Consider the following 56,172-nt stretch of genomic DNA (forward strand, 5'->3'; position numbering starts at 1 on the left):
GAGTACGTGCACGACGGCACCATCGCTCCCGGCGACCGCATCCTGTCCATGGCCATCGGGCGCGGATTCAGCTGGGGCGCGATGGTCTTCAGCTATGGCGGCCCGCGAGGCGGCCACGACGGCCCCCGGATCAGCCACGACAGCCCCCGGATCAGCCACGACGGCCCCCGGGAGCGGCGATGACGCCCCTCACGCCCCCCGCCGGACGGCACGCCGTCGTCATCGGCGGCAGCCGGGGCCTCGGCGCGGCCATCGCCGCCACGCTCGCCACCGCGGGCTGGCCGACCACCGTCGCGGCCCGCGACAGCGAGCAGTTGGAGCGCTGCCGCAAGCAGGCCGCCGCCGACCAGGGCGTCGAGCTGTTCACGGCGCAGGTGGACACGGTCTCACCGGACAGCGTCAAGGGCCTCTTCGCGGACCTCGCCGACCGGGGCGAACTGGGCGTCTGCGTCATGGCGGCGGGCCGCAACCTCTCCCAGCGGCTGCTGCGGCCGCCCCGCGAGGCGGGCGGCGCGTGGACGGCGCACGGCGTCGACGACTGGCACCAGACGGTCGAACTCAACCTGACCGGTACCTTCCTGGCGGGCCGCGAGGCCGCCCTGACCATGGCCCGCTCCGGCACCCCGGGCGTACTCGTGCCCCTCGTGAGCTGTACCTGGCAGGGGTCCTGGGGCCAGTCGGCGTACGCCGCCGCGAAGGCCGCGGTCGTCTCGCTGACCCGCAGCTGGGCCCTGGAACTGGGGGAGTTCGGGATCCGGGCCGTGGCCGTCGCGCCCGGAGTCGTGGACGGGGCCGCGCTGCGCGAGAAGTGCGCGCGCCTCCCGGCCCACGCCCGGTACATGGACCGGCTGCGGGAGCAGGTGCCGCTGCGCCGGTTCGCCGCCGAGCACGAGGTCGCCGCGTCGGTCCTGCACGCCGTGACCAACCCCTACCTGACCGGAACCGTCCTGGAGGTGGCCGGCGGCGGCTTCCCGGCGCGCATCCCATGAGCTGTCGGGTTTCCGGCACCCGTTCCTTGAGCCGCCCGGCTTCCGGCGCGCGTTGCCCGAGCCCGCCGAGCACGAGTACCGGGAGTCCTCCCAGCGGCCCCGCAGTAGGTACTCGGCGGCCGATGCGTTGCTCCGGCCGTGCTCCCTAGCGTGAGCGGAGCGCAACGCTCCGCGCCCTCCCAGCCCCCGGCCCCCAGCCGTTTCCCAGCCGACCCTCGTTCCCAGCCGTTCCTCGTTCCCATCCGCGGAGGTGCCTTGTCCACCGGCTACGTCGTCGACCGCGACATCGAGATCCCCATGCGTGACCGCACCGTGCTGCGCGCCGACGTCTGGCGCGTACCGGGCGAGCCCCGCCCCGCGATCGTGTATCGCACCCCCTACGACAAGTCGGCCCTGCGCATGGAGCCGCTGACCCCCGAGCGCTGTGTGCGCGCCGGATACGCCGCCGTGGTGCAGGACACCCGCGGGCGCTTCGCCTCCGACGGCGAGTGGGACACCGGCGCCGGCATGTGGGAGACCGAGGGCCGCGACACGTACGACACCGTGGAGTGGGTCGCGGCCCAGGAGTGGTGCGACGGCGGCGTCGGCATGAGCGGTGTCTCCTACCTCGGGATCGTGCAGTGGCTCGGGGCGATGCTGCGGCCCCCGCACCTGAAGGCGATCGCACCCGCCATGACCACGTCCGCCGAACTCGACGCGCGGGCCACCGGCGGCACGCTGCGCCTGTCGCACCTCGCCGGGTGGCTGGGCTTCATGGCCGCCGACTGGATGCGGCGGGAGGCGGCGCAGGGACGTCGGCGCGGCTTCGCCGCCGTGATCCGCTACCTCAAGTCCCCGCTGGAGCAACTGCGCCGGCTGCCTCTCGGACGCATCCTCGACGTGCCGGACAGCCCGCTGTCCCTGGCCGACATGGTGGAGCGCGGCCGCGCGTACGGGCCGCGCATCCGCACCCAGGACGTCACGGTCCCCACGCTCTCGCTCACCGGCTGGTTCGACATCTACCACGCGCCGAGCATCGCCCTCTTCCACCAGCTGGCCCGGCGCGACCCGCGGGCCCACCAGCTCGTCGTGGGGCCCTGGAGCCACTCCGGGACGCTGCCGCCGTACCAGGGCGAGCTGAACTTCGGGCTCGGCGCGTCGGGGGAGTACGGCCCCGCGGGCGAGAGCGTCCTCGCCTTCTTCGACACCCACCTGAAGGACGGCGTCAGCCGGGCCCGGCAGGCCCCGCCGGTGCGCTACTTCATGATGGGCGCCAATACCTGGCGTACGGCGACGTCGTGGCCGCCCGACGGCTCGTCCCCGCTGCTGTGGTACCTGCGCGCGGGCGGCCGCCTCGCCCTCGATCCGCCCCAGAGCGACGAGCCCCCGGACACGTACGTCTACGACCCGCACGACCCGGCGCCCACCCACGGCGGCCGCGTCCTGGGCCTCGGGGACCTGGTCGGCGGACCGCTCAACCAGCGCCACCTGGAGGGCCGCGCCGACACCCTGGTCTTCACCGGGCCCGTTCTCGGCGACCCGGTCGAGGTGGCCGGGCACGTCACGGCGCCGCTGTCGTTCGCGAGCAGCGCGCCGGACACGGATGTGGTGGTCAAGCTCACCGACGTGTTCCCGGACGGCCGCTCGCTGCTGGTCTGCGACGGCGTGCTGCGCGCCCGCTACCGGGAGGGCTTCGACAGCGAGAAGCCGCTGACGCCCTGGGCGCCCGAGACCTGCACCGTCGACCTCGGACACACCGCCTGGCGGTTCGGGGCCGGGCACCGGATCCGCCTTACCGTCACCAGCAGCAACTTCCCGCACATCGACCGCAACTTGAACACCGGGCGCCCGCCGGGCAAGGACGCCGCGGGCGTGGTGGCACACCAGTCCGTCCACCACGACCCGGCCCGGCCGTCGTTGCTGCGGCTGCCGGTGCTCGCCGAGGCCACTCGTGAGGATGCCCTCGCCCGTGAGGTGGCCGTCACCAGCGCGGCGTCCGTCAGCGCCGAGGTGGCGCCGCATGACCAGTGACACCACGCGGCCTGACACCGCGCGCCCCGGCCCCGCGCGCGGCCCTGCGCGCCAGGAGTGCGTCCTGCCCGAGCAGTTCGCGGCGCGGGCCGCCGCCCACCCCGACCGTCTTTTCGCGGTGTTCGAGGACGGCGAGCGGTGGACGTACGCCGACGCCTGGAGCCTCGCCCGGTCGGCGGCCGCGGCGCTGCAGGGCCGCGGCGTGACGTACGGCGAGCACGTACTGAGCTGGCTGCCGAACGGGCCGCACCAACTGCGGGCCTGGTTCGGCACCAATACCGCCGGAGGCGTCTTCGTCCCCGTCAACACCGCCTACCGGGGCCGCCTCCTGGAGCGCGTCATCCAGGACTCGGCCGCCCGCACCCTGGTCACCTGCCACGACCTCGTACACCACCTCAGCGGCCTCGACCTGGGCGAGATCCGGGACATCCTCGTGGTCGACGGACCGGGCGGCGACCTGCTCGCCGGAGACCCCGGCCGACTCGCCCCGCCCGCGGCCCCGTTGCAGCCCTGGGACACCCAGGCGGTCCTCTACACCTCGGGCACCACCGGCCCCTCCAAGGGCGTGCTGTGCAGCTACGCCCACCTCCACACCAGCGCCACGGCGGCCTTCCGCAGCTGGCTCACCCCGGCCGACCGCTACCTGGTCAACCTGCCCCTCTTCCACGGCGGGGGAGTGATCGGCGCCCTCGGCATGCTCGGCCTGGGCGGATCGATCGCGGTGGTCCCGCACTTCCGCACCGAGTCCTTCTGGGCGCAGACACGGCAGTTGGGGGTGACCGCGTGCACGCTCCTCGGCGTGATGGCGACCTTCCTCGCTGAGCGGCCGCCGTCCCCCGACGACGGGACCGGGCACCCCCTGCGCGCGGCCTACGTCGTCCCGCTGACCGAGTCGGCCCTGACCCTGCGGTCCCGCTTCGGCGTCGAGGTGCGCACCCTCTTCAACATGACCGAGACCTCCTGTCCGGTCATGTCGGGCCCGGGCCCGGACCCGGACCGGCCCGGCGCCTGCGGGCGGCCGCGCCCCGGCGTCGAGGCGCGCGTCGTCGACCCGTACGACCGCGAGGTGCCGCCGGGCGAGGTGGGCGAACTGATCGTGCGCGCGGACGCGCCGTGGGCGTTCAGCCACGGCTACCTCGGCAGGCCCGAGGCGACCGCGGCCGCCTGGCGGGGCGGCTGGTTCCACACCGGCGACGCCTTCCGCCAGGACCCGGACGGCGAGCTGTACTTCGTGGACCGGCTCAAGGACGCCATCCGCAGGCGCGGCGAGAACATCTCCTCCTTCGAGGTCGAGGAGGAGCTGCGGGCCCACCCGGCCGTACGGGACGCGGCGGCCGTCGGCGTCCCCGGCGACCACGGCGAGCAGGAGGTCCTCGCCGTGGTCCGCCCGGTGCCCGGCGCGGCGTTCGACCCGGCCGGACTCCTGACGTTCCTGCGCCCCCGCATGGCCCACTTCATGCTGCCCCGCTACATCCGCGCGCTGCCCGCACTGCCGACGACCCCCACCGGCAAGGTGCGCAAGGACGTGCTGCGCGGCGAAGGCGTCACGACCGACACCTGGGACCGGCAGACAGCCGGCGTCACCATCCGTCGCGATCCCGTCGCGACCCGTCGAGAGGACCACGAGACCACATGAGCAAGAGGGCAGACACGGCGGCACCCGCCACCGCCCGCGGCGGCATCTGGGCCCGAACCGGCGTACGGATCACGGGTGTCGGGCACTACTTCCCCGAGCACGTCGTCCACAACACGCCGGAACTCGTCGGCGCCGAGGACCGGTTCAACGCCGTCGACCAGGCCGTCATCGGGCGCCTCAACGTCAAGTCGCGGCACGTCTCCAGCGAGCACGAAACCGTCGGCGACATGGCCGTGCGCGCCGCCGAGCGCGCCCTGGACGACGCCGGACGCACCGCGCGCGACCTCGACCTCGTGATCGTGACGAACTGGACCGACCGGCAGTTCATCCCCGAGCACGGGCCGCGCGTGGCCCACGACCTGGGCGCCAAGCGGGCCCTCGGCTTCGACCTGTGCGGGGCCTGCGCCGGCTTCGTGCACGGCGTGCAGTCCGCCGCCGCCATGCTCTCCTCGCCCGGCCCCTGGCGGCGCGCCGTCGTCGTCAGCTCCGAGCAGCTCAACCGGGGCACCCGGCCGGGCAGCAAGGGCGAACTGGTCGCGGGGGACGCGGCGGGCGCGGTGGTCCTGGAGCGCACCGACGCCGAGCACTCGGACCCGTCACCGACGGCGCCGCGGCTCATCGACTCCGTGCTGTTCAGCGACGGCGAGGACGCGGACGTCATTTATGCCCGCAGGCCGCAGGGCTGGCTCACCAGCACCCCGGACCTCATCGAGCGCGCCATCGAGGGCAACCTGCGCGCCATCGAACTCCTCCTGGAACGCAACGACGTGGAGATCGAGGACGTCGACTGGGTCCTGATGCACCCCGGCACGGACCCGCTGCACACCGCGGTGCAGGAGAAGGCGGGCATCCCCCCGGAGCGCTTCGTGGTGACGATGGAGACGCGCGGCAACACCTCCAGCGCGTCCATCCCCATCGCCCTGTCCGAACTCCTCACCAGTGGCCGCACCCGCCCCGGCCAGCTGTACCTCGCTCCGGCGATCGGCTCCGGGTTCTACGAGGGCGGGCTGCTGTTCCGCCTGTGACGCACGGCGCGCACCTATGAGGGCGACGACGCATACGTACAGACGCACACGTACAAGCGACGAGGAGCCGTGCGAGCGGCTCCGGGCAGGGAGCGGGTGGTGACGTGGTGAGTGTGACAGCGGGCTGGCGCGACGTACTGGTGACGGGCATGGGGTTCTGTCTCCCCGGACCCGGCGGCACGGTCTGCAGGAGCGGCGACGACCTCTGGCGGACGGTGTCGGCAGGGCAGTCGCACCTGGACAACGGCGGGCTGTTCTACGGCCAAGTGCGGCTGAGCGACGAGGAGTTCGCGCGGGCGGTCCCGACCCTGGACGACCGCTTCCGCGACTACTGCAACAGCGTGCACCGTTACGGCCTGGTGGCCCTGGTCGAGGCGTGCGAGGACGCGGGACTCGACTGGCGCGGCACCCAGCTGGCCGAGGCCGCCGTCCTCACCGGCCGCGCCGGCATGGACACGGCCCTGGAGACCTATATGCAGGGCGTCACGTGCGACTCGTCCGGGATGAAACCCGCCGAGGCACGCGCCCTGCTCATGCGCATCCTGCTCTCGGTGACCGCGACGGACGTCGCCTCCGTCCAGGCGGCGCTGCTGCGCAGCGGCGGCCCCAGCTACACGCTGTCGTGCGGCTGCGCCTCGACGAGCGCGCTGCTCGGCGTCGCCGCCGGCCAGATCGCGAGCGGCGAGGTGGACATCGCCGTGGTGACGGGCGTCGACGCCTACAACCTGGAGCGCATCGAGCACTTCGAGGACCTGCGCCGCGCCTCCGAGCGCACCGGCCGCACCTCCTCGTACCAGGCCCCCACCACCCGGCTGCGCTACGACCGGCCGATGCGGCCGTACGACGAGCGCGCCGACGGCTTCAACCTCGGCGAAGGCGCCGCCACGCTGATCCTGGAGAGCCGGGAGCACGCGGAACGGCGCGGCCACGAGGCGTACGGCAGGGTCCTTGGCCAGGCGATCCGGCGCGCCGCCACGGGCAGCGCCCTCTCCCCGGACGAGGACGGCGAGGCACTCGTGCGCGCGGTGCGCGCCGCCCTGCGGCCCAAGGACAGCCACGGCCGCGTCACCCCGTCCGCCGTGCCCGTCGTCAACGGCGGCGCCGAGGGCGACCCGCTCTTCCAGCTCATGGAGTTCAGCGCGCTGAAGTCCCTCTACGGGGCGGACACCGCCCACGCAGGCGGGCCGCTGCTCACCAACCACGAGGCGTGCTTCGGGCACATCGGCGCGCCCCTGGGCAACATCGGCGCCGCGGCGAGCCTCCTGATGATGCGCCACGGCCAGGTCAGCCCCACCGCGAACTGCGAGAAGGTCGCCGAGGAAGCCCCCTGCGAGATCGTCACCGGCGACCGGCCGCGCCCGCTCTCCTTCGACCTCGCCCTGAGCTTCAACTACCAGATGGGCGCCGCCGCGGCACTGCTCCTCGCCGCACCCGAGCCCCTCACCCCGCCCGAGCCAATCGCCCCGACGTCCCGGACCGGCGGCGAGCGGCCATGACCGCCCAGCCCACCGAGCCGTTGACGCTGGCGGGGATCGGCGCCGTCCTGCCCGGCCGGGACGGCCCCTGCGTGGACGTACCGGACCTGTGGAAGATCGTGAGCACCGGCACCAGCTGCCTGAGCCCCTTCATGTACGAGGATCTGCCGCTGCGCATCGCCGGGCAGGTCGGCGGCTGGGACCCGGTGGCGGCACTCGGCGTGCCCGAGCGCGTCGGCGCCAGGATGGCCCGGGTCACCGCGATGGCCGCCGGCGCGGTCAAGAACGCGCTCGCCGACGCGGGCCTGAGCCCCGCGGACCTGGACGACGGCCGCACCGTACTCGTCGTCGCGTCGCTGCAGTTCGCCTTCCGGGAGGCGCCCCGCTACTTCACGCTGTACCAGGACGGCGGCCAGGAAGCCCTCGGCATGGAGTACTGGCTCACCGGCACGCCCGGCAGCGTGACGAGCGGCATCTGCTCGGTCCTCGGCATCAGCCCGCAGACCCTGACGGTGTCGGGTGCCTGCAACTGCTCGCTGCGGGCCCTGGAGGTCGCGGTCACCATGCTGCGGGCCGGGAGCGTGGACCGGGCGGTGGTCGTGGGCGCGGACGCCACCCTCGACCCGGTCTGCGTCGCCAGCACCACCCACGAGAGCAGACGGCGCGGCTTTCGCATCGCCACCGTCTCCGCGGACCCGGAGTCGGTGCGCCCGCACGACGAGGAACAGGACGGCAACGCCCCGGGCGAGGGCGCCCTCGCCGTGGTCGTGGAGACTCCGCGCGTCGCGCACTCCGGCACGGCCCCGCTGCGGCTGTGGTTCCGCTCCTCGCGCAGCAACGGCTCCAACCCGATGATCTCAGGGCCGCCGGACCACTTCGCGCGCGACGGCCACGCCCTGCTCACCGGCGCCGGGATCGGCATGGAGCAGCTGGCGTTCGTCAACAGCTTCGCCGACGGCTCCCGCCACGTCGAAGACCTCTTCTGCGCGGCGCTCACCGGCCTGCGCAAGGCCATGGACTACGGCGGCCCACTGCTCCTCACCAACCAGGAAGCGGCCTTCGGCCACGTCTTCGGCTTCGTCGGCCTGCTCAAGTTCGTCGCCTCCGTCCTGATGTTCCGGCACGGCACGGTGGCCCCCGTCACCGGCTGCCGCACGCCGTACGCACGCCTTGAGGCCACCCCCGTACTGGGCGGGGGCGCGGCCCTGCGGGGCCGGCACGCCCTGGTGACCGCGGCGGGCGGCGGCGGTGACGCCACCTCACTGCTCATCGAGTATCTGGAGGACTGACCCATGGTGAACGCCATCGAGCACCCGCTGCGGGTGCACGGCTCCACAGCGCTGGTCCTCGGCCGGCGCGGCACGGCGTACGACGTGATCAGCGAGGCCCTGGAGAGCGCCGGGGCCAAGCCCCTGGAGGACACCGGGGGCGAGCGGGGGCGGGCCGGGCAGGACGGCCACGGGGGCGGCGCTGTCCCCGACGTCTGCTGCGTCCTGCTCACCGGCAGCGCCGTCTTCGACAGCGCGCTGCCCGCCCTGCCGCTGCCCCGGCAGCGCCTCACCGAGATCGCCGCGGCCATGGCGGACCGCGGCTCGGGCCGGATGATCCTGGTGTACGACGGCGGGGGCGGGGTGCACACCGGCACGCCCCCGGAGGAGGTGGCCGCGCGGGCCGCCGATGTCGCCTGGTGGCGGCAGCTCGCGGCACGCCTGTGCGCGCACGGTGTGCTCGCCAACCAAGTACGCGTCGGACTCGCGCCGTTGCTCACCCACCGCCTCAGTCCCGCGCGGACCGCCGCCATGCTGCGCCACCTGCCGCTGCGCCGGGCGGCCACGGCCGCGGACCTGGCCGCCGCCGTCCTGCACCTGGCCTCGGAGGGCTGCAGCTACACGGTGGCCGAGACCGTCCCGGTCGACGGCGGCATGGGCCTGACCATGGTGCCGCCGTTGCGCCGGCCCGGCGCGGCGCAGGGCACCGCGCCGCTCGCCCAACGCCGCGGCGGCACCGAACTGTTCGACATGACTGGGCGGCACTGCCTGGTGGTGGGCGCGAGCAGCGGCATGGGCCGGGAAACGGCCTTGGAACTGGCGCGCCGGGGCGCCGATGTGACCGTGGTGGCCCGGCGCGAGCCGCAACTCGCGGACGTGTCCCACGAGATCACCGCACTGGGGCGGCGGGCCGAGGCGGTGACCCAGGACGTGGCGCGGGCCGACGACCTGGAGCCGATGGTGGCGCGGCTGTGGCAGACGGGCCGGGTCGACGCCATGGTGTACGCGGCGGGGCTGTGCGAGCCCGAGCGGCCCGACGACTGCCAGCCCGCGCTCATGGACCGGGCCGTGGCCGCCAACTACCGGGGATACGCCACGCTCACCCGCGCCCTGGTGCGGCGGTGGGCCGAGGACGGCCGGGGCGGCGCCCTCGTCGCGCTCGGCTCCGCCGGGGCCGGTTTCGTCCCGCACCTGGAGAGCTACGCGGCGAGCAAGGCGGCCATGACGCAGCACACCCGCAACGTCGCCGTCTCCGGCGGCCGCCACCGCATCCGGGCCAACTGCGTGCTGCCCGGACTCGTCACGACGCCCATGGCCGCCACGGCCGCGTCGGACGACTTCCAGGAGGCCTGGCTGGCCCGCATCCCCCAGGGACGGCCCGGCCGCCCGGCCGATGTGGCGCCCCTGGTGGCGTACTTGGCGGGCGACGGCGCCGCGTACGTGACGGGGGCGACCCTGCATGCCGACGGCGGCCTCGCGCTGGGCGGCCTGCCGCCGCTGGCCCACGAGGACGGCCGGGCATGAGCGCCCCTTCCGTGAGTTCCGTGAGCGGAGTGGCGCTGGTGACGGGTGCGTCGTCGGGCATCGGCGCGGCGGTGGCCCGGTCGCTGGCCGCGGCCGGGGCGCATGTCGTCCTGGTCGCACGGCGGGCGGGCCCGCTGGCTCGCCTCGCCCGGGAGGTGCACGAGCGCGGCGGCCGCGCGAGCGTCCTCGTGGCGGACCTGGCCGTCGAGGGGGAGCCGCAGCGCGTGGTCGCGGAGACGGTGGAGCTGTTCGGCCCCCCGGCCGTCCTGGTGCACTGCGCGGGCGCCGTACGCTTCGGCCAGGTGCACGAACTGCCGCCCCGGCACTGGGAGTTGATGCTGCGTCTCAACGTCACCGTGCCCTACCTCCTGGCCCATGAGCTGGTGCCGTACCTGCGCAAGCGCGGCGGCGGGGCCATCGTGAACATCGGCTCGTCGATCACCCAGGAGACGCTCAGCCACACCGCGGGCTACGCGGCGAGCAAGCAGGCGCTCAACGTGCTCAGCGAACTCCTCGCGCTGGAGAACCGGGACCACGGCGTCCGCGCGGTGGCGGTCTGCCCGGGGTGGGTACGGACCGAGTTGTCCGCGGCCCCCGAGGAGCTGGGTGTGGACGCGGAGGAGCTCCTCACGCCCGAGGACGTGGCCGACGCGGTGCTGTGGGCGCTGACCCGGCCGAGCCGGGTCAGTGTGGGACCGGTGATGCATCTCGCGCCGACCAGCAGCCGCGCCGGCACCCGCGCGTCGATCACGCGCCTGACCGCGGGGGCCCTCACCGCGGGGGAGCGGCTCCCCTGACAAGCGGTGGACATGGACAAGCGGTGGCCCATGACGCGTCAGGCGGAAAGCGCCGGCGCGTCATGGAACAGTTCCCGGCGGTTTCGTATGCCGATCTTGTGCAGCACATTGCTCACATGATTCTTGACGGTCTGTCCCGCGAGCGTTAACTCCCGGGCAATCTCCGCGTTCGTGTATCGACGCAGGAGAAGGGAGAGAATTTCCTCCTCGCGCCGCGTCAGCGGAGTGAGGGGAGTGCGCGGATCGGAGGCCCGGCGCAGCGGATTCCCGCGTTGTGCGTCCTCGCCGAAGAGCCAGATCCGCTGCCCCCGAGCCGTTCTGCGGATTGCGTCGACCAACTCCGTGACAGGCACGGTCTTATGGACGAAGCTGTCGGCGCCCGACGTCAGCGCGACGGCGATCTCATGGGACGAGCTGCAGCCGGAGAACACCATGACACGTGGCCGCAGCGGCAGTGAGCGCACCTGCCGGCACAGGGAGGCCCCCGCACACGCGTCGCCGAACTGCAATTCGGTGACGAGGATGCTGGGGCGCTTCGTCTGCAATTCACGCAGGCCTTCGTCCACCGTTTCGGCGGTGCTGACGACAGGCATCCGAAGGTGGGACTCGATCAGTGAGCTGAGCGCCAGACGCATGGAGGGGTGACTGTCTATGATCATTGCTCCCATGCCTGAATTCCCCTTCATTGCCGCAGGGTTGGCGGGGTGCGCCGCGTGCGGGTGGCGGTACCTGCATGGCGATGCTATCCCCGGACTTCTCGCCCGTCAGGCGCCAACGGCATTTTCACGGCACGGCGGGCCGGCATCGCCGAAATTGCTGAATTGCGGACAGCTCTCCTGTTACTTATGAGTAAAGCGGCAGGCTGTGCCGCTCTTTCCGGCGACGGATACGGTGCCGGGCGCTCCGCGAGTTCGACCGGAATGTGTCCTGGCTCACGGATTGCGGTTCTCGAGGCGCGCTCTCCTCGGTAACCGGAGGTGGGATCCGGCGGAAACGTCCACAAATGTCGGCCGGGTGAAGGCAGCTTGCTCACGTCTGCCGGCCGGGCGCATTGTCCGGTTTCCGGCTGCGACCGCCGGTAAGCAGCCCCCGTCGGCGGCGGGTAATCTCTGGCCGATGGCTCAACCGACGTACAGGGAAAGCGATTGGCGTGCTTACGGCCCGCTCGACCTTCCCCCCATCCTCGCGCACGCCCTCGACGCCCTCGTGGAGCGGGGCTATCACGCCACCACCGTCCGCGACCTCGCCCGCCGTGTCGGCGTGAGCGTTCCCGCGCTGTACTACCACTTCCCCAACAAGCAGGCCATCCTGGCCGAGCTGCTTTTCGGCTCGCTCGACTCCGTCCTGTGCCGCTGCCGCGCCGCCGTGACGGACGCGGGCACCGACCCCGTCGTACGCTTCAGCGCGCTCGTCGAATGCCTCGTGCTGTACATGACGCACCGCGCCCCGCTCGCCTTCCTGGACGTCGAGATGCGCAGCCTGGAGCCGGACAACCGGACGCGGTACGTGGCGCTGCGCGACGAACTCGAAGGGCTGCTGCGCGCAGCGGTGCGCGACGGCACGGAGGCGGGCGTCTTCACGACCCCGGTGCCGGTGGAGGCGGGCCGCGCGGTCCTCGCCATGTGCCAGGCGGTCGCCCAGTGGTACCGCCCGGACGGCCCGCTGACGCCCCAGGAGATCGCACAGCGGTACGTCACGATCGCCCTGGCGGCGGTGGGACACCGGTCATGAGGCGCTGGCACCGGACCCCGGCCGTCGGGGTGCGGGAACCAGGCTCAGAGCCGTTCGACGACCGTCGCGTTGGCCATGCCGCCGCCCTCGCACATGGTCTGCAGCCCGTAGCGGCCGCCGGTGGCCTCGAGGTGGTGGACGAGGGTCGCGAGGAGGCGGGTGCCGGACGCGCCGAGCGGGTGGCCCAGGGCGAGGGCGCCGCCGCGCGGGTTGAGCCGCTCGGGGTCGGCGTGGAACTCCCGCTGCCACATCAACGGCACCGGCGCGAAGGCCTCGTTGACCTCGTAGGCGTCGATGTCGTCGACCGTCAGGCCCGCGCGGGCGAGGACCTTCTCGGTGGCCGGGAGCACGCCGGTCAGCATCAGCAGCGGGTCGCTGCCGGTCACCGCGAACGCATGGAAGCGGGCGCGCGGGCGAAGTCCCAGCTCGGCGGCCTTCCGCTCGCTCATGATGAGCGCCGCCGAGGCCCCGTCGGTCAGCGGCGATGAATTCCCGGGAGTGATCGACCAGTCGATCTCCGGGAAGCGCTCGGCGATCCGCGGATCGGTGAACGAGGGCCGGAGCCCGGCCAGGGCATCCGCGGTGGTGGACGGGCGCACCGTCTCGTCCACGGCGTGCCCGTCGACCGGCACGATCTCACCGGCGAAGCGGCCGCCCGCCGCGGTGGCGGCCGCTCGCTCGTGGGAGCGGACGGCGAACGCGTCGAGCTCTTCCCTGCTCAACGCCCAGCGGGCAGCGACGAGTTCGGCCCCGATGCCCTGTTGCACCAGCCCCCGGGGGTAGCGGGCGGCCAGCGGGGCGTACGGATCCGCGCCCCGCGCGCTGCTGAACATCGGCACTCTGCTCATCGACTCCACGCCGCAGGCCACCACGGCGTCGTACGCGCCCGCGAGCACTCCCTGTGCGGCGAAGTGGGTGGCCTGCTGGCTCGATCCGCACTGCCGGTCGACGGTGGCCGCGGGCACCGACTCCGGGAACCCGGCGGCCAGTGCCGCGGTCCGCCCGATGTTCAGGGACTGCTCCCCGGACTGGGAGACACAGCCGCAGATCACGTCGTCGACGACGGCGGGATCGAGATCGCTGCGTGCCAGCAGGGCGCGCAGCACGGTGGCGAGCAGCTCACCCGGGTGGACGTGGGACAGTGCGCCACCGGCCTTGCCTCTGCCGGAGGCGGTGCGCACCACGTCGACCACGACAGCGGACTCCACGGGGTCCTCCCGGCGAACGTCTCTCTTGCCGACACCGGTCCTCAAATCTCCAAGTCGCCCTGTGCGTCCTTGTGTTCGTCGGTGTGCGGCGTATCTTGGCCTACCTTAGCGGCCGATAAGTAAGCTGACCATACGTCGACAGAGAGGGGGCGGCGTGAGCAGTGTTCTGACGGATTTCGACGACGGCGTGGCCGTCGTCACGATCAACCGGCCCGAGGTGAGGAACGCGGTCGACTCCGAGGTGTCCCGGCTTCTTTCCGAAGCGGTCGACGAGCTGGAGGCGCGCGAGGACCTGGTGGTCGGGATCATCACCGGTGCCGACGGGACGTTCTGCGCGGGCATGGACCTCAAGGCGTTCGCGCGAGGCGAGCGCCCGTCCGTTCCGGGGCGGGGCTTCGGCGGCATCACCCAACGGCCGCCGGGCAAGCCGCTGATCGCCGCGGTCGAGGGGTGGGCGCTGGCCGGAGGGTGCGAACTGGCGCTCGCCGCCGACCTGGTCGTCGCCGCGCGGGACGCCAAGTTCGGCCTCCCCGAGGTCAAACGAGGCCTGGTCGCCGCGGGCGGCGGACTGCTGCGCCTGGCCAAGGCGCTCCCGTACCAGCTGGCCATGGAGATCGCGCTCACCGGAGACCCGCTCTCCGCCGAGACCGCCCACGCGCATGGCCTGGTCAACGTCCTCACGGACCCGGGCGAGGCCCTCACCGGCGCACGCGGCCTCGCCGCCCGGATCGCCGCCAACGGCCCCCTCGCGGTCCGCGCCTCCAAGCACCTCGTGGCACTGTCGGTCGGCTACGCCGACGCGGATGCCTACGCCACGCAGCAGAAGATCAGCGAGCCCGTGCTGACGTCGGCCGACGCACGGGAAGGCGCTCGTGCGTTCGTGGAGAAGCGTCCGCCGGTGTGGAGGGGAGTCTGACTGACCGTCGAGCCGAGAACGCGGAACCACGCCCGATTTGACCTTGAGTGCACTTGAGGTTGCAGGATCGGGGCACGTCCTGCGAAAGGGGATTGGGCATGACGTCGTACCGCTCAGCGCTGGACCCGTACGGGGAGTCGGCAACCGGCCTGGCCGAGACGGACGAAGGGCCGCCGGCCGTGCCGGGTGACCCGGCCGGTCGGGAGGCGATGCGTCGCGGGCTCGCGCTCGTGCGGGCCTACGCGCGCGGGGACGCCGAAGCCGTCGCCGCCGCCCTCGACGGGGCCGACCCCGCCGTGGCCCGGCAGCTTCCCTTCGTCGCCGGGGACATCCTGCGGCTGGTCGTCGGCATCGTGATGTCGGGCCCGCGCACCCTCACCCCGTCGGACGTGGTGCGCAGGGCCGACACGATCGCCGCCGCCGGGCCGCCCCACCACGAACTCGCCGTGTCCCAGGCCGTGCGGGCGTGGGCCGACGGGGACGACGCACACCTGCGGGCCCGGTGGCGGGACGGCGCGGCGGCCGCGCACGGCGCCGCGGTGCTGGCGGCCGCGCTGGCCGTGGGGGCGTGGGGCAGGGGCCCGTTCCTCGGCCTGCTGGAGACGTTCGACGAAGTGGTCGACGCCTGCGGGTGAGTGGGGCGGGCTACGAGGCGTCCGGCTTGCGTACCAGCACCAGGTAGTAGTTCATGTGGTCCCGGCAGAAGGTGCGGTAGGGACCCATCAGCGGGTCGGTGGCCGCCAGCGCCTCCTTGCCGAACCGCTCCTCCATCTCCGCCCGCCGGTCCGCGTACAGCACAGCCATCAGCTCGGAGCACAGCACCGCGTTGGCACTCATGTCCTGCGTCCGCACCAGCCGGAAACCGGCCTCCTCGACCTCGCCGACGAGCGTGCTGAACGGGCGCAGCGGCGGGCACGTCCACAGCTTCGTGTACGCCGCCGACTCCTCCTCGGAGGGCGTGCCGCGCAGCGTGAACTCGGTGAACAGCAGGTGGCCACCCGGCTTGAGCACCCGCAGCGCCTCGCGCAGCGCCCGCGGCCGGTCGGACAGGTGCGGGAGGCAGTCGATCGACCAGGCGGCGTCGAACGTCGCGTCGGGATGGCCGAGTTCCATGGCGTTGCCGTACGCGAAGTCCACGCGCTCGCCGGCCGGATGGCCGCCACGCCGCTCCTCGCACCGGGCGAGCTGCGTCTTGCTGACCGTGATGCCGGTGACCCGGCTGCCGGTGCGCTCCGCGAGGCGCAGCGCCGGGCCGCCGGTGCCGCAGCCCATGTCCAGGACGTGGGAGTCCGGTTCGGGGCGGAGCGTGTCGACGAGGAAGTCGGTCTGCCGGTCCTGCGCGAGATCGGCGAGACCCACGAGCGTGGTGACGGGCGTGCGCGCGTCGTGCGGGACCAGCATGCCGATGTGCACGGCGGCGGACCCGAGCGTCATGGCGAGCATGTCGCCGAACTGGTCGTACATCGCCCCGACGTCCTCGGGGGTGGGGGCCGAAGTGCCGTTCACGGGGTGCTTGTTCGCTGTCATGGTGCGTCTCCTCCCGACAGGGACGGACCCCAAGGGCCCGCCTGGACACGTCCGTTCCCTTGCGCTCGTCCATTGCACCTGCCACGGCCGCTCCCGTGACGACGGAGTCAAGCCATGCCGAGGAAAGCCCCCGGAACTGGGTGCCCGTGAGGCCCGCGGCAAACGGTGTCCGCGGGCGGCTCCGGATGCTTTACGATTGTCCGGCTTCTGTCACGGTGCTGCGGCGACTTGGCGGCTCACTTGTTCTCTCGCGTTGTCCCCGTGCTAGGAATACGGGGCGCCGCGGGGACGTGAACCGTCCGGTGTGAACGCGTCGTACTGTGCTGTCAGTCGGTCCCACAAGGGGCCACAGGGGGAAGAGGTAACACCGTAGTGAACCGCATGCGCACGTCTGCCGCAGTCCTGGCCACGGCCGGGGCGATCACCGCCGCTCAGCTCGGACTGGCTGGTTCCGCATCTGCGGAGTCCGCCGCGCCGTCCGCGTCGTCCGCGTCGAAGGTCGCGCCGCGCAGTGCCGGATGCCCGATCGACATCGTCTACACGTCGAGGTTCTACATCGGTTCGGGCGGCTGGGTGACGGGCAACGGCCTGTACTTCGGCCTGAAGAACAAGAGCAACAAGAGCTTCAAGAACGTCAAGTTCACGGTCAGCAACGTCAAGAACGTTCGCTTCGGCAGCGCCAAGGCGAAGGGCGGCAAGGTCACCCACAAGACGTCGAAGACCGTCACCGTCTACAAGAAGACGCTGAAGAAAAAGGCCAGCCTGGGCGTTCAGGTGCGCTCGAAGCTGCTCAACAAGAGGTCCTACAAGGTCAAGTTCACCGTCCGCGGCTCCGGCTGGAACTGCGCCGTGAACCAGGGCACGTGGGGCAGGTAACCAACGGCGCCTCGTGAGGCCCGAGGCCTGGCCCCGGCCTTCCGATGACGCTGCGGAGCCCGGTCGACTTCGGTCGACCGGGCTCCGGCCGTTTTCGACGTTCTCGGAGCTTTCGGACTTTCGGGGCAGGAGCGAGCGACAGCATGCACGTGACGGAGACCGACCTGCGGCTGAACGACGGCCGTCAGCTGCACCTCTACGACACCGGGGCCGAGGGCGCCGACCCGCGCCGCACCGTCATCTGGCACCACGGCACCCCGAACATCGGCTCCCCGCCCGCGCCCCTGTTTCCGGCGGCGTCCCGGCTCGGCATCCGCTGGGTGTCGTACGACCGCCCCGGATACGGCGGTTCGAGCCCGGCACCGGGCCGTGACGTGGCGTCGGCGGCCGCCGACGTGCTCGCCGTCGCCGACGCGCTCGGCATCGACCGGTTCTCGGTCATGGGCCACTCCGGGGGCGCACCGCACGCCCTGGCCTGCGGTGCGCTGCTGCCGGACCGGGTCCGGTGTGTGGTGAGCGCGTCGGGTCTCGCTCCGTACGGTGCCTCCGGCCTGGACTGGTTCGCCGGGATGTCGGACTCGGACGCGGCGTCGCTGCGCGCGGCCGCGGCGGGACGCGCGGCGGCGGAGGCGCACGCGGCAGCCGACGAGTACGACCCCGAGATGTTCACGCCGGCCGACCACGAGGCGCTCGCCACCGGGTGGGCGTGGTTCGAAGAGGTCGTCGGCCCGGCGGTGGAATCCGGGCCGGGCGGACTGGTCGACGACAGCCTGGCGTACGTCGCCCCCTGGGGGTTCGACCCCGGGCGGATCACCGCCCCCGTCCTCGTCCTGCACGGCGGCGAGGACCGCATCATCCCCAGCACCCACGGCCAGTGGCTCGCGAACCGCTGCCCGGCGGCGGAACTGTGGCTCACGCCGGCCGACGGGCACATCTCCGTCCTCAACTCGGGCGCGGCCGCCCTGGAGTGGCTGTCAGCCTCCAGTGCCTCCTCGCGGGGCCTGAACACGGTCACCGACTGAGCCCGGCCGGCGCCCCGGCCGGGCTCAGTCGCCCGCGCTGTCCTGGAGGAACCGCTCCACTTCGCTGGCGACCCCGGTCTTGGCCGACGACGCCCTGCCGTCGGTGCGCGTGGAGCCCTCGTGGACGCCGAGGCCGCCGGTCCACACGTACCCGAACGCCGGCTCGTCGTCGATCTGCGGGCTGATCTGGATGTCGAGCCGCTTGAGTTTGGCGGCGGCCGCGGCCGCGTAGAGCGTGGCCGTGACACGGCGCTGCGGATACAGGTTGAAGTCGCGGATCACGGAGCCGCCGAACTCGTCGACGAAGGCGCCGTGCCCGTCCCGGCCCACGCGGACGTCGTAGTGGCGAGGGTGGTCGTACAGGTCGATGTTGAAGTACGTCGAGCCGCGGTTGTCGAAGGTGACGTCGAACGCGACATACGTCAGACCCTTGGCGTCCTCGTCGCGCCCGCGCTGTGGCGTGCCCTTGCGCAGGTGGTGCAGGCGGACGCGCAGCCCGGCCCATTCCTTGGATTGATACTCCTGCCAGTCCCCTACGACGTTTGGTATGTCCATCATTCCCACCTCTCCAGGCGTAAGCCTAGGAGGAACCGGGCGCGTGGGAGCCGGTTCCGGGGGGTGATGACGACCACCCCCCTGCTGACGGCTTCACTTCCTGAGCCTGACGGCCTCACTTCCTGAGCCTGACGCCTCACTTCCTGAGCCTGCAGACCGCCTTCGCCGTCTTGCCCGGGTTGCTCTCCGACCGGGCGGTGAGCGTGACCCGGTTGTGCCGCTCGGCGCCCGGCCGCGCGGTCACGGCGACGTCGACCTCCACGGAGTCGCCTGCCCTGGCCGTGGCGAGGCGGTTGGGCAGCCACGCGGACCAGCCGCGGCCGGAGGCCTTGGCCGACAGACGGTAGACGTCGGAGGCCAGGTACCGGTCCACATTCTCCGGATGACCGGGCTTCTGCGGCACGGTGCGTCCGGTGTTGGCCAGATCGAAGGTGCACAGGGCCCGGCGGTCCGGATCGCCCTGGGCGTGGCCGCGGCTCAGCTTCGCTCCCCGGCGCTGCGGACCCGCGCCGTCCAGGGACTTCACGGCGACGGTGTACGAGAGCACGCCGGAGCGGGTGCGGCGCAGGTCGAGTACGTAGAAGTGCAGGCGGTTGGCGCGGTCGACGTACTCGTACTCGCTGCCGGAGTCCGCGCCCGCGTGCAGGAGCGCGTCGCTGAGCTGCCGGTAGTCGCCCATGGTGATCTTCTGCGGGGTGCCGTCGGGGCGCTTGAAGTCGACCATGTCGATGTCTTCGGGATGCGAGTCGACGACCCAGGCGAACGGGGCCCGGTCCTCGTTCTTGGTCTTGCTGAGCAGCACGCCGTGGTCGGGCGTGAAGGAGTCCATGCCCATGCGGTCGACGACCTCGACGGTGTAGTTGTCGTAGCCGCCGCCGTCGCACAGGGGGTCCTTGGCCGGATCGCAGGCGGGGGAGAGGTCCCGGCTCATGGCGATGTTGACGCCGCTGAGGCCCTTGTCGCCGGGTGGCGCCGAGCGCGCGGTGACGCGGGCGACGACCGTGCCGGAGTCCTCGAGCGCGTCGCGGTCGAGCCGGAGCACGTTCTTCTCGTCGACGATGCCGAGCTTCAGCTTGTCGCGCAGGATGTGCTGGGCTCCCATGGACGCGCCGTTGGTGGCCGGGATCTGCCAGCGGGTGTGCGGGCCGCCCGGGCCGTTGAACGAACCGCGCGAGAGCATGCTCCAGATGCCGGTGTAGGCGCGGCGCAGCGGTGTGCCGTAGGGGTTGTTGTAGTTGTCGGCGATTCCCAGGATGTGGCTGAGCTCGTGGGCGTACACGCCCATGCCGGAGCTCTCGGCCTGGGTGGAGGAGCCGTTCGAGGCGTTGGGCCAGATGCGGGCCGCGGCGGCCCACGAAGTCCACGGCACGTAGCGGGTCCTGGCGGAGTTGCCGCCGGTGGCGATGGGGGCGGGCGGGCCCCACTTCGCGGGTACGTCCTGCGGGGAGGAGAACTTCATCTGTCCGAACTCCTGCCACACGGACGACTCGTCCTGCCCGGCGGTGAGGTAGAAGATGAAGTCGTACTTCGAGGCCTCTCCCTCACCGATGTCCGCGACCCAGGCGGCCCTGCCGTCGGTGCGGATGTTCTTGCCGCAGGTGCTGCCGCTCGGGCACGCGCCCGGGTTCATCTGGGGTTCGATGCCGTACTGGAACGACTTGTGCGGCATGCGGTACACGCCGAAGGAGGTGAGGTCGACGCCGATGCGGCCGCCGGAGTCCTCCATCCAGTACTCGTTGATGGTGTGCCCGTGGTTGAGGGCGCCGGGCGTGTTGAGGAAGTCCCGGTAGAACGCGGGCAGTTGGCTGCGGGGAATGTCCGAGGCGCCGACCTGCGGATTGCCGAACAGGCTCGACCCGGCCGGCTTGCTCGCCGTGAACTCCTCGTCGGGATAGTCGAGCAGGACCAGGGCGCCCTTGAACGTGCGCTGCGTCGGCTCCAAGTCGGGATCGGCCCAGTCGGTGCCGGGCACGGACCGGTAGTCGGCCCACGTCATGTCGTCGGGGTTCTGCCAGCGCTGCGGGTCGATGGGCCGCACGAGGGGCGGTCGGTCCGTGGGCTCGGGGGCTGCCTGCGCGGGGCCCACGGCGAGCGGGGAGACGAGGAGCCCGAGCAGCGCGGCGAGGACGCCTGCGCGGCGGGCGCGGAGGACGCGGCGGGTTCGCCGGGAGCGCTGGAGTTGGTGGACGCGCTGGACTCGGCGGGCTTGGGTGTGAGGCGTTCTGGCGCGGCGTATGGGTGTACGGCGGAGGAACAAGGCTCACCTCTTGTCTGAGGGGTGTGGACAAGAACATGACAAGCCGGTCAGCGGTACTTTCCGCCCGGGGCCGCTGGGGAGTCAACAGGCTTTTGGGTCGGGTTTGTCTGGTGGGGCGGCGAAGAGGGGCCGGGGGCCGGAAGAGGGGCCAGGGTCGGCCGGGTGCCTATGGAGCCTCGACGCCGGAGATCCGGTACTTGCCCACCTCGGCGTCGCGGATCTGCGCGGTCTGCTCGGGGTCCGGGCCCGCGCCACGGAAGCGTTCGAGATCCTCGTCGGTCTCCCAGCGCTCGTACACGTTGATCCGGTCCCGTTCGACCGGGTCGGCCGACAGGGCGAAGTCGAGGCACCCGGCGGCGGCCCGGGCCTGCGCGACGACCTTCGAGCATCCGGCCACGTACGCGTCACGGTCGGCGGCATCCACGTACAGCTTCCCGGCAATGATGATCACGGTGCTCCTCGCATGTCGGCTCTTCGGGGTGGGGCGTGACCGCCTGTCGGCGTGGGCCACTGCGGGAACAGACCGCCGCGGCACACGGAACTCATCGGCCACGTCCGCCGTGCTGCTTCGCACGTGCCCTGAGCGCCTTCAAACCGTCGGCGACCGCACTCTGGCCGGAACTTCCCCGGCGTACGCACGTGAGGATGCGGCGGGAGGGTGGCGGGTCCCCCTTCAGGGGCAGCCGGACCAGTCGTGGATGGGCGGCGAGGGAGACGAGGCGCGGCACCAGGCACACGCCGAGGCCGTGACTGATGAGGGCCAGCACCGCGTGCCACTCGTCGGCGTGGTGCACGGTGCGCGGGGCGAAGCCGGCGGCGGTGCACAGGGCGTGGGTGAGGCGGTCCTGGTCGTGATGGGGCGAGATCCAGGTCTCGCGCTCCGCCGCCGACAAGTCGACGGCCTCGTGCGCCGCGAGCCGGTGGTGCGCGGGAACGACCAGGTCCAGCACGTCTTCCAGCAAGGGTTCCTGGTGGAATCGGACGTCGTCGATCGGAGGGCTGTCGGACAGCGGGGTCAGCACGGCGATGTCGACGCGGTCCGCGAGGAGCTGCTGGTAGCAGCCGCGTGTATCCGACTCCGTGACGGTGACCCGAGTCGGCCTCTCGGCGTGCAGCAGGTCTTCGGCGGCGGGCGCGAGGAGCGGTCCGACACTCGTGGCGAAGCCCGCGAGGCGCAGCGTGCGACGCGAAGGGGCGCCGTGCTGCGCGAGCTCGGCGCGCGCCTCCTCCCACTGGGCGCACATGAGGTCCGCGTGAACGAGCAGTACGCGCCCCGCGGTTGTCAGGCGCAGGCGTCGGCCGTCCGGTTCGAGGAGTTCCGCTCCGGCCTGGCGCGAGAGTTGCCTGAGCTGCTGCGAGACGGCGGACGGCGACAGATTCAGCGCCCGCGCTGCCGCCGTTACGGTGCCCTGCTCCTGGAGCACACGGAACGTCTGGAGGAGACCGAGATCAACCATGCGGCCATGCAACACGATTCCATGCCGAAATTTGCGATGGACGTGCATGTTGTGGGTGCGGAGACTGGGAGGCATGACTGATCATTTTGGGCGAACCGGACGCGAGTGCCCGGCATGTGGCCGGCCTGCGGGGCAGTCCGAGAACGTGGTCTCCCGGCACTCCGTCTCCGACGGAACCATCGTGTACGCGCGCTGCGCCTGCGGTCTGCTGCGGGTATGGCACACGCCCGGCCCGGCAGCCCTGCCGCGGCTGGTCGTCGCGGGAAGTGACCAGGCCCGAGGCCCGAGTTGGGCCGTGGCCGTTGAGGCGACGGGTCGCCAAGCGTGAGCAGGGTGGGTCGCCGAACCCCAGAGCCTGGTGGGCGCTCCCGCCCCGGAAGGTGTAGCGGGCGGTACTTGGAGCTTCCAAGCGTCAGCTTGGCGTACCCAAGTGAAAATGCACGCGCACCAGCCGCACCACGAGCGTTACGGTCCGGGGATGCCTGATGAACACGGACACCAGGACGGACACGAAGACGGACACGAGGACGGATACTTCGGAGAAGACGTCGCGGCCACCTACGACGACTCGTCCGCGGACAGGTTCCGTCCCGAGGCCGTGGACCCGGCGGTCGATCTGCTGGCCGAACTGGCGGGCGGCGGCCCGGCGTTGGAGTTCGGCATCGGCACGGGCCGGATCGCGCTGCCCCTGGCCGCCCGCGGCACCCCGGTCCACGGCATCGAGCTGTCCCGCGCCATGGCGGCCCGCCTGCGCGACAAGCCCGGCGGCGACTCCATCGGCGTCACCATCGGCGACTTCGCCACGACCCGCGTGCCGGGCACCTTCGCGGTCGCCTACCTCGTCTTCAACACCATCAACAACCTCACCACGCAGGACGCCCAAGTGGCCTGCTTCCGCAACGCCGCCGCCCATCTGCGGCCCGGTGGCACCTTCGTCATCGAGGTCGGCGTACCGGACCTGCGCCGGCTGCCGCCCGGCCAGACCGCCGTGCCGTTCCGCATCAGCCCGACCGAGTGGGCCTTCGACACGTACGACGTGGCGACCCAGGCGATGAGTTCGCACTACGTCACCCTCACCGACGGACGGGCCGAGCACTGGTCCGTGCCGTTCCGGTACGTATGGCCGGCCGAGCTGGACCTGATGGCGCGGCTCGCCGGGCTGCGGCTGCGCGACCGGTGGGAGGAGTGGTCACGTACGCCGTTCACCAATGAGAGCACGAAGCATGTGTCGGTCTGGGAGAAGACCGCCGACTGAGGGCCGGGCGGAGACGCTACGTACGAGATCCTCAGCAGCCGATGCTCAACGCGACGCCAACAGCGCCGCGACCTCCCGCCCGAAGAGCCACGAAGCCACCCGCGCGAGCACCGGGTCGAGGAACCGCGGAAGCCCACGGACCCGCAGCTCCTCGCGCCAGACCACCCGCGAGCCCCGCCCCCGCACGTGCACCTCGATCTCGGCCCACCCCGTCACCACCGAGCCGCGCTTGACCATGCGGCACAGTCCGTGCCGCCCCTCCGGCTCCGGAGGCTGCCAGACGGTCACCTCCATCGGGTCGTCGAACGCCAGCGGCCCGACCCCGGAGCGTGGCGTGAACACCGTGCCCTCGCCGTACGGCGGGCCGCCCGAGACGGTGACCCGCGTCAGGGGCACCGCCCGGCCGTGCCGCTCCCAGTCCGTCATGCGCCGCCACGCCTCGTCGGGAGCGAGCGGGGTGACGCGTTCGACGCGGAAGAAGGCCATGGCTTGATCGTAGGCAGACGACGCGGGCGCGGGATCCGTGGTGTCGCCGCTGTCGGGGCCGCCGCCCGGGGTGTCACGGGGCGCGGCGGGCGCCCCGTGACGTGGAACGGGCGGGCGGCTGCCCCGCCGACGCGAGCAGCCGCCCGCCGCCGCACCGCCTGAGGGGGGAGGCGGAACGGGCGCCCGTGCCTGGCAGCGGGGGACTCCTCCACGCTGCCGGCGCCCACCACGCTCCCGGCCCCCGGGCGGCTGCCTCAGCGTCCCCGGCGCTCGGGGGTCCCGGCATCCGTAACCTGCCGGGATCCGTATACGTAGCGCCGGTGCCGGGCGCGGTGCGCGGTGAGCTGGCTACGTACATACGCCGCTCCTGCCAGGGAAGCGTCCGGCGTGCTGCACGTATGCCGCCCCTGCCCGGGAAGCGTCAGTCGTGCAGCGCGTCGGGAAGCTCCGCCCGCGACCGGAGGCCGAGCTTGGTGAGGATGCGTTCGACATGCGTGTCCGCGGTCCGTTTGGAGATCACGAGGCGCTCGGCGACTTCGCGGTTGGAAAGGCCGCGCGCGACCAGCTCGGCGACCTCGCGTTCGCGGGGGGTGAGGGAGTCGGCCGCGCGCCCCTGTCGCGCTCCGGGCACGCACCGCGCCGAGGGCGGCACGTCCGCGTCCGCGCGCACCGCCTCCAGGATCTCCGTGCCCGTCATCCGCGCCCCCACGCCGTGCCAGCGCTCGAACGCCGTGGCGCCGAGCGCGTCCCGCACGGCCCGCTGTGCCGACTCCTGCTGCTCCAGGAGCGAGGGCAGCATCGCCACCGGGTCGCCGTTCAGGCGGCGCGCGCCCTCCGCGTACCCCAGGAGCCAGGCCGCCCGGGAATACCGCTCCTGCCGGGCCGCGTACCAGGCGAGCCCCCGACAGCACAGCGCCGCCACCAGGACGTCTCCGACCTCGCTCACCGCGTCGAGGGCACGCCGCAGCGGCGGTGCGCTGTCCTCGTGCCGGCCGGCGAGCCACAGGATGATGCCCTGCACCGTCAGCGTGGTGGCGTAGAGCTGGCAGTCTCCCGTGTCCTTGAGGTGGGCGAGACCGGTCTCGCAGAGGTCCAGGGCCCCGTCGGTGTCGCCGAACACGGCCCGCACCAGGGCGCCTTCGCAGTGCATCACGCTGATGCCCAGCGGGTCACCGGCAGCCATGAGCCGCTGCCGCGCCCGCTCGAGGTCGGCGAGCCCCTCCTCGACCTCCCCGCCGAGCGCGCGCATCGCGCCGAGATACGGGTCGGCGAACAGCAGCACGCGCTCCTCGCCGCACCGCTCGGCCACATCCCGCGCCTCCTCGAAGCGGCCCGGTGCCACCGCCAGATCACCGCTCCACACCGCGAGGACCCCGCCGAGCAGCAGACCCCAGGCCCGCTCCCGGCAGTCCTCCGGCACCTGGGCGAGCCCCTTGTCGATCCAGTACTGCCCCTCGGACAGCGTCCCCGCGGCCCGCCAGAACGGCGCCAACTGGGCGGCTAGCCACAGCCCTTGCCGCGCCCGGCCAGCCGTGGCGTACGCGTACCCCAAGGCGGCCCGCATGTCGGCGACCTCGGCGCGCACCGTCCGGTAAAGGGCGGCCTGTGCGTCGGTCAGCAGCTCGTCCCACAGCCGTCGGCCAAGGCGTCGGTAGTACGCGAAGTGCGCCTCCCGCACCGATGCCGCGCGGTCCGTCCGGGCCAACTGCTCGGCGCCGTAGGCACGGAGGGTGTCGAGGAGCCGGTAGCGCCCCGCGTCCTCACTGAGGTGCTGCACCACCGACTTGTCGACAAGGCCGACCAGTGTCTCCAGCACGTCCTCCCGCGCCAGCTCACCGCCCGCGCACACCTCCTCCGCCGTCGCCAGCTCGAAGGACCCGGCGAACACCGAAAGCCGCAGCCACAGTTCGCGCTCTTTGGGTACGCACAGTTCGTACGACCAGTCGATGGCCGTACGCAGCGTCTGATGCCGGGCGAGTGCGGTGCGCCGCCCGCCGGTCAGCACCCCGAAGCGCTGGTCGAGGCGGGCCACCAGGTGGGCCAGCGGCACGGCCCGCAGCCGGACCGCCGCGAGTTCCAGGGCCAGCGGGATTCCGTCGAGTCGGCCGACGAGGGCGGCGAGTTGGGCCCTGTTGCCCTCGTCGGCCGCGAAGCCCGGCGCCACGGCGATCGCGCGCTGCACGAACAGCTCGACCGCGTCCTCGGCCGTGAGCGGCGCGATCGACAGGCACTGCTCGCCGGGGACGTCCAGCGGCTGCCTGCTGGTGGCGAGCACGCACGTGTCCGCCGCCTCCCGCAGCAGGACGTCGCAGAGCATCGCGCACGCGTCCACGAGGTGCTCGCAGGTGTCGAGGACGATCAGCAGCCGCCGTCCCCGCAGGTGGGCGACCACCGCGTCGAGCGGCTCCATGCCCGGCTGCTCGGGGAGTTCGAGGACGGCGGCGAGCGTCGCCGGCACGAGCTCCGGGTCCCGCAGCCCCGACAGCTCCGCGAGCCACACCCCGTCCGGGAACCGGTCCCCGAGCCCGCCGGCCGCACGCAGCGCCGTTCGGCTCTTGCCGACCCCGCCCGGACCCACCAGCGTGACGAGCGGCGCCTGCGCGAACGCCTCCTGGACCAGGGCGATTTCCTCCGCCCGCCCGACGAAGCTGGTCCGTTCGACGGGCAACTGCCCGCCGCGCCGCTGCCCGAACCCGAATCCCATGTCGCCCCCGTGCCCTCATCCAGCGCCGCGACCGCCGCACCGCGCCACGCGGCCGTCGCATCAGAGCGTAGGTGTACCGCTGCGCTGTGTTAACGGGGTCGGGGGTCTTCGGTGACGCATCCGCCGGGGGTTAGCCCTACCCGGCGCCGGGCGGGTAGCAGGATCGCTCCGGGCGGTCGCATCCGGAAATGCTGGAGCTCGGCAAATGCCGCTGGTTTCCCAGTTTTTCCGTTGATTGTTTCCGTTGATTCCGGATTCCGGATGTTTCCGTAGGAGTTGGCTCGTGCGTGAGCAGGCATGGCAGAGGTTGGATTCTTCCGGGCGTCGGCGGGTCGGCCGGCGCGGCGCCGCGTCGGCCGCGGCCGCGGTGGCCGTGGGCGTCATGACGATGGGCGCCCTGGCGCCGCCCGCGGCGTCCGCCGCCGAGCGGCCGGACACCGTCCGGCAGGGCCTGAACGCGCTGGTACGCGCCGACGGCGTGCCCGCCGCGCTGGCGAGCGTCGAGGACCGTGCGGGCCGCACCCGTACCTACACCGCGGGGGTGGGCGACCTGGCCACCGGCGCGCAGGTGCCCAGGGACGGTCAGGTGCGGGTCGGCAGCAACACCAAGACGTTCACCGCGGTGGTCGTGCTGCAACTGGTCGCCGAGGGGAAGATCCGCCTCGACGCCTCGGTCGACACCTATCTGCCGGGCCTCGTCCGCGGGAACGACATCGACGGCCGCCGTATCAAGGTCCGTCAGCTCCTGCAGCACACCAGCGGACTTCCCAACTACGTCAAGTACCTCGACGACGAACCCCGGTACTACACACCCCACGAGCTCCTCGACCGGGCCCTCCAGCACAAGGCGGACTTCGAACCCGGGAAGGAGTGGGCGTACAGCAACACGAACTACGTGCTGGCGGGCATGATCATCGAGAAGGTCACACAACACTCCGTCGCCAAGGAGATCGACCGGCGCATCATCAAGCGCGTCGGGCTGCGCCACACCTACTTCCCCGCCCCCGGAGACGCGACCATCCGGGAAGCCCACCCCAAGGGCTACGACAAGGACGCGACGGGCGCTCCGCTCGACGTCACGGAGTTCGACCCCTCCTGGGGCTGGGCGGCAGGCCAGATGATCTCCACCAACTCCGACCTCAACCGGTTCTTCGGCGCGCTCCTGTCCGGCCGGCTCCTCCCGGCGGCCCAGCTCGCCCAGATGCGCACCACCGTCCCGGCCGGCCCTCCCTTTGCCGCTGGCGCCCGCTATGGACTGGGTCTTGTGAGCACGCCGCTGCGGTCGTGCGACGGTGTGTACTGGGGCCACGGCGGCAGCACCACGGGCTACGAGACCCGCGGCGGCGTCACCGACGACGGCCGTGCCGTCAACGTCGCGGTGACGACCCAGCCGACCGATGCGGCCGTCATGAAGCGGGTCGAGCGCGTCGTGGACAGGGCCTTCTGCCGCTGAAGTCCGCGTTCGTGGCGGAGGCCGGAACGTGTGCCTGAGTTCCAGGCTTCGTTCCGGCCTCGCGCCGTGGCCGGTCGCCCGGCCGGACCGTTCCTAGACGCGGGTGTCGTCGACGACGGGGACCGTCGGCACGGTTGACTCGGTCAGGGAGTTGCCCGCGTCGGCCGATCGCCGCGACTTCGTGGCGGCCGGGGGCTTCGTACCGCAGAAGGCGGGTTCCAGGGTGTTGGTCAGCCCCTGCGTCACCGCGCTGTTGTTGGAGGCGTTGGCGAAGACGACGACGGTCCGCTTGCCGTCGCGGGTGGCGAAGGACTGCGTCTGGTAGCCCTGCACGATGCCGCCGTGGCCGTAGACCTTGCCGCAGGACAGTGTGATCTCGCGGAGCCCGAGCCCGTAGGCGACCTTCGCCGTGGGCGTGGGCAGCGCGCTCGTCATCTGCCGCAGCGACTCGTCGGAGACGAGCCCGCCGGAGCGGCCCGCCAGCAGCGCGGCGAGGAAGCGGTCGAGGTCGGCGGCGGAGGAGATGACGGCGCCCGCGCTGCCCACCCAGGAGCCGTTCTGCTCGGTGGAGTCCAGGAGCGGCTTGGTGCGGTCGTCGTTCGTGAGATAGCCGTTGATGTGCGCTCCGGCGATCGTCTTGTCGGGGACCACGTACGAGGTCTCGTCGAGGCCGAGCGGCTCGATGATCTGCGCGCGCAGCGCCTGGGCGTAGGAGCTGCCGGTGATGTGCTCGACGGCCATGCCCAGCAGGACGTAGTTGGTGTTCGAGTACGCGTACCGGGACCCGGGCGTGAACTGCGGGCCGTGCTTGACGGACAGGGCCACGAGCTCGGCGGGCGTGTAGACGGTGTTGCGGATGCGCTTCTCGAAGGCGCTGGTGGTCTCTTCGCCGGGCTGCTCGAGGAGGTCGTTGGTGTGGTCGTAGACACCGGAGCGGTGCTGGAGCACCTGACGGCCGGTCATGTCCCAGCCCTCCGGCAGGGTGCCGGACGGGAGGTAGTCGCGCAGCGGCTTGTCCAGGTCGATGCGCCCCTGTTCCGCGAGGCGCAGCGCCAGGACGGAAGTGAACATCTTGGTGTTGCTGCCGACGCGGAAGCGCCAGCCGGCGTTCATCGGCGTGCCGTCCAGGGCCGACTTGCCCACGGCGATGCTCGCGTCGCCCCCGGGGCCGCTGCCGCCGTGGTCTCGTACCACCGCGAACGCACCGGGCGCGCCCGCGGCGACCGTCTTCTCCAGCGCCGCGCGCACGGCCGCGGGGTCCGCCGCCGCGCCCTTCGCCGGCTCGGCCACCGCGTGCGTCGCTCCCACCGCGGCGAACACGACACTGCTCACGACCACGGTCGCCGAACGCGCGAACCTGGTTCTCACCATAGGGAATTCCCCCAACTTGCCAGTGCCTCAAAGGGAACGGGCCCCGGTCCGGGCCCGTGTGGACGTGATCGTATCGGGCGCGCGGGGAGGGGCCGGGGCACGTCGAGCTGTCGGGGTACCGGGCAGGTGCGGGAGAATGGCGGGCCTCACCCCGCGATGCAGTGCACCAATTGACGGCCGGCCTTTTGACTGCCGGCCTTCCTCTCACCTTCCTCCCTCTCACTCCGGGAGAGACACATTGACCACTTCACGCGCACGCCACCGTACGCCGCACCGGATGGACCCGGCCGGGGGCTGCCCGCACGCGGACAACGCCCGACTGCTGGCGGAGAACGCCGTGGCCGAGGTCGTGCTCCCCGGTGGGGTGCGAGGCATGGCGGTGCTCGGGCACGAGGCCCTGAAGGAGTTCCTCTCCCACCCCGATGTCGCCAAGGGGGCCCAGCACTTCACCGCGCTGCGGGAGGGCCGCATACCCGACGGCTGGCCGCTGCGGACCTTCGCCACCGTACGAGGGATGACGACCGCCGACGGTGACGACCACCGGCGACTGCGGTCGCTGGTGAGCAAGGCGTTCTCCCTGCGCCGGGTGGAGGCGCTGCGCCCGCGGATCGAGACGCTGACCGCCGAACTCCTCGACGACCTCGCCGAGGCGGCAGCGGCGGGCGACGGAATCGCCGACCTGCGCACCCACTTCGCGCTCCCGCTGCCCATGGGCGTGATCGGCGAACTGCTCGGGGTCGACGCGGCGCACCGGGACCGCCTGCACCAGCTGTCCAACCGGGTGGTGAGTACGTCCATCGGGCCCGAGGAGGCGATCGCCGCCAACCGGGAGCTGACCGAGATGCTCGCCGCCGTGGCCGCCACCCGGGCCGAGAAGCCCGGTGACGACCTGACCAGCGCACTGATCGCGGCCCGCATGGAGAACGGCGACCGGCTCGGCCCACAGGAGCTGATCGGCACCCTGCTGTTGCTGATCATCGCCGGTCACGAGACCACGCTGAACCTGATCACCAACGCGGTCCGCGCGCTGTGCGCGTACCGCGACCAGCTCGACCTCGTGCGCTCCGGCAGGGCCGGCTGGCCGGACGTGGTGGAGGAGACCCTGCGCTGGGACCGCCCCGTCAGCTTCTTCCCGTTCCGCTACCCGACCCGCGACCTCACCCTGGACGGGACGCCGATCCCCAAGGGGACACCGGTTCTGGCCGGTTACTCCGCGGCCGGCCGCGACCCGGCGGCGTACGGCCCCGACGCCGCCCTCTTCGACATCACCCGCCCCGCCCGCCACCTCTCCCTGGGCCACGGCGCCCACTACTGCCTGGGCGCACCGCTGGCCCGCATGGAGGCGACGATCGCCCTGGAACGGCTTTTCACCCGCTTCCCCGCCCTCGACCTCGCCGCCCCCGACAGCGAACTGCCCCGCCTGGCAAGCTTCGTGGGCAACAGCGTGGCGGCACTGCCGGTGCGCCTGACGCCGTGAGACCCAGGTGTCCTAGGCTCGCGGTGTGCTGTGGCAGCAGGTGCTCGGATTCACGCTCGCGGTCATCCCTCTCACGCTGATTCCCGGAACCAGCTTCACCCTCGTCACGCAGAAGGTGATCGCCGGTTCGCGACGGGACGGCGCGCTCGTCACGTTTGGCACGGTGTGCGGCCTGCTGGTGCACGCGACGTTCGCCGTCCTCGGTCTCTCGGCTTTGGTGATGGCGTCGGCCCGGGCGTTGACCGTGGTGAAGATCCTCGGTGCCGTCTATCTGATCTGGTTGGGTGTCACGACATGGCGCTCGGCGCGGCGAAGCCCCGAGCCGACGGCCCGGGGGAGACGTCGCCTGCCGTGGGCCCGGCTCGGAGGTTTCGGACAGGGCCTGTGGTCCAACGTCCTCAACCCGAAGGCCTCGTCGGTCTATCTCACGCTCGTGCCGCACTTCCTCGCCCCGAAGCGACCGGTCGCACCCCAGATCGTGACGCTCGCGGTCGCGCATGTGGTCATCGTCCTCGTGTGGCTGCTGTTCTGGACGTGCGTGGTGGCCGCGGCGCGCCAGGTGCTCGACACCGCCGGGTTCCGGCGGGGGATCAGCCGGCTGGCGGGAGCTGTGCTGATCGCCCTGGGAGTTCGCACCGCGACAGCCGGGTAGCGTCGGCACCTCGGGCTCACCGTCCGTGACGTGTTCCCACCCGGCGTGATGTGCGCTCCAGGATGTTTGCGCGGCGAACACGAGCGGGAGGACACTTGACCAGGGGCCTTCCGTGATCGGAGGCGTCATGATCATTCTTGGCGTAGTCCTGCTCGTCATCGGCATGGTGGTCGGCATCAACATTCTGTGGACCATCGGGATCGTCCTCGTTGCGGTCGGCGTCGTGCTGTGGGCCTTGGGCGGCCTGGGGCACGCGTTCCGCGGTCGGCGGCACTACTGGTAGCGCGTTGCGCGTGGCGAATGATTCGCCGTGGCGACCCGAGGCACTCCCGGACGGGGTGCTCCGCGGTCGCCACGGGCGCGTCACGCGGCCTCGGCGTACGCAGTGACCGGGCGGCCGCGCGTTATGGCGTACCGGACGTGGGCACCCGGGCCGTGGCCCGAGGCCGCACACCGCAGACGTACCTCACGTGAGGCGAACCCCGGCTCACGTGCCGCGAGAAGGGAATCGTTCATGACCACCGCACGCGACATCATGACCGCGGGTGCCGAGTGTGCCGGAGCGGAGGAATCCGTCCTGGACGCCGCCCGGAAGATGACCCGGCTCGACGTCGGTGCGCTGCCCATCTGCGGCACCGACGACCGGCTCAAGGGAGTGATCACCGACCGGGACATCGTCGTGAAGGTCCTGGGCCAGGGGAAGGATCCCGCCGCCGTCACCGTCGGATCCCTCGCGCAGGGCGAGGCCGTCACCATCGGGGCGGACGACGGTGCCGAGGAGATCTTCTCCACCATGGCCTCGCACAAGGTCCGCCGGCTGCCCGTCATCGACGGCCGACGCCTGGTGGGCATGGTCTCGCTCGCCGACGCCGCTCGCGCCCTGAGCGATCCCAAGGCCGGACAGCTCATCGAGGCCCTGTCCACGGACTGACCACTGACCCTTCCCGGGTTCGCTGACCGACGGTACGAGTAAGTGGCGGATCGGGGGTACGAGTAAGTGCCGCCGGAGACCGCTGAGGTGAGGGATGCCCGCCGAGCCGAGGGGCACCCGCGTGTCCGGCCCGGCCCCCTTGCGTCAGGCGCTGCCCATGTAGTCCGCTGACCCGCATGGGGAAGAAGAGCATCGCCACACTGACCGCCGCCCTCGTCGCGGGGTCCCTTCTGACGGGCGTGCCGCACCCGGGCGCGCAAGCCGCCGAGCGCGGCAGCGACAGGTCGTCGCCACCGGCCGGGTCGCCTCCGGCGCCGGGGGTCGACCTCGACACGGTGACGATCCCCGAGCTACAGGCCCGCATGGCGGACGGTTCACTGACCTCGTCGGCGCTGACCCGGGCCTACCTGCGGCGGATCAAGAACATCGACCCCAAGATCCACTCGGTCCTTCGCACCAGTCCGACGGCCCTGCGCCAGGCGGCCGCCAGCGACGCCAGGCACCGGCGCGGCGACACCCTCGGACCGCTGGACGGCATCCCCGTCCTGCTCAAGGACAACGTGAACACCCGTGACATGCCGACGACAGCCGGGTCGCTCGCGCTCGCCGGGAGCCCGCCCGACACCGACGCCGCGCTGGTGACCCGGCTGCGGAAGGCGGGTGCGGTCATCCTCGGCAAGACCAACCTGTCCGAGTGGGCCAACTTCCGTGCGGCAAAGCCGACGTCGGGGTGGTCCGCGGTGGGCGGGCAGACCAACAACCCGTACGTCCTCGACCGGAATCCCTGCGGCTCCTCCTCCGGCTCGGGCGCCGCGCTCGCCGCGTCGTTGGCGCAGGTGGCGATCGGCACCGAGACGGACGGCTCCATCGTGTGCCCGGCCGGGATGAACGGCGTGGTCGGCCACAAGCCCAGCCTCGGCCTGGTCAGCCAGGCGGGAGTCGTACCGATCTCCGCCGAACAGGACACCGCCGGGCCCATGGCGCGCAACGTGATCGACACCGCGCTCACGCTTTCGGTGCTCAGCGGCGGCGAGAGCACGCGTGGCAACAGCGCCCGCGCGGGCGGCCTTCGCGATCTCCCGGACCTCCAAGGCCACGGCACCGGACTGCGCGGCAAGCGGATCGGCCTGTGGCGGCTGCCCTCGCTCGGCCCGGAGGTCGACGCGCTGATGACCCGTACGACGAAGAAGCTGCGCAAGGCCGGAGCCGTGGTCGTCGAGGTGACGCCGCCGTACCAGGAGCGGCTCGCCGAGCTCGAATTCCCGGCGCTGCTGAGCGAGTTCCACCGGGACATCGACGCCTACCTCGGCACGCGCGAAGGGCCCCGGAACCTCGCCGAGCTGATCGAGTTCAACCGCACCCACCCCGCGGAACAGACCTGTTTCGCCGGTCAGGAACTGTTCGAGCAGGCCCTCGCCGCGCCGCCCACCACCGACCCGAAGTACCGTGCCATGCGTGCCGAGTTGAAGGACCTCTCCCGGCGTTCCCTCGACGAGACCATGGCCGCCCATCGTCTCGACGCCATCGCCGCGCCCACGAACCCGCCCGCCTGGACGACCGACTGCGCGCGCGGCGACAACGACGTCATCCCGTCCTCCACCCCCGCGGCCGTCTCCGGCTACCCGTCCCTCTCGGTGCCCGCCGGGTCCGTGGGCGAACTGCCGGTCGGACTGCTCCTGATGGCGGGCAACCACGAGGACGGCAAGCTGCTGTCGCTGGGGGCGGCGGTGGAGCACCGGCTGCAGGCTTGGCGGGCCCCGCGCTATCTGCCGACGGTGGGGTCGCCCCGTACATCCCCGTGACCGTCGTCCCGTACATCCCGGTGAACGCGAACATCCCCTGGATGACACCCTCGTCGCCGGGATGATCGGGACGATCCGGACGGTACAGGTCCAGACCCTTGCGCGATTGACGCGCCCATGCCACGTTCCTGCTCGGTACGTCCCACACGTACTGCGGTACGTCACACGTCACCGTCAAAGGAGCCCCCCACATGAGACGCACGACCTGTGCGCGTCTGGGCCTGTCCGCCCTCCTCGTCACCGGATCCCTCGCCCTCGGCGTCACCCCCGCCGGCGCGCAGAGCGAACCGGCCGCCTCCCCCTCCTCCTCGCCGTCCCGCGTCAACGCCCTGAACGCATCGGTCGAGCGGCAGCTGGGCGGCGACAGCGCCGGCACCTACCTCGACCGGAAGACCGGAAAGCTGGTCGTCACCGTCACCAGCGACTCCGCCGCCGAACGCGTCCGCGCCACCGGCGCCACCCCTAAGCGGGTGCAGCGCAGCGCGGCCCAACTGGACGCCGCCATGGACGCGTTGGAGTCCCGCGCGAAGATAACCGGCACCTCCTGGGGCGTCGACCCCCGGACCAACCAGATAGCCGTGCAGGCCGACCAGTCGGTCTCGGCCCGTGAACTCGCCCGGCTGCGCGCCGTCGCCGACTCGCTCGACGGCGCCGTACGCGTCAGCCGCGTGCCCGGCACCTTCAAGCGCGAAGTCGCGGGCGGCGACGCCATCTACGGCGGCGGCTCACGCTGCTCGGCCGCCTTCAACGTGTCCAAGGGCACCACCAAGTACTTCGTCACGGCCGGGCACTGCACCAACATCAGCGCCAACTGGTCCGCCACGTCCGGCGGCGCGGCCATCGGCGTGCGCGAGGGAACCAGCTTCCCGACCAACGACTACGGCATCGTGCGCTACACCAACGGCTCGTCGCCCGCCGGTAACGTCAACCTCTACAACGGCAGTTACCAGGAGATCTCGTCCGCCGCCGACGCCGTCGTGGGCCAGGCGATCAAGAAGAGCGGCTCCACCACCAAGGTAACCAACGGCTCGGTGACCGCCGTCAACGTCACCGTCAACTACAGCAACGGCCCCGTCCACGGCATGGTCCGCACCACCGCCTGCTCCGCGGGCGGCGACAGCGGCGGCGCCCACTTCGCCGGCACGGTCGCCCTCGGCATCCACTCCGGCAGCTCCGGCTGCACGGGCACCAACGGCTCCGCCATCCACCAGCCGGTACGGGAGGCGCTGGCCGCGTACGGAGTCAGCGTGTACTGACCGCGTACGGCGTCGGCTGAACCGACCAGCGGCACGGCAGTGGGCCTCGTCCGGGGCATGCGTGCGGCCGGACAGGCCCAGGGCGGGCCCGGAACCCACGCGGTTCCGGGCCCGCCCGCCGACTTACGGAGCCAGGGCGGCACGGAGCCACCCCGTCACGGCGCCCGGAACTACGCGCTCGCCCCCGACCGACCCGTCCAGGCGAGCAGTTCGTCGGCACTCCATGCGGTGACCACACGCTCGACGGGCACGCCGCACTCCTCGGCGCGATCGCAGCCGATGATCTGCCAGTCGAGCTGGCCGGGCGCGTGGGCGTCGGTGTCGACCGAGAAGAGGGCGCCCGCCTCGACGGCGCGGCGCAGCAGGCGGCGTGGCGGGTCCTTGCGCTCGGGTCTGCAGTTGATCTCCACGGCGGTGCCGGATTCGGCGCAGGCGGCGAAGACCGCGTCGGCGTCGAAGGCGGACTCGGGTCGGCCCTGCCCGCCGCGCCCGCCGATGAGGCGGCCGGTGCAGTGGCCGAGGATGTCGGCGTGCGGGTTGCGTACGGCCTCGACCATGCGGCGCGTCATCGCGGGCGCGTCCATGCGCAGCTTGGAGTGCACCGAGACCACCACGACGTCGAGTTGGGCCAGGAGCTCGGGCTCCTGGTCGAGGTCGCCGTCCGGCAGGATGTCGCACTCGATGCCGGTGAGCATTCGGAACGGCGCCCAGATCTCGTTGAGTTCGGCCACCACGCGCAGCTGTGCACGCAGCCGGTCCGGCGAGAGTCCACGGGCGATCGTCAGCCGGGGCGAGTGATCGGTGAGCACGGCCCACTCGTGGCCGAGCGCGGCGGCTGCCCGGCCCATCTCCTCGATGGGGCTGCCGCCGTCGGACCAGTCGGAGTGCAGATGGCAGTCCCCGCGCAGCAGGGAGCGCAGCCGGGCGCCGCCGGACACCAGGGGGTCCCGGTACTCCTCCTCCAAGTGGACGAGATAGGCGGGCACTTCACCGCCGAGCGCCTCGCGCACCACCTGCCCCGTCTTGGGCCCGATGCCCTTGATTGCCTCAAGGGTGCCCGTCCGCACCCGCTCGGTCAGCTCGTCCGGGGACAGCGCGGCGACGGCGGCCGCGGCGGTACGGAAGGCCCGCACCCGATACGTGGGCTCCTGGGCGCGCTCCAGCAGGAAGGCGATGCGGTTCAGCGCCTCGACGGGCTCCATGCCTGCCACCTTCCGCACCCGGGCAGATTCACGCGCCGTGCCACACGGTGGTCGCGTTGCAGAACTCCTTGATGCCGTGCCCGGACAGTTCGCGGCCGTACCCGGAGCGCTTGACGCCGCCGAAGGGGAACGCCGGATGCGAGGCGGTCATCCCGTTGAAGTAGACGCCGCCCGCCTGCAGATCACGTACGAAACGCTGCTGCTCGGCCGCGTCCGTGGTCCACGCGTTGGAACTCAGCCCGAACGACGTGTCGTTGGCGACCGCGATCGCCTCGTCCAGATCCGCCACCCGGTAGACCGTGGCCACCGGGCCGAAGGCCTCTTCTTGGTGGATGCGCATGTCGCGGGTGATGCCGGTCAGGACGGTCGGCTCGTAGTAGAAGCCCCGCTCGAGACCCTTGGGCCGCTGCCCGCCGCACACGGTGGTCGCGCCGCGGCGTACGGCGTCGTCGACGAGCTCCTCCAGGTCCGCGCGGCCCTGCTCGCTGGAGAGCGGGCCCACATCCGTGCCCTCGTCCATCGGATCGCCGACGGTCAGTTCCCGCATGCCCGCGGCGAACCGCTGCAGGAAGGCGTCGTACACCTCGCCGTGCACGATGAACCGCTTGGCGGCGATGCAGGACTGGCCCGCGTTCTGCACCCGCGCCGTGACGGCGGTGCGCGCCGCGGCCTCCACGTCGGCCGACGGCATCACCACGAAGGGGTCGCTGCCGCCCAGCTCCAGGACGGTCTTCTTCACCTCGTCACCCGCGATCGCGGCCACCGATCGGCCCGCGCCCTCGCTGCCGGTGAGCGTGGCGGCGGCGACCCGCGGGTCACGCAGGATGCCCTCGACGGCGCCGGAGCCGACAAGCAGCGTCTGGAAACAGCCCTCGTCGAAACCCGCGCGCCGGAAGAGGTCCTCCAGGTACAGGGCGGTCTGCGGCACGTTCGACGCGTGCTTGAGCAGTCCGACATTGCCCGCCATCAGGGCGGGCGCGGCGAACCGCACCACCTGCCAGAGCGGGAAGTTCCACGGCATCACGGCGAGCACGACGCCGACCGGGCGGTAGCGGACGAAGACACGGCTCGCACCGGAGTCGCGTACGTCGCCGTCGTCGGGCCGCTCGTCGGCGAGCAGCCCCTCGGCGTGGCCGGCGTACCAGCGCATCGTCTTGGCGCACTTGCCGGCCTCCGCGCGGGCGGCCGCGAGCGGCTTGCCCATCTCGGTGGTGATGGTGCGCGCGACGTCGGCGGCGTCCTCGTCGAGGAGATCGGCCGCCCGGCGCAGCAGGACGGCGCGCTGGGCGAAGGGCGTGCCGCGGTAGCGCTCGAAGGCCGCCGTGGCGCGAGCCAGCCGCGCTTCGATCCCCTGGGCGCCGAGCGCCTCGAAGGTCCGCTCGGTCTCGCCGGTCGCCGGATTCACGGTTGCGATGGGCATGCCAGTGGCCTCCTTGTACGCCTCCATCGACCTTGTCGCGCCACTCGCCGCGGCGCAACGCGGAAACTGCCGCGTACCCGGCGGGGGCGGGGTCATACCGGACGGGCCATACCGGGCCGCGGCGCGCATCAGGTGCGCCCGACCGGGTGAGGCGCACTGGGGTGACAGTAGAAAGCCCTAATTCCGGCATTTAGGAAAAAAGCTCACTTATAGTGCTACGGTCCCTTGCGATTCGGCAATTCATGGACCACGTGTGCAACCCGTGCAACGCGTGCCACACATGCAACGTGCAGAAGCAAAGTAGACCGTGTAGAGGTGTGCGTGAAGGTCGTCTGCGTCGGAGGCGGGCCCGCCGGCCTGTATCTCTCCATCCTGCTGAAGCGGCAGGACCCGTCCACCGAGATCACCGTGTACGAACGCAATCCCGAGGGCTCGACCTACGGCTGGGGCGTCACGTACTGGCGCGGGCTGCTCGACAAGCTGCACGCGCACGACCCCGAGTCGGCGCGCGCGGTCGAGGAGCACTCGGTCCGCTGGCGCGACGGCGTCGCCCATGTGCGGGACGGCGTACGGGACCTGACGACACGTCACCAAGGGGACGAGGGGTTCGGCATCGGCCGCCACCGGCTCCTGAAGATCCTCGCGGCCCGGGCCAGGGCCCTCGGCGTACGGCTGGAGTTCGCCCACGAGATGGCCCCGGGCGAGCTGCCCCGTGACGCCGACCTGGTGGTGGCGGGCGACGGCCTGCACAGCAGCCTGCGCACCCGCGACGCCGACCACTTCGGCACCGACGTCAAGGCCGGGCGCAACCACTACACCTGGCTCGGCACCACGAAGGTCTTCGACGCCTTCACCTTCTCCTTCGTGGAGACCGAGCACGGCTGGATCTGGTGCTACGCGTACGGCTACGGCGCCGAGGGCAGCACGTGCGTGATCGAGTGCGCGCCCGAGACGTGGTCCGGCCTCGGGCTCGACCGCGCCGACGAGGCTGACGGGCTCGCCCTGCTGGAGAAGCTCTTCGCCGACCTGCTCGACGGCCACCGCCTCATCGGCCGCTCCGCCGGCGACGGCAGACCGCAGTGGCTGACCTTCCGCACCCTCACCAACCAGCGCTGGTACTGCGACAACGTCGTCCTGCTCGGCGACGCCGCCCACACCACGCACTACTCGATCGGCGCCGGCACGACCCTCGCTCTGGAGGATGCCATCGCGCTCGCCGGTGCGTTGCGCGAGCACACGGCACTGCCGCGCGCGCTCGCCGCCTACGAGGAGGAGCGGAAGTCCGCCCTCCTGTCGATCCAGAGCGCGGCCCGCTACAGCGCCCAGTGGTACGAGCACCTGCCCCGCTACATCCACCTCCCCCCGCACCGCATGTTCGCCCTCCTCGGCCAGCGCCACTCACCCCTGCTGCCGCACGTCCCGCCCCACCTCTACTACGGCCTCGACAAGGCCGTCGGCCGCCTCCATGCCCTGCGCCGCCTCAAGCGCTGGCTGGGCCCGAAGGTCGCGCGGGCCGCCCACGCCCGGGCGCTGGCTCCTCGGTAGGGGGGAGGAGTTGGTCAGTCGGTGCCCTCGGGGCGGTGGAAGCGCACCTCCGGGTACCGTGCCGACGGCCTCTCCAGGAGCGGCGACTCCCGGCCCCGCAGGTGTGTGTCGACGAACGCCGTGACGTAGGCGCGGACGATCGCGTCGCTACGGTCGCCGTCGAGGTCCTGCAGCGGGACGCCGAGCTGCTTGGCCAGCGGTGCCAGGTCGGTCACGGAGTTGTGCTCGATGCTGTCGACGGTCAACCAGCGCTTCCAGCCCGTCAGTTCGGTCCAGGTCTCGTCCCAGGTCCCGTCCGGCCCGCCGGGTACGTGACCGGGCTTGCCCAGCATCAGCAGCGGCCGGTCGACGGGGGTGTCGTTGGGGTAGTGGAAGTTGCCGTCCATGTTGACGGCGGCCTTGATCCGCTTGTCGCGCAGCAGGGCGGGGATCGTACTGAAGCCGCCGGCCGAGTGGCCGACCATGGCGATGCGGCGGGTGTCGATCGGTGTGCCGCGGCCCTTCCAAGGCAGGCCCCTGAGTGGGGCCTTGGCTGAGGACTTGAGTGGAGCCTTGGTCCCGGTCGTGCCCGTGAGTTCGTCGAGTACGAAGGTGACGTCTTCGGCGCGGACGGCTCCGACCTTGGGGTAGTCCCTGTCCTCGCATGCCACGCAGGACGTGGTGTGCCCGTCGGGGAAGGAGATGCCGTCGGCTTCGTAGTTGTGCCCGATGGCGGCCACGGCGTAGCCGTGACTGGCGAGTTCCTCGGCGAGCCCGGTCAGCGTGGCGCGCGGCATGCCGAAGCCGGGCGAGAGCACGACCAGCGGCAGCCCGCCGGGCACGGAGACCGGCTTGGCGCCCACCGTCGCGTGGGTGACCACTTCGCTCAACACGGCGGGTGGCACGGGCACTTCATTGGCCGTCATGTACCGCTTGGACTCCTCCGCGGTCATGTACGGCGCCGGAGTGTGCGAGGGCTTCCTCGCCGGGTACCAGAGGGACACCATCAGCTCCCGCCGCTCCTTGGGCACCCAGGGGTCAGCGCGGTCCTCGTCCTTCAGGTGCAGGGTCGTCAGTCCCACCGGCCGGTTCCCGGTGGGCGCGGGCAAGGTCGGCGCGGTCCGCTCCGGCGGCGTGGGTGAGGCGGTGTCGGCGCGGGCGGTCGCACCGCCGCCCCCGACATGGACGCCGCCAACGGTGACGTCTCCGACGGAGACGAGCAGTGCCACGACGGATACCGCACTGGCGAGGGACGCGCGCTGCCTGGCCTTCATGTTGGTCATCGCTTTCTGTCGGCGGTTCGGCACGGCGGACGCGGCGTGCCGGGACGCTTGCACGCTCCGCACGCTATGAGGCCGACGCCACGCAGGGCGTCGGCCCTGGGGTGACATCTGGCGACTGGTGTTGCACCTGTGGGGTGACTGCCCTGGGTGACAGCGGCCCGCGCCGCCCGGCCGTGCCGGGCGACTCGGGCCCCTAAGCCGGGCGCTCGCCCGGGGCGCGGCCGCGGAGCCGGCACTCGCCCGTGAACAGCGAGGCCAGATGGTCCCCGAGAGCGGCCACCGCGGCGGCGGGCGGCATCCCCGCCGGGTCGGCGAAGACGTGGCCGACGAGGCCTTCGGCGTACGCGGCGATGCGCGCCGCTTCGGTGTCCGCGTCCGTGGTCTCCGGTACCTCGCCGCACTCCTTGGCGTTGGTGACCGCCTCGGCGATCCGCGCGCGGCGGCGGCGCAGGGCGGCCACCTTCATCTCGGCCAGGCGCGGGTCGTCGGCCGCGCGCCCGGTGAAGGCGAGCGCCACCCGCCACTCCTGGCGGCGCTCGTCGTCCAGGGGCAGGGATTCGCGCAGCGCGTCGAGGACGATGTGAGGGCAGAGTCCGCCTCGACGAGACCGTACGCACGTACCTGCCGTGGTTCCGGCCGTCGGGGGAGGGCGGCGAGCGCATCACCGTACGCCACCTGCTCAACCAGACCAGCGGCATCTCCGAACGCGAGGGGCTCGAGCGGTCCGACAGGGGCGACAACGAGCCGGGCGGCGTCCAGCGCAGGGCGCGCAGCCTGGCCGGGGTTCCCCTGAGCGGGGTGCCGGGGGAGCGGCACCGGTACAGCGCCGCCAACTTCATGCTGCTGGGCGCCGTGGTCGAGAAGGTCACCAGGCGCGCGTTCGGCGATCACCTGACGCGGGAGATCCTGCGCCCCCTCGGCATGAAGGGCACGATCACCGACGCCGCCACCGCCGGACGCCGCGGCCTGTCCCCCGGCCACCGCTACTACTTCGGCCGGCCCCAGCGCTACGGTCCCGCGTTCGACACATCCGGTGTCTCCTACGGCTACCTGGGCGCGTCCCTGGAGGACATGAGCCGCTTCGCCGCCGTCCAACTGGGCGCGAAACAGGGCGTGCTGTCCCGGAAGGCGATCCGTCGGGTGCACACCGGAGCCGTGCCGGTCCGCGGCTCTCAGCGGTACGGGCTGGGCTGGCGCGACGACTCCTTCGACGACCTGGGCATCCGCGCCGTCTGGCACGGCGGTGCGACGCCCGCCTACCAAGCCGTCGTCGCACTCGCTCCCGAGAAGCGGCTCGCCGTCGTCGTGCAGCAGAACATCTACGGCATCCTGCTCGCGATCACTGCATTGGGGTGTGCGCTCGCGGTGCTGCGTGCCGCCGTCACCGTCCGCGCGCTGCGGGCGGTGAGGGGCACCCTGAGGCGTCCGACCCTGAGGCGACCCTGAGACGTCCCCCATCTCTCCCCGACGCGCCCCGGATATGTGTCAAGAATCTTTGACAGGTGGCCCGGGGTCGTGTCAGCTTTTCTTGACAGGAACAAGGGAGAGAGGCCGCGATGGCCGAGGAGCAGGCTCCGGAACCGACGGGCGACAAGCTGCTCAAGGTGCTCACCGCGCTGGGCAATCCGCACCGGATGCGGATCGTCGCCGCGCTCACCGCGCGCCGCAACTATGTCAGCGCGCTGGCCCGGGAGATCGGCATGGGCCGTCCGCTGCTGCACATGCACCTGAAGCTGCTCGAAGGCGCCGGGCTCGTCGTCGGATCGCTGGAGGTGGCCGACGACGGCAAGACGGTGAAGTACTTCGAAGTGGCGCCGTTTCTCTACGAGTTGACCCCCGAGGTCATCCACGAGGCGGTGCGGACTCTCACCGACACGCGCGAAGGTCCGGCCAAGGCCGACAAGACCACGCACACCACGAAAGAGGACGCGAAGTGAACGGACAAGGGGCGACGCTCGCCGCCGACTCCGACCTAGTGGGCGCATGGGTCGGCGGGATCGGCGCCGGCGGGTTCTTCCTGCTGCTGATCGTGATCGTCTGGCAGCTCGCCGCCACCTGGCGGGCCCGGATGATCGCCGCCCGTGAGGAGCAGTACAAACAGCTCGCGACGAAGTACGCGCAGCTCCTCGAGGACAACGTCGAGCTGCACCGCCGCTCGGCCGATGAGATGCGGCAGACGCGTGAGGAGCTGGCGCAGACCCGCCTCGCCGTGACGTCGATGGAGAAGATGATGCGCGAGATCGAATAGGCGCGGCAGCCTGTGGGCGAGCGTGCGTGACCGCGCGGCGACTCGACCGCGCGACGACCGCGTGACGACCGCGCGTCAGCCGCGCGGCAACAGCCCGCTGCGCCCATCGGAAGTGATGCGGCGCGGTACGGCCAGGAGCGGCAACTCCCGGCCGTACCAAGGCAGAACACACCCCGGGGCCATGAAGCCCCGGACCGACACCACCACCCGTACGCCACGGCAGGTCGTCACACCGCAGACGCCGTGGCGCGGGTCCCGTGCGCCTCGTGCCGGTCGGCGACCGGCGGCGCGCTCCACATGAAGGAGACTACTCATGCGTCCGCTGCTCCAGCGCACCGCCGGTGCGCCCGCCGGACGGCGCTCGAAATGGCTCGTCCTCGCGGCCTGGCTGATCCTTGCCGTGGCGCTCGGCCCACTGGCCGGAAAACTGGGCGAGGTCGAGGACACCAGCGCCAACGCGTTCCTGCCGCGCGGCGCGGAGTCCGCGCGGGTCAACACGGAACTGGAGAAGTTCCGCGACGACCCGGTCATGCCCGCCGTCGTCGTCTACACCGGCGACGGGGCGGACGCGGCGGCCGCCGCCGCGCGGTCCGCCACCGCCGACCGGTCCGCCTTCGCGAAGTTCGCCGTCGCGGGCGAGCGGGTCTCACGGCCGCTGCCGTCCGACGACGGCGAGGCCCGCATGGTCGTCGTCCCGCTGTCCAGCGAGGACGACGACATCACCGACAAGGTCGACGAGCTGCGCGACCTCGCGGGCGCGAACGCGCCGCCCGGCCTGGACGTCGAGGTCGGCGGTCCGGCCGGCTCGCTGACCGACCAGGTCGCGGTCTTCGACAGCCTCGACTCGACCCTGATGATCGCCACCGGCCTCGTCGTCGCCGTCCTGCTCCTGATCACCTACCGCAGCCCGGTCCTGTGGCTGTTCCCGCTGATCGCGGTCGGCTTCGCGGCCGTCCTCACCCAGGTCGGCACGTACGTCCTCGCCAAGTACGCGGACCTGCCCGTCGACCCGCAGAGCGCGGGCGTCCTCATGGTCCTCGTCTTCGGCGTCGGCACCGACTACGCGCTGCTGCTCATCGCCCGCTACCGCGAAGAGCTGCACCGCCACGAGGACCGGCACATGGCGATGCGGATCGCACAGCGCCGCTCAGGTCCGGCGATCCTCGCCTCGGCCGGGACCATCGCCGTCGGCCTGGCCTGCCTCGCCTTCGCGGACATCAACTCCTCGCGCTCCCTCGGCCTGGTCGGCGCGGTCGGCGTCGTCTGCGCCTTCCTCGCGATGATCACGATCCTGCCGGCGCTGCTTGTCGCCGCGGGCCGCTGGGTGTTCTGGCCGTTCGTGCCCCGCCACGGCACGCCCGCGCGCAAGGAACGTACGGTCTGGTCGCGCATCGGGGCCGCCGTCGCGCTGCGCCCCCGCTGGTCCTGGCTGATGTCGGTCGCGGTGACCGGAGTCCTGGCGCTCAGCGCCTTCGGCATCAACATGGGGCTGACGCAGGCCGAGATGTTCCAGGACAAGCCCGAGTCGGTGGTCGCCCAGGAGAAGATCTCCGCCCACTATCCGTCCGGCGCCTCCGACCCCGCGAAGATCGTCACGAACGCGCCGCGGGCCGAGCAGGTGAAGTCGGCCGCATCGCGGGTGGACGGCGTGGCCCGCGTGGAGGACGTTGCCCGCACGGGCGACGCCGCCCGCACCAGCGATGGCGCCCGCACCGGCGACGGTGAACTCGCCCAACTCTCCGTGGTGTTGAAGGACGAGCCCGACAGCCGGGCCGCCAAGGACACCGTCGACCGCCTCCGCGAGGCCGTACACGCCGTGGACGGCGCGGAGGCCCTGGTCGGCGGCACCACCGCTCAGACCGTCGACACCCAGCGCGCCGCCGACCGCGACCTCACGACGGTCATCCCGGTCGTCCTGCTGGTCGTCCTCGCCGTCCTGATCTGGCTGCTGCGCGCGCTGGTCGCTCCCCTCCTGCTCCTGGCGACCGTGGTCCTGTCCTTCTTCGCCGCACTCGGCGCCTCGAACCTGCTCTTCGAGCACGCGCTCGGCTTCGCGGGCGTGGACTGGTCGATCCCGCTGATGGGCTTCGTCTTCCTCGTCGCCCTCGGCATCGACTACAACATCTTCCTCATGCACCGGGTCAAGGAGGAGGCGGCCCGCCTCGGCCACACCCGCGGCGTGCTGGAGGGCTTGACCAGCACCGGCGGCGTCATCACCTCCGCGGGCGTCGTACTCGCCGCGACCTTCGCGGTCTTCGCCGGCCTGCCACTGGTGACCATGGCCCAGATGGGCGTGATCGTCGGCATCGGCGTCCTGCTCGACACCTTCCTCGTCCGCACGGTCCTGGTACCCGCCCTGGCCCTGGACCTGGGCCGCTGGTTCTGGTGGCCGGGGAAGCTGTTCCATGCGCTGGGGCGACCGGGGGTGACGGAGAGGGAGGCTCCGGCGCGGGTGGTGGTCTGAGCGGGGGATGTCGGAGTCGAGGGGTGCGGGCGCGGCTGTTCACCACGGCCGCCTGCACCCCTCGTCCGGCTAAGCGTCAGACCGGTACCGCACCTCCCCGAACGGCCAGTCCGATGCCAGCCAGGCCGCCACGGCTGTGTGGAGGGGGCCGTCCAGATCCGCGCGGTCCGCACGCACCCATGAGCGGACATCCGTCACGCGCTTGTCCGCGTGCGACGGGTAGATGTAGACACAGCCGACGACCTCGCCCGCGTCGTCGAGAACCGTGTACGTGAAGCCGGTCCGCTTCTCGAAGTCGCTCGCGTGGCTTTTCAGGTCACGCAGGTTCTCGGCCGGCGTCATTCCCGCGGCGGGTGGCCAGCCACGCTCCTGGAAGCCGGGGGTGGCACGGATGTGCTCGATACTCGACATCCAAGCGGCCTGGGCGGCGTCGTTGTGTTCCGGTCCGAGGGGCTCCAGGCGGAACCCGTCGGCAGCGAGACTCCGGGGAACGACAAAGCTGTCGGGGACGAAAGGATGTTCAGACATGCCGCGAGGCTATCGAGCGGGACTGACAACGCCTCGGGAGCCGAAGGCGCCCTGGGGTCCGTCCGCTGCGGCTGAGCAGGCTTCGTAAAGTTGGGCATGCCGGGCTCGCGCCGCCGTGCTCCGCGGCCGCCCGGAACGGTTTACGGTCGGAAACTGACAGCCCTCAGTCCAGGAGAAGCGCCGTGAGTGAATTCGAGGCGATCGGCGCGCTGCTCGCGGCGGCGCCCGACGCCACCCCGCTGCCGCCCGCCGAGCGTCGGCGGCAGCTGCGTGACGCGCTCGGCCTGTCGCGGGCGCAGGTGGCCCGTGCCATGGGGGTTGAGTTCGTCGACGCTCGCGGCGTGGGAGACGGGGCGTGATCCCGGCGGGGAACTCCGCAGCCGATACGTGTACTTCCTCCAGCAGGCCGAGGAGCGACGTCGTGGACCACCCATGGGTGCCCCGACATCCTGCGCAGGCAGACAGCCCAGGGCGCCGACCAGATCTGGAGGCGCGTCCCAAGTGGACCCGCGTCGACCTGCCGCCCGGCGCCCACGAGGTGACCGCGCTCGACGTCAACGGCGCCTATCTCTCCGCCCTCAAGACCCACCTGCCGATCGGCCGGCCCGAGCACTCCACCGGCTTCGACCACGACCACCGCCGCGCGGGCGTGCACCTGATCACTCCGCCCGACTGGCACCATGACAACCTCTGGATGAAGGCGTGCAAGGCGTACGACGAAGGCCTCACGGTCGTCCGCGCGATGGGCAGCCGACGAACTGCACGTCATCGGCGACTGGCGGACTGTGTTCCCGGAGGGGCGCGGGGTGACCGAGGTGAAGGTCAAGGACACCTACACGTACACCGTCGGCGACACGCACGCCATCGACGCCGAGGACCACGACGGAGGACCACGACGGAGCGCCGCGCGGAGGCGGTGCCTCCGCGCGGCCCATCGGATGTCAGCGGCCCATCACATCTCATCAGGTGCCGGACTCCTCGGGCTTGATCCGGCCGCGCCAGGCCCCCGACTCCCGTGAGCGGTGCTCGATGTACTCCTTGAACCGCCGCATGTCGCCCTTCACCCGGCGGTCGATGATGCCGACCGTCTCGGCGGCCTTCTCCGCCAGGCCCTCGCTCTCGATCTCGATCACGAGCTCCACCCGGGTGCGGGACGCGTCCAGGGACTCGAAGCGGACCATGCCCATCTGCTTGATGTCGCCGCTGGTCGTACGCCAGGCGATGCGTTCGTCCGGGAGCTGGTCGACGATCTCGGTGTCGAACTCCCTGCGTGCCCCGGCGACCTTGGTGGTCCAGTGGTTGCGCCGGTCGTCGAGCTGGACGACTTCCTCCACACCCTCCATGAAGTGCGGGAACTCCTCGAACTGCGTCCACTGGTTGTAAGCAGTGCGAGCGGGAACCTCGACGTCCACCGTCTCCGTGACCGTGCCCATGAGCGTGCCTCCTCCTGGTCCGCGGACGCGGACCTGGTGTGTTCGTCGCGCTTGATCGCGTCGTGCCTGCTCGGCACGGAGCCCGGGTACCCGCGGACACGGGAAACGCACTCCGTCCGGTGCGCGCCGCTCAGCCGAAAGCGTCCCGCAACACGGGCAGCAGCGTCTTCTCCGACCACTCCAGGTACGCGTGTTGGGTGTCGCCACCGACCTGCACCAGCGCGACCTCCGTGAAACCGGCCTCCACGTAGGGCCGTACGGCGGCGACGAAGGCGTCGGGGTCGTCCCCGCAGGGGATGGACGCGGCCACGTCGTCGCGCGTCACGTACTGGGTGGCGCCCGCGAAGGAGTCCGGATGGGGCAGTTCGGCGTTCACCTTCCAGCCGCCGCCGAACCAGCGGAACTGGTCGTGCGCCCGCGTGATGGCCGCCTCACGGTCGGTGTCGTAGCAGATGGGCAACTGCCCCACCCGCGGCTTCCCGGAGCCGCCGTGCCGGTCGAACGCGCTGATCAGCTCCTGCTTGGGCTCCGTGGCGATCACCAGGTCGCCCAGCCGCCCGGCGAGAGCGCAGGACTGTTCGCCGGACACCGCGATGCCGATGGGCGGCGGATCGTCGGGCAGGTCCCACAGGTGCGCCGAGTCCACGTCGTAGTGCTTGCCGTGGTGCGTGACGTGTCCGCCGCCGAAGAGCGCCCGGATGATGCCCACGGCCTCCTCGAACATCTCGTGGCGTACGTCGACGGCCGGCCAGCCCCGGCCCACCACGTGTTCGTTGAGGTTCTCGCCCGATCCGAGGCCGAGCCGGAACCTTCCCTCGGACAGGAGCTGGAGCGTCGCGGCCTTCTGGGCCACCACCGCCGGGTGGTAGCGGAAGGTCGGACACGTCACGTACGTCATCAGCGGGATGCGCGACGTGGCCTGTGCCGCCGCGCCCAGGACGCTCCATGCGTAGGGGGAGTGTCCCTGCGAGCGCAGCCAGGGAAAGTAGTGGTCGCTGGTCACCGAGAAGTCGAACCCTGCCTCCTCGGCGCCGACCACATGCTCGACGAGCTCCCGGGGCCCGGCCTGTTCGGTCATCATCGTGTATCCGATTTGCACCATGCTGTTCGCGTCCCCGGTGCTCACAGGGGCAAACAGGACCTTCCGCCGGATGCCCTAACGCCATGGCCGGGCACACAGCTCCTGCACGTTCCCAGAGGAGTGGGGAGGGAGGGGCGGGGGAAGACTGGCCGCCGGACGCCGAACCGAGACACGCCGGAACACGGGGGACACGGGAGCATGATGGCCGCGACGACACAGGCACGGCGGGTGCGACGGGCACGTACGTGGCGTACGCGTCGCTCGCAGCGGGCGGGCGCGGGCGCGGTGCTTGCGGTGGTGACCGTTCTCGTGGCGGTGGGCTGTGGCGGCTCGGACGAGTCCGACGGGAAGTCGTCGCCCGGCGAAAGCGGGTCGAAGTCCCGCCCCGCGCAGTCCTCGGGTAGCTCGGGAAGCCCGTCCGCCGAGCGCACGGCCTCGGCGGAACCCTCGGTGTCGGCGGCGGACGGAGCGGACGTCGGCGCGTGCGCGGACGGCAACTGCGAGGTCGCGGTGTCCGATCCGGTGACGTTCCGTTTCAAGGGCCCGCGCGGTCCGGCCACGCTGTCCGTGACCGAGGTCGGCCCGAACAAGGTCGAGTACTCGGTGAAGTCGGGCAGCGGGCGGTCCAAGGGCAGCGCCGGCGGTCCGGGCCAGGGCTGCATCACCGTGCTCCGCAGCAACGGCAGCGGCAACTCCTGCGGAGGCGTGGGGACCGACCGGCCGAGCGCTCAGCCCGACGCCGCCGTCATCCAGCTGGCGGCCGGGCCGGACGGCACGGCCCTCCTCCACATCGTGTCGAACTGACGGCGCGTCAGCGTACGGGGCTGAGGGGCGCGTCCTCCTCGTGGCCGAGCATCTCCCACGCCTGCTGGAACAGTGCCCCGGCCGGCATGCCGCTCACCGCTCCCAGGACCGGGCCGACGGGCTTGTACGCGATCTTCGCCGCTCGCAAGGCCTCACTTCCCTTTGCGCCGGAACACCAGCCACAGCGCGGTGGCCCCTGCCGCGACGGCCAGCAGCAGGCCGCGGTTCCTGCGCGCCGCCTCGGCGCTCTGGCCCGCCTTCTGCCTGAGCAGTTCGGGCGTCTGCTCCTGGAGTATGTCGCCTGCCTGACTGGCCATCGCCTTGGCCTGGTCCGTGGTGTGGGCGGCCTTGGCCTTCACGTCGGTCGTCGCTGCCGCCAGCGCGTCGACCGTCCGGTCGAGTCCCTGCTTGGCCTCTTCGGCCTGCTTGCGCAGCCCTTCCGCAAGGGCCGGGCTCTTCGAGTCGTGCGTCCGGTGGGTCATGGGTCAGTACTCCTCTTACGTCGTCCGGCGGGACCTTCACCCCCGGTGCGTCACCAGCGGTACCACCGACCCCTGCGCCCGCCGTGCCCGATCGGGCGTACGACGAAGCCGAGCAGCCACGCGACGATGAGGACGGCGGCCACCAACCACAGGAACTTGACGGCGAAACCCGCGCCGAACAGCACGACCGCGAGCAGCAGAACCAGCAGCAAAGGAACCATGGCTATCAACCTCCGCCGCCCCGAGTGCCCCCGAGCGGCGCCCTCACACCGGCGTCCGCGGCTCCCGCTTCGCGAGACGGGCCCACGCGTCCTGGTCGTAGGGGCAGCGGGGGCGCAGGTTGACGCGTTCGCTCAGGAGCGTGCGGGCCAGGTCGCGGCGTCCGGCGCGCAGCGCCGACTCGACCAGGGTCTTCTGCACGGCGTCCCGCTGGGCGTGGCTGCCGCCGAAGGTGTGGAGGCGGTGCCGCAGCGGCAGCAGCAGGTCGACCGCGTCGGCGTGGCGCCCCTGCCCGTACGCCACGAGGGCCCGGCACACCGGAAGCCCGATCTCGGCGGTCATCGGGACGTTGGAGAGACCCGGGCGGCCGGATCCGGCGTCCCGCAGCCAGGCCTCCCGGTCGCGGATGAGCTGTTCGGCGTCGGACACGCGGCCGGCCCCGACGTGGGCCATGACGGCGTGGACGTCGTTGAAGGCGTAATAGGCCCCGTCGCCGCGGCGCGCCCAGGCGTCGGCGAGGGCGGGCCAGCGGTCACCGGTGTCGGTGCCCGCGAGGTAGAGCCGCCAGAGCAAGGACGCGGCGTCCAGGAGCTCCATCGCGGCCCCGCCCGAACCGTCGTGGTGCACGGCGGCGTCGTAGACCGCGAGGACCTTGTCCGTGCGGCCCGTCTCCAGGACGTACAAGGCATAGTGCCACCAGTTGTGCACGTTCAGGTAGTTGCCGGTCGACCAATCGTCCGCGCGGGCGTCGAGGTAGCGGATGCCGTCCTCGTACCGCCCCTGCATCTCGTAGGCATGCACCACGGCGTGGATGCCCCAGACGTCGCGCGCGTTGCGTTCGACGGCGTCCAGGCCGACGCGCTCGGCCAGCGTGTAGTGCCCGGCCTCTTCCAGGCCGAACGCGTACATGCCCTGGAGCAGGCCGTAGTGCGGATCGTCCGTGTCCCAGGCGGACAGCGCGCCGCCGATGCGGTCGCGCAGCAGCACGGCGTTGCCGGTGAAGAAGTCGATCTGGTGGCCGACGGCGAGGGCGAGGGCGTCCCTCGGGTGGGCCACGACGAGCTCGGCGAGGACGCGGCCCGCCGCGTGCATGTCGCCGTCGAGCCAGAGCGACGCGGCCTCGACGTGCATGCGCTCACGCGGGGTCAGCTCGGCCGCGTGCACGTCCGCGCGGTACGCCTCGAATGCCGTGGCCGCCTCGGCCGCGTCCCGCTCCTCCGTGCCCAACAGGCCGAGGTACGCCCCGAAGACGTGCCCCATGGTCGAGCGGGGCGAGGCGTCGAGCACCGCCCGGGCCTCCGGCGCGACGTCCTCGCGGAAGTAGAGCAGGTGGTCGAGCGCCTTCTCGTAGTGCCGCACGGCGTCGGCGTCGGTGTGCGTCATCGCGTGCGTGTGCCGGTCCGTGACCACTGTGTCCTCCCGCCGGGTCGCCTCGTGCCGCAGTGATCTCTGCCCCGTGGCGGTCGGGCGGACACCACGGAGCGGCAGAGTCCCCGGTCAGGCGGATGTGGGCGTTCTCTGGTGGCTGCGCTCGCCGCGATCGCCCGCGCACCCCATCCGGCAAGTACCCTCGGGCTCGGCGCCACCGCGACGAAGGGCACGCAGCTGATCCAGTACACGTACAACGGCAAGCCGGACGAGAGCGGGGAGCAGATTCCGCGCTGAGCCGGATCATTGAGGGAACGACAGCAGCCGGATGACCGGTCGTGCGGCGCTCCCGGCGTCGTCGTCGAGCCCGGTCGGCAGCGCGCCGCTGAGCCACAGGTGGGCGAAGCCGTGGACCATCGACCAGGCGGCCAACTCGGTGGTTTCGCCGGCCGATGTCGAGAGCGCCGCGGTGAGGGCCTGGCCGGCGCGCTCCTGCGCGGTGAGCAGTTGCGCATCGTCGGCGTTGAGCAGGCGGGGCTGGAACATCACGTCGAAATGCGCCGGATGCCCGGCCGCGAACCGCACGTATGCCACGCCGACTTCGACCAGATCGCCGCCCGCGGCGCTGAGGGCGTCGGCCAGCAAGTCGTATCCCTCGGTCGCCAGCGCGGTGAGCAGGCCGGGCTTGGCGCCGAAGTGGTGCGTGAACGCCGCGTGGGAAACCCCGGCGCAACGTGGCCCAAGGTGACCGAATCGGCCCGCGCACCGCGCTGCAATTGGTGTTCGTCGCCGCGGCAGTACTCGTCATTCCATGAAGGCCGTGTGGTCCTGCCATGGCGAGCAGGGAGAGACACCCCTTAGGCGAGTGACACCCTCTGAGAGGACACCCCCTAGGGCTTGCGGCCGGTGGCGGAGGCGAAGCCCAGCCAGGTGTGCCGGTTGCCCCACCAGCACCAGCCGACCTTCGGGGCGTGGCGCCGCTCGCGGCCGTCACGCCCCGTGCCGTTGCTGATCCAGATCGCCGGGGTGCGGGTGTCCAGTGCGCCGTTCTCCTTGCGCAGCCGGGAGCCGATGGTCATGAAGCAGTGGTTGCGCTCCAGGATCGCGGGCTGCTGGAGCACCCAGTGGATGCCCTCGCTGAGCAGCAGCGGTGTGCGGTCCTCCTGGACGAGGGCGGGCAGCGCTTCGTCCGGGCTCCAGTTGGACATGTGGTCGCCGCGGTCCAGGCCCGTGACGAGGTACAGGGGAGCGTCGGGCAGCTCGATGGTGTCGACCGGCGCGAAGCGGTCGACGTCGGGCATGTCGACGACCACGAAGCCGGGCTTGTCGGCGTGCCGGAGCAGCGGTGCCAGGGCGGAGGCGGGGGCGCGGTCCGGGTGGACGGCGAGCAGGGCGTCGCCGTCGTTGCCACCGGCGCCCTCGGCGAAGGCGCGCAGCTCGTGGGCGGGTATCCCCGCGAGCTCGTGCACCCCGAGGTCGATCAGGCGCTGGGCCTGGGCGGCGAGCGGTGGGAGAGAGGTCGGGGTGGACGCGGTCTCGGGCACGGGTACTCCTTGGTTCGGCAGAGCGGCGAAGCGGCAGAGCGGTAAGGCCGTAAAGCGGCAGAGCGGTGAAGCGGTGACGTGGGCCCCGGGCCATCGAGGCACATCGGGAGTCCCCTTGATCAAATTCGACGGCGCGGCCACTGTCAACAAGGACGTTCGTGTTCTCCGACGCGTGCAGGAGGAAGGAAAAGTGGGCCGCATCCTCCTGATCCGGCTGCGGTCGGCAGGCGAAGTCCCTGAGGATGGGCAGGCATCGACGTTCGTCGGTCGGGTGCGATGCGACGTCCTAGGTTTGGGGGAGTCCGGTGCCACAGCAGTTGACCATGAAGCTGGGCAATGGCGATGACAGCACTGCCGTGTTCGAGGTCGACGCCGACGAGGATGCCGCGGACCTTGCTCTGGCCGCGGGCGGGGACGGCGTGGTGGCGCGGGCACGCGTCTCGGTCCATGAGGCGCTGGAGCAGATCAAACCGACGCTCACCAGAGTGACCGACACGCTGCGGGAGCTCCAGCCGGACGCGGCCGAGGTCGAATTCGGTCTGAAGATGGGCGGCGAGACCGGGGTGATCATCGCCAAGGGGACGGCCGAGGTGAATTTCGCCGTCCGCCTCACATGGAATCGCCCCTGACGCGATGGGCGCACAGCGTGAGGGTTTCATCGTCAAGGTGCGCACCACCACGACGGGGGAGCCCGTCGGCGTCGGGTTCGTCGTCGGCGGCAAGGAGATCGTGACCTGTGCGCATGTGGTGAACGCGGCCCTCGGCCGGGACAAGGAGAGCACGGAACGCCCGGCGGGTGACGCTCGGATCCAGGTCGAGTTCGTCCTGCTGGGGGACGCGGAGGGGGCTCCGCTGCGGCACTGCCGGATCAGTTCCTGGGATCCGCCGCCGGGCTCCGGCCGCATGGGCAGGGACGTGGCGGGGCTGACGCTGGTGGGCGGGGACACCTTGCCGGCGGGCGCGGGTGCGGCCCGGCTGGTCGACGCCCGCGTCGGACTGGTGGGCGACGCCGACGTGAAGGCCTTCGGGTATCCGGGAAAGCCACCGCGGAAGGTCAACGGGGCCTGGAGCTCGTGCGTGCTGCGGGGCGCGGTCGGCGGGGGCCTCATCCAGCTCGACGCGGCCAGCGAGTCGGCGCTGCGGGCGCAGCCGGGCTACAGCGGCTCACCCGTCATCGTCGCGGACCGGTGGGGGGACGCCGTGGTGGGGATGCTCGCGATCGCGGGCCGCGACGGCGCCGCCCATGACGCGTATGCCGTGCCGCTGTCGGAGGTGTCGGCCGCCTGGCCCGAGGCCCTGGGGCGCAGCGTGCTGCCGCCCTGCCCCTACCGAGGACTGCAGGCGTTCAGCGCCGAGGACGCGCGGGCGGGGGTGTTCGTCGGCAGGGAGCGTGAGGTCCAACGACTCCGGATCATGGTGAAGGCGCAGCCGTTGGTGATGGTGACCGGGCCGTCCGGCGTGGGGAAGTCCTCGCTGGTCGCGGCCGGCCTGCAACCGCGGCTGGCGGCGGAGGGGTGGTCGGTGGCCTCGTTCCGGCCGGGGGTGTCGCCGTTCGACGCGGTGGCTCGCGCACTGCTGGAACTGGAGGACCCGAAGAGGGACCACAGCCTGGAGGAACTGGAGCACCGGGCCCACGCCGTCAGGAGCGAAGGGTTCTGGCCCGTCGCCTCGCGCCTGAGGATCCTCACCGGGCGCAGACTGGCGCTGATCGGCGACCAGTTCGAGGAGGTGCTCAGCGGCCGAGCGCACGACGAGTCACAACTGGAGCTGCTGCGGAAGCTGCTCCCGCCCGCCGACGTCGCGCAGGACCCCTGCGTACGGCTCGTGTGCACGTTGCGCGCGGACTTCCTGCCCGACCTGCTGGAACTGCCCGACATCGGGCCCCGGTTGCAGGACCGCCAGCTGAATGTGTCGCCGTTCGACGAAGCCGCGCTCACCCGGGTGATCGTCGAGCCCGCCGCGGTGGCAGGCGTCGCCTTCACCCCCGGTCTCGCCGAGACCATCGCCGCGGAAGCGAGCAAGGCGGCCGGAAGCCTGCCCCTGCTGGAATTCACCCTGACCGAGCTGTGGTCGATGCAGCACGACCGCCGCCTCAGCTTCGACAGCTATCAGGGCATCGGCGGCGTATCAGGGGCGCTGAACCAGCACGCGGAGAAGGTGTACGGCCAACTGGCGCTGCACTTGGGCGAGTCCCGGATACGGCGTGTGCTGCTGTCCATGGTCCGCGCCCGTGGCGGCGCCGCCGGCGCGGTCCGCGTCACCGTCCACCGTTCCCACCTGGGCAAGGACTGGTACATCGCCCAGCTCCTGGCGGATCCCGAGCAACGCCTTGTCGTCCTCGGCCCCGGCGGGCCCGACACCGCGGAAATCGCGCATGAGGCCCTGATCCGGGAATGGGCCAGGCTGGCGACCTGGGTGGAGGAGGACGCCGACTTCCAGCAGTGGCTCGCCGTCGTCGAGGAGCGCGCCGCTGAGGGCGACCTGCTGTCCGCGACCCGTCTCGCGGAAGCGGACCGATGGCTGGGAGAGCGCGCCGACGACATTCCCGAAGTCGTGGTGAGCCTGGTCGAGCGCAGCCGCGAGGAGATCACCGCCCAGCAGCGTACGGAGCAGATGCTGAGCGCCGAGCAGGAGCTCACGGCCCAGTTGAGGGAGCGCTCGGCCGAACTGGAGGCGTCCCGAAGGGCGTTGCAGCAGTCCAACGCCGAACTGGAGGAGAAGGCCGAGCTGCTCGCCCGGCAGAACCGCGACATCGAGGTCAAGAACACCGAGATCGAAGAGGCCCGGCAGGTCCTCGAAGAGCGCGCCGAACAGCTCGCCCTCTCGATGCGCTACAAGTCCGAGTTCCTGTCGAACATGTCGTACGAGCTGCGTACCCCACTCCACTCGATGCTGGTGTTGGCCAAGTTGCT

At 71.8% G+C, this 56,172-nt stretch carries 53 protein-coding genes and 4 pseudogenes (2 of these 57 cut by a window edge); 34 read left to right on the top strand and 23 right to left on the bottom strand.

What is annotated here, in order from left to right:
- From AC0KTA_RS37335 to AC0KTA_RS37375, 9 genes are all read left to right on the top strand, one after another.
- Positions 1-183, top strand: partial view of a 3-oxoacyl-ACP synthase III family protein gene (locus tag AC0KTA_RS37335; protein WP_481052625.1) — the final stretch only. Its footprint begins 888 nt before the window's first position; only the last 183 of its 1,071 coding nucleotides appear in the window; its start codon lies beyond the left edge, outside the window; its stop codon occupies positions 181-183.
- Positions 180-989, top strand: coding sequence for an SDR family NAD(P)-dependent oxidoreductase (locus AC0KTA_RS37340; RefSeq protein WP_481052626.1), 810 nt, complete (start codon positions 180-182; stop codon positions 987-989). Before AC0KTA_RS37335 ends, AC0KTA_RS37340 begins: the two co-directional genes overlap by 4 nt.
- Before the next feature lie 255 nt (positions 990-1,244).
- On the top strand, positions 1,245-2,999 hold the full coding sequence (locus AC0KTA_RS37345; RefSeq protein ID WP_481052627.1) for a CocE/NonD family hydrolase: 1,755 nt from the start codon (positions 1,245-1,247) through the stop codon (positions 2,997-2,999).
- Positions 2,989-4,635, top strand: coding sequence for an AMP-binding protein (locus tag AC0KTA_RS37350; RefSeq protein WP_481052628.1), 1,647 nt, complete (start codon positions 2,989-2,991; stop codon positions 4,633-4,635). The genes AC0KTA_RS37345 and AC0KTA_RS37350 overlap by 11 nt, the downstream gene beginning before the upstream one ends.
- Positions 4,632-5,660 carry a ketoacyl-ACP synthase III gene (locus AC0KTA_RS37355; RefSeq protein ID WP_481052629.1) on the top strand — a complete coding sequence of 343 codons (1,029 nt, stop codon included), beginning with the start codon at positions 4,632-4,634 and terminating at the stop codon, positions 5,658-5,660. Before AC0KTA_RS37350 ends, AC0KTA_RS37355 begins: the two co-directional genes overlap by 4 nt.
- Positions 5,661-5,764: 104 nt before the next feature.
- Positions 5,765-7,156, top strand: coding sequence for a beta-ketoacyl synthase N-terminal-like domain-containing protein (locus AC0KTA_RS37360; RefSeq protein ID WP_481052630.1), 1,392 nt, complete (start codon positions 5,765-5,767; stop codon positions 7,154-7,156).
- Positions 7,153-8,424, top strand: a complete 1,272-nt coding sequence (locus AC0KTA_RS37365; RefSeq protein WP_481052631.1) for a beta-ketoacyl synthase N-terminal-like domain-containing protein — start codon at positions 7,153-7,155, stop codon at positions 8,422-8,424. Before AC0KTA_RS37360 ends, AC0KTA_RS37365 begins: the two co-directional genes overlap by 4 nt.
- Positions 8,425-8,427: 3 nt before the next feature.
- Complete coding sequence (locus tag AC0KTA_RS37370) at positions 8,428-9,927, top strand: SDR family NAD(P)-dependent oxidoreductase (protein ID WP_481052632.1); 1,500 nt, start codon at positions 8,428-8,430, stop codon at positions 9,925-9,927.
- Entirely contained in the window at positions 9,924-10,724 is an 801-nt protein-coding gene (locus AC0KTA_RS37375; RefSeq protein WP_481052633.1) for an SDR family NAD(P)-dependent oxidoreductase, read from the top strand. Before AC0KTA_RS37370 ends, AC0KTA_RS37375 begins: the two co-directional genes overlap by 4 nt.
- Before the next feature lie 38 nt (positions 10,725-10,762).
- On the opposite strand, the gene AC0KTA_RS37380 is transcribed toward AC0KTA_RS37375, so the two are convergent.
- Positions 10,763-11,410: a response regulator gene (locus AC0KTA_RS37380; protein WP_481052634.1), complete on the bottom strand. Its 648-nt coding sequence runs from the start codon at positions 11,408-11,410 to the stop codon at positions 10,763-10,765.
- Between the two features lie 430 nt (positions 11,411-11,840).
- Between AC0KTA_RS37380 and AC0KTA_RS37385 the strand changes: the two genes are divergently transcribed.
- On the top strand, positions 11,841-12,455 hold the full coding sequence (locus AC0KTA_RS37385; protein WP_481052635.1) for a TetR/AcrR family transcriptional regulator: 615 nt from the start codon (positions 11,841-11,843) through the stop codon (positions 12,453-12,455).
- A gap of 44 nt (positions 12,456-12,499) precedes the next feature.
- On the opposite strand, the gene AC0KTA_RS37390 is transcribed toward AC0KTA_RS37385, so the two are convergent.
- Positions 12,500-13,663 carry a thiolase family protein gene (locus AC0KTA_RS37390; protein ID WP_481052636.1) on the bottom strand — a complete coding sequence of 388 codons (1,164 nt, stop codon included), beginning with the start codon at positions 13,661-13,663 and terminating at the stop codon, positions 12,500-12,502.
- A 154-nt stretch (positions 13,664-13,817) separates the two neighbouring features.
- Between AC0KTA_RS37390 and AC0KTA_RS37395 the strand changes: the two genes are divergently transcribed.
- Together AC0KTA_RS37395 and AC0KTA_RS37400 are read left to right on the top strand one after the other, a co-directional pair.
- Entirely contained in the window at positions 13,818-14,579 is a 762-nt protein-coding gene (locus AC0KTA_RS37395; protein ID WP_481052637.1) for a crotonase/enoyl-CoA hydratase family protein, read from the top strand.
- Between the two features lie 98 nt (positions 14,580-14,677).
- Positions 14,678-15,214 (top strand): hypothetical protein, encoded by a 537-nt coding sequence (locus AC0KTA_RS37400; protein ID WP_481052638.1) that lies wholly within the window; start codon positions 14,678-14,680, stop codon positions 15,212-15,214.
- A 10-nt stretch (positions 15,215-15,224) separates the two neighbouring features.
- Here AC0KTA_RS37400 and AC0KTA_RS37405 read toward each other — a convergent pair whose 3' ends face one another.
- Positions 15,225-16,106, bottom strand: a complete 882-nt coding sequence (locus tag AC0KTA_RS37405; RefSeq protein ID WP_481052639.1) for an SAM-dependent methyltransferase — start codon at positions 16,104-16,106, stop codon at positions 15,225-15,227.
- Between the two features lie 381 nt (positions 16,107-16,487).
- Between AC0KTA_RS37405 and AC0KTA_RS37410 the strand changes: the two genes are divergently transcribed.
- Both AC0KTA_RS37410 and AC0KTA_RS37415 read left to right on the top strand, forming a co-directional pair.
- Positions 16,488-16,982 (top strand): hypothetical protein, encoded by a 495-nt coding sequence (locus AC0KTA_RS37410; RefSeq protein ID WP_481052640.1) that lies wholly within the window; start codon positions 16,488-16,490, stop codon positions 16,980-16,982.
- Positions 16,983-17,125: 143 nt separating this feature from the next.
- Entirely contained in the window at positions 17,126-18,004 is an 879-nt protein-coding gene (locus AC0KTA_RS37415) for an alpha/beta fold hydrolase (RefSeq protein WP_481052641.1), read from the top strand.
- 24 nt (positions 18,005-18,028) lie between these two features.
- Here AC0KTA_RS37415 and AC0KTA_RS37420 read toward each other — a convergent pair whose 3' ends face one another.
- From AC0KTA_RS37420 to AC0KTA_RS37435, 4 genes are all read right to left on the bottom strand, one after another.
- The gene (locus AC0KTA_RS37420) at positions 18,029-18,562 is read right to left on the bottom strand and encodes a hypothetical protein (RefSeq protein WP_481052642.1); all 534 of its coding nucleotides are present in this window, start codon (positions 18,560-18,562) and stop codon (positions 18,029-18,031) included.
- A 133-nt stretch (positions 18,563-18,695) separates the two neighbouring features.
- On the bottom strand, positions 18,696-20,816 hold the full coding sequence (locus tag AC0KTA_RS37425) for a M6 family metalloprotease domain-containing protein (RefSeq protein ID WP_481052643.1): 2,121 nt from the start codon (positions 20,814-20,816) through the stop codon (positions 18,696-18,698).
- 166 nt (positions 20,817-20,982) lie between these two features.
- On the bottom strand, positions 20,983-21,267 hold the full coding sequence (locus tag AC0KTA_RS37430; RefSeq protein ID WP_481052644.1) for a putative quinol monooxygenase: 285 nt from the start codon (positions 21,265-21,267) through the stop codon (positions 20,983-20,985).
- 91 nt (positions 21,268-21,358) lie between these two features.
- Complete coding sequence (locus tag AC0KTA_RS37435) at positions 21,359-22,273, bottom strand: LysR family transcriptional regulator (protein ID WP_481052645.1); 915 nt, start codon at positions 22,271-22,273, stop codon at positions 21,359-21,361.
- 478 nt (positions 22,274-22,751) lie between these two features.
- On the opposite strand from AC0KTA_RS37435, the gene AC0KTA_RS37440 reads away from it, so the two are divergent.
- A complete protein-coding gene (locus tag AC0KTA_RS37440; RefSeq protein WP_481052646.1) occupies positions 22,752-23,528 on the top strand; it encodes a class I SAM-dependent DNA methyltransferase in 777 nt (258 codons plus the stop codon).
- Between the two features lie 45 nt (positions 23,529-23,573).
- Here the strand turns inward: AC0KTA_RS37440 and AC0KTA_RS37445 are convergent, their stop codons facing one another.
- Both AC0KTA_RS37445 and AC0KTA_RS37450 read right to left on the bottom strand, forming a co-directional pair.
- A complete protein-coding gene (locus AC0KTA_RS37445; RefSeq protein ID WP_481052647.1) occupies positions 23,574-24,014 on the bottom strand; it encodes an SRPBCC family protein in 441 nt (146 codons plus the stop codon).
- 421 nt (positions 24,015-24,435) lie between these two features.
- Entirely contained in the window at positions 24,436-26,718 is a 2,283-nt protein-coding gene (locus tag AC0KTA_RS37450; protein ID WP_481052648.1) for an ATP-binding protein, read from the bottom strand.
- Positions 26,719-27,001: 283 nt separating this feature from the next.
- Here AC0KTA_RS37450 and AC0KTA_RS37455 point away from each other — a divergent pair, with 283 nt between their 5' ends.
- Positions 27,002-28,171, top strand: coding sequence for a serine hydrolase domain-containing protein (locus AC0KTA_RS37455; protein ID WP_481052649.1), 1,170 nt, complete (start codon positions 27,002-27,004; stop codon positions 28,169-28,171).
- 93 nt (positions 28,172-28,264) lie between these two features.
- Here the strand turns inward: AC0KTA_RS37455 and AC0KTA_RS37460 are convergent, their stop codons facing one another.
- Positions 28,265-29,542 (bottom strand): serine hydrolase domain-containing protein, encoded by a 1,278-nt coding sequence (locus AC0KTA_RS37460; protein WP_481052650.1) that lies wholly within the window; start codon positions 29,540-29,542, stop codon positions 28,265-28,267.
- A 277-nt stretch (positions 29,543-29,819) separates the two neighbouring features.
- Here AC0KTA_RS37460 and AC0KTA_RS37465 point away from each other — a divergent pair, with 277 nt between their 5' ends.
- The 6 genes from AC0KTA_RS37465 to AC0KTA_RS37490 all read left to right on the top strand — a co-directional run bounded on the left by AC0KTA_RS37465 (position 29,820) and on the right by AC0KTA_RS37490 (position 35,660).
- The gene (locus tag AC0KTA_RS37465; RefSeq protein ID WP_481052651.1) at positions 29,820-31,019 is read left to right on the top strand and encodes a cytochrome P450 family protein; all 1,200 of its coding nucleotides are present in this window, start codon (positions 29,820-29,822) and stop codon (positions 31,017-31,019) included.
- A 25-nt stretch (positions 31,020-31,044) separates the two neighbouring features.
- Positions 31,045-31,671, top strand: a complete 627-nt coding sequence (locus tag AC0KTA_RS37470) for a LysE family translocator (RefSeq protein WP_481052652.1) — start codon at positions 31,045-31,047, stop codon at positions 31,669-31,671.
- 127 nt (positions 31,672-31,798) lie between these two features.
- Complete coding sequence (locus AC0KTA_RS37475) at positions 31,799-31,954, top strand: hypothetical protein (protein WP_481052653.1); 156 nt, start codon at positions 31,799-31,801, stop codon at positions 31,952-31,954.
- 231 nt (positions 31,955-32,185) lie between these two features.
- The gene (locus tag AC0KTA_RS37480; protein WP_481052654.1) at positions 32,186-32,602 is read left to right on the top strand and encodes a CBS domain-containing protein; all 417 of its coding nucleotides are present in this window, start codon (positions 32,186-32,188) and stop codon (positions 32,600-32,602) included.
- Between the two features lie 176 nt (positions 32,603-32,778).
- Positions 32,779-34,404: an amidase gene (locus AC0KTA_RS37485; protein WP_481052655.1), complete on the top strand. Its 1,626-nt coding sequence runs from the start codon at positions 32,779-32,781 to the stop codon at positions 34,402-34,404.
- A gap of 191 nt (positions 34,405-34,595) precedes the next feature.
- Positions 34,596-35,660 carry a S1 family peptidase gene (locus tag AC0KTA_RS37490; protein WP_481052656.1) on the top strand — a complete coding sequence of 355 codons (1,065 nt, stop codon included), beginning with the start codon at positions 34,596-34,598 and terminating at the stop codon, positions 35,658-35,660.
- 170 nt (positions 35,661-35,830) lie between these two features.
- Here AC0KTA_RS37490 and AC0KTA_RS37495 read toward each other — a convergent pair whose 3' ends face one another.
- Both AC0KTA_RS37495 and AC0KTA_RS37500 read right to left on the bottom strand, forming a co-directional pair.
- Entirely contained in the window at positions 35,831-36,862 is a 1,032-nt protein-coding gene (locus AC0KTA_RS37495; RefSeq protein WP_481052657.1) for a PHP domain-containing protein, read from the bottom strand.
- A 28-nt stretch (positions 36,863-36,890) separates the two neighbouring features.
- A complete protein-coding gene (locus tag AC0KTA_RS37500) occupies positions 36,891-38,282 on the bottom strand; it encodes an NADP-dependent succinic semialdehyde dehydrogenase (protein WP_481052658.1) in 1,392 nt (463 codons plus the stop codon).
- Between the two features lie 315 nt (positions 38,283-38,597).
- Between AC0KTA_RS37500 and AC0KTA_RS37505 the strand changes: the two genes are divergently transcribed.
- Positions 38,598-39,827, top strand: a complete 1,230-nt coding sequence (locus tag AC0KTA_RS37505) for an FAD-dependent monooxygenase (protein WP_481052659.1) — start codon at positions 38,598-38,600, stop codon at positions 39,825-39,827.
- Positions 39,828-39,841: 14 nt separating this feature from the next.
- On the opposite strand, the gene AC0KTA_RS37510 is transcribed toward AC0KTA_RS37505, so the two are convergent.
- Together AC0KTA_RS37510 and AC0KTA_RS37515 are read right to left on the bottom strand one after the other, a co-directional pair.
- Positions 39,842-41,143, bottom strand: a complete 1,302-nt coding sequence (locus AC0KTA_RS37510) for an alpha/beta hydrolase family protein (protein WP_481052660.1) — start codon at positions 41,141-41,143, stop codon at positions 39,842-39,844.
- 139 nt (positions 41,144-41,282) lie between these two features.
- Entirely contained in the window at positions 41,283-41,669 is a 387-nt protein-coding gene (locus AC0KTA_RS37515; RefSeq protein ID WP_481056696.1) for a TetR family transcriptional regulator C-terminal domain-containing protein, read from the bottom strand.
- Here AC0KTA_RS37515 and AC0KTA_RS37520 point away from each other — a divergent pair.
- From AC0KTA_RS37520 to AC0KTA_RS37535, 4 genes are all read left to right on the top strand, one after another.
- Positions 41,645-42,535, top strand: a complete 891-nt coding sequence (locus AC0KTA_RS37520; protein WP_481056697.1) for a serine hydrolase domain-containing protein — start codon at positions 41,645-41,647, stop codon at positions 42,533-42,535. The two genes, AC0KTA_RS37515 and AC0KTA_RS37520, sit on opposite strands and share 25 nt — an antisense overlap.
- Before the next feature lie 110 nt (positions 42,536-42,645).
- Positions 42,646-43,026 (top strand): ArsR/SmtB family transcription factor, encoded by a 381-nt coding sequence (locus AC0KTA_RS37525; protein ID WP_481052661.1) that lies wholly within the window; start codon positions 42,646-42,648, stop codon positions 43,024-43,026.
- On the top strand, positions 43,023-43,337 hold the full coding sequence (locus AC0KTA_RS37530) for a hypothetical protein (protein WP_481052662.1): 315 nt from the start codon (positions 43,023-43,025) through the stop codon (positions 43,335-43,337). The genes AC0KTA_RS37525 and AC0KTA_RS37530 overlap by 4 nt, the downstream gene beginning before the upstream one ends.
- Positions 43,338-43,650: 313 nt before the next feature.
- Complete coding sequence (locus AC0KTA_RS37535; RefSeq protein WP_481052663.1) at positions 43,651-45,801, top strand: MMPL family transporter; 2,151 nt, start codon at positions 43,651-43,653, stop codon at positions 45,799-45,801.
- Between the two features lie 69 nt (positions 45,802-45,870).
- Here AC0KTA_RS37535 and AC0KTA_RS37540 read toward each other — a convergent pair whose 3' ends face one another.
- Positions 45,871-46,329, bottom strand: coding sequence for a GNAT family N-acetyltransferase (locus AC0KTA_RS37540; RefSeq protein ID WP_481052664.1), 459 nt, complete (start codon positions 46,327-46,329; stop codon positions 45,871-45,873).
- Positions 46,330-46,511: 182 nt separating this feature from the next.
- Between AC0KTA_RS37540 and AC0KTA_RS37545 the strand changes: the two genes are divergently transcribed.
- Positions 46,512-46,688 carry a hypothetical protein gene (locus AC0KTA_RS37545; RefSeq protein WP_481052665.1) on the top strand — a complete coding sequence of 59 codons (177 nt, stop codon included), beginning with the start codon at positions 46,512-46,514 and terminating at the stop codon, positions 46,686-46,688.
- Between the two features lie 50 nt (positions 46,689-46,738).
- Positions 46,739-47,168, top strand: a pseudogene (locus AC0KTA_RS37550) (hypothetical protein); the annotation flags it as partial.
- A gap of 123 nt (positions 47,169-47,291) precedes the next feature.
- Here AC0KTA_RS37550 and AC0KTA_RS37555 read toward each other — a convergent pair.
- Positions 47,292-47,762, bottom strand: a complete 471-nt coding sequence (locus AC0KTA_RS37555; protein WP_481052666.1) for an SRPBCC family protein — start codon at positions 47,760-47,762, stop codon at positions 47,292-47,294.
- 130 nt (positions 47,763-47,892) lie between these two features.
- Positions 47,893-48,864, bottom strand: coding sequence for an LLM class F420-dependent oxidoreductase (locus tag AC0KTA_RS37560; RefSeq protein WP_481052667.1), 972 nt, complete (start codon positions 48,862-48,864; stop codon positions 47,893-47,895).
- Positions 48,865-49,041: 177 nt separating this feature from the next.
- Between AC0KTA_RS37560 and AC0KTA_RS37565 the strand changes: the two genes are divergently transcribed.
- Positions 49,042-49,647 (top strand): hypothetical protein, encoded by a 606-nt coding sequence (locus AC0KTA_RS37565; protein ID WP_481052668.1) that lies wholly within the window; start codon positions 49,042-49,044, stop codon positions 49,645-49,647.
- Between the two features lie 25 nt (positions 49,648-49,672).
- Here AC0KTA_RS37565 and AC0KTA_RS37570 read toward each other — a convergent pair.
- The 4 genes and pseudogenes from AC0KTA_RS37570 to AC0KTA_RS37585 form a co-directional block, all read right to left on the bottom strand.
- Positions 49,673-49,795, bottom strand: a pseudogene (locus tag AC0KTA_RS37570) (DUF4235 domain-containing protein); the annotation flags it as partial.
- 4 nt (positions 49,796-49,799) lie between these two features.
- Positions 49,800-50,129: a DUF3618 domain-containing protein gene (locus AC0KTA_RS37575; protein ID WP_481052669.1), complete on the bottom strand. Its 330-nt coding sequence runs from the start codon at positions 50,127-50,129 to the stop codon at positions 49,800-49,802.
- 50 nt (positions 50,130-50,179) lie between these two features.
- Entirely contained in the window at positions 50,180-50,350 is a 171-nt protein-coding gene (locus AC0KTA_RS37580) for a hydrophobic protein (RefSeq protein ID WP_481052670.1), read from the bottom strand.
- Between the two features lie 43 nt (positions 50,351-50,393).
- Complete coding sequence (locus AC0KTA_RS37585) at positions 50,394-51,731, bottom strand: tetratricopeptide repeat protein (protein ID WP_481052671.1); 1,338 nt, start codon at positions 51,729-51,731, stop codon at positions 50,394-50,396.
- 138 nt (positions 51,732-51,869) lie between these two features.
- Here AC0KTA_RS37585 and AC0KTA_RS37590 point away from each other — a divergent pair, with 138 nt between their 5' ends.
- Positions 51,870-52,013, top strand: a complete 144-nt coding sequence (locus AC0KTA_RS37590; RefSeq protein WP_481052672.1) for a hypothetical protein — start codon at positions 51,870-51,872, stop codon at positions 52,011-52,013.
- A gap of 6 nt (positions 52,014-52,019) precedes the next feature.
- Here AC0KTA_RS37590 and AC0KTA_RS37595 read toward each other — a convergent pair whose 3' ends face one another.
- Together AC0KTA_RS37595 and AC0KTA_RS37600 are read right to left on the bottom strand one after the other, a co-directional pair.
- Positions 52,020-52,361 (bottom strand): TetR-like C-terminal domain-containing protein, encoded by a 342-nt coding sequence (locus AC0KTA_RS37595; RefSeq protein ID WP_481052673.1) that lies wholly within the window; start codon positions 52,359-52,361, stop codon positions 52,020-52,022.
- A 245-nt stretch (positions 52,362-52,606) separates the two neighbouring features.
- Positions 52,607-53,260: a DUF5701 family protein gene (locus tag AC0KTA_RS37600; protein ID WP_481052674.1), complete on the bottom strand. Its 654-nt coding sequence runs from the start codon at positions 53,258-53,260 to the stop codon at positions 52,607-52,609.
- A gap of 323 nt (positions 53,261-53,583) precedes the next feature.
- Here AC0KTA_RS37600 and AC0KTA_RS37605 point away from each other — a divergent pair, with 323 nt between their 5' ends.
- The 3 genes and pseudogenes from AC0KTA_RS37605 to AC0KTA_RS37615 form a co-directional block, all read left to right on the top strand.
- The gene (locus tag AC0KTA_RS37605; RefSeq protein WP_481052675.1) at positions 53,584-53,889 is read left to right on the top strand and encodes a CU044_2847 family protein; all 306 of its coding nucleotides are present in this window, start codon (positions 53,584-53,586) and stop codon (positions 53,887-53,889) included.
- 4 nt (positions 53,890-53,893) lie between these two features.
- Positions 53,894-55,672: pseudogene (locus AC0KTA_RS37610) on the top strand (nSTAND1 domain-containing NTPase); the annotation flags it as partial.
- A gap of 60 nt (positions 55,673-55,732) precedes the next feature.
- Positions 55,733-56,172 (top strand): annotated as a pseudogene (locus tag AC0KTA_RS37615) (ATP-binding protein) (its annotated part continues 1,201 nt past the right edge of the window); the annotation flags it as partial.

The organism is Streptomyces sp. Y309 (genome assembly GCF_056712025.1).

Coding starts and splice junctions, on each gene's coding strand:
- AC0KTA_RS37565 (WP_481052668.1), top strand. CDS start 49,042: ATGATGGCCGCGACGACACAGGCACGGCGGGTGCGACGGGCACGTACG.
- AC0KTA_RS37410 (WP_481052640.1), top strand. CDS start 16,488: ATGCGCACGTCTGCCGCAGTCCTGGCCACGGCCGGGGCGATCACCGCC.
- AC0KTA_RS37350 (WP_481052628.1), top strand. CDS start 2,989: ATGACCAGTGACACCACGCGGCCTGACACCGCGCGCCCCGGCCCCGCG.
- AC0KTA_RS37450 (WP_481052648.1), bottom strand. CDS start 26,718: ATGGGATTCGGGTTCGGGCAGCGGCGCGGCGGGCAGTTGCCCGTCGAA.
- AC0KTA_RS37340 (WP_481052626.1), top strand. CDS start 180: ATGACGCCCCTCACGCCCCCCGCCGGACGGCACGCCGTCGTCATCGGC.
- AC0KTA_RS37585 (WP_481052671.1), bottom strand. CDS start 51,731: ATGACGCACACCGACGCCGACGCCGTGCGGCACTACGAGAAGGCGCTC.
- AC0KTA_RS37420 (WP_481052642.1), bottom strand. CDS start 18,562: ATGATGGACATACCAAACGTCGTAGGGGACTGGCAGGAGTATCAATCC.
- AC0KTA_RS37485 (WP_481052655.1), top strand. CDS start 32,779: ATGGGGAAGAAGAGCATCGCCACACTGACCGCCGCCCTCGTCGCGGGG.
- AC0KTA_RS37445 (WP_481052647.1), bottom strand. CDS start 24,014: ATGGCCTTCTTCCGCGTCGAACGCGTCACCCCGCTCGCTCCCGACGAG.
- AC0KTA_RS37540 (WP_481052664.1), bottom strand. CDS start 46,329: ATGTCTGAACATCCTTTCGTCCCCGACAGCTTTGTCGTTCCCCGGAGT.
- AC0KTA_RS37495 (WP_481052657.1), bottom strand. CDS start 36,862: ATGGAGCCCGTCGAGGCGCTGAACCGCATCGCCTTCCTGCTGGAGCGC.
- AC0KTA_RS37575 (WP_481052669.1), bottom strand. CDS start 50,129: ATGACCCACCGGACGCACGACTCGAAGAGCCCGGCCCTTGCGGAAGGG.
- AC0KTA_RS37500 (WP_481052658.1), bottom strand. CDS start 38,282: ATGCCCATCGCAACCGTGAATCCGGCGACCGGCGAGACCGAGCGGACC.
- AC0KTA_RS37525 (WP_481052661.1), top strand. CDS start 42,646: ATGGCCGAGGAGCAGGCTCCGGAACCGACGGGCGACAAGCTGCTCAAG.
- AC0KTA_RS37415 (WP_481052641.1), top strand. CDS start 17,126: ATGCACGTGACGGAGACCGACCTGCGGCTGAACGACGGCCGTCAGCTG.
- AC0KTA_RS37560 (WP_481052667.1), bottom strand. CDS start 48,864: ATGGTGCAAATCGGATACACGATGATGACCGAACAGGCCGGGCCCCGG.
- AC0KTA_RS37605 (WP_481052675.1), top strand. CDS start 53,584: ATGAAGCTGGGCAATGGCGATGACAGCACTGCCGTGTTCGAGGTCGAC.
- AC0KTA_RS37435 (WP_481052645.1), bottom strand. CDS start 22,273: ATGGTTGATCTCGGTCTCCTCCAGACGTTCCGTGTGCTCCAGGAGCAG.
- AC0KTA_RS37480 (WP_481052654.1), top strand. CDS start 32,186: ATGACCACCGCACGCGACATCATGACCGCGGGTGCCGAGTGTGCCGGA.
- AC0KTA_RS37365 (WP_481052631.1), top strand. CDS start 7,153: ATGACCGCCCAGCCCACCGAGCCGTTGACGCTGGCGGGGATCGGCGCC.
- AC0KTA_RS37475 (WP_481052653.1), top strand. CDS start 31,799: ATGATCATTCTTGGCGTAGTCCTGCTCGTCATCGGCATGGTGGTCGGC.
- AC0KTA_RS37465 (WP_481052651.1), top strand. CDS start 29,820: ATGGACCCGGCCGGGGGCTGCCCGCACGCGGACAACGCCCGACTGCTG.
- AC0KTA_RS37405 (WP_481052639.1), bottom strand. CDS start 16,106: ATGACAGCGAACAAGCACCCCGTGAACGGCACTTCGGCCCCCACCCCC.
- AC0KTA_RS37555 (WP_481052666.1), bottom strand. CDS start 47,762: ATGGGCACGGTCACGGAGACGGTGGACGTCGAGGTTCCCGCTCGCACT.
- AC0KTA_RS37375 (WP_481052633.1), top strand. CDS start 9,924: ATGAGCGCCCCTTCCGTGAGTTCCGTGAGCGGAGTGGCGCTGGTGACG.
- AC0KTA_RS37535 (WP_481052663.1), top strand. CDS start 43,651: ATGCGTCCGCTGCTCCAGCGCACCGCCGGTGCGCCCGCCGGACGGCGC.
- AC0KTA_RS37355 (WP_481052629.1), top strand. CDS start 4,632: ATGAGCAAGAGGGCAGACACGGCGGCACCCGCCACCGCCCGCGGCGGC.
- AC0KTA_RS37380 (WP_481052634.1), bottom strand. CDS start 11,410: ATGAAGGGGAATTCAGGCATGGGAGCAATGATCATAGACAGTCACCCC.
- AC0KTA_RS37440 (WP_481052646.1), top strand. CDS start 22,752: ATGCCTGATGAACACGGACACCAGGACGGACACGAAGACGGACACGAG.
- AC0KTA_RS37370 (WP_481052632.1), top strand. CDS start 8,428: ATGGTGAACGCCATCGAGCACCCGCTGCGGGTGCACGGCTCCACAGCG.
- AC0KTA_RS37460 (WP_481052650.1), bottom strand. CDS start 29,542: ATGGTGAGAACCAGGTTCGCGCGTTCGGCGACCGTGGTCGTGAGCAGT.
- AC0KTA_RS37490 (WP_481052656.1), top strand. CDS start 34,596: ATGAGACGCACGACCTGTGCGCGTCTGGGCCTGTCCGCCCTCCTCGTC.
- AC0KTA_RS37400 (WP_481052638.1), top strand. CDS start 14,678: ATGACGTCGTACCGCTCAGCGCTGGACCCGTACGGGGAGTCGGCAACC.
- AC0KTA_RS37580 (WP_481052670.1), bottom strand. CDS start 50,350: ATGGTTCCTTTGCTGCTGGTTCTGCTGCTCGCGGTCGTGCTGTTCGGC.
- AC0KTA_RS37385 (WP_481052635.1), top strand. CDS start 11,841: ATGGCTCAACCGACGTACAGGGAAAGCGATTGGCGTGCTTACGGCCCG.